This is a genomic window from Streptomyces sp. NPDC092045 (assembly GCF_044756005.1).
GTDB lineage: Bacteria > Actinomycetota > Actinomycetes > Streptomycetales > Streptomycetaceae > Streptomyces.
Window position 1 is genome coordinate 168,939 of sequence record NZ_JBIVSC010000009.1, and the last position, 57,452, is coordinate 226,390.

At 74.3% G+C, this 57,452-nt stretch carries 38 protein-coding genes, 1 tRNA gene and 1 other RNA gene (1 of these 40 only partly in view); 13 read left to right on the forward strand and 27 right to left on the reverse strand.

Going from position 1 to position 57,452, the window contains the following annotated elements; translation table 11 throughout:
- Window positions 1–1,117: the 5' portion of an MFS transporter gene (locus tag ACIQKA_RS22140; RefSeq protein ID WP_402542048.1), read on the reverse strand. Its footprint begins 407 nt before the window's first position; only the first 1,117 of its 1,524 coding nucleotides appear in the window; it begins with the start codon at window positions 1,115–1,117; its stop codon lies beyond the left edge, outside the window.
- A gap of 179 nt (window positions 1,118–1,296) precedes the next feature.
- On the opposite strand from ACIQKA_RS22140, the gene ACIQKA_RS22145 reads away from it, so the two are divergent.
- Window positions 1,297–1,368, forward strand: a tRNA-Cys gene (locus ACIQKA_RS22145).
- Between the two features lie 53 nt (window positions 1,369–1,421).
- Here ACIQKA_RS22145 and ACIQKA_RS22150 read toward each other — a convergent pair.
- On the reverse strand, window positions 1,422–2,207 hold the full coding sequence (locus tag ACIQKA_RS22150; protein ID WP_383433520.1) for a hypothetical protein: 786 nt from the start codon (window positions 2,205–2,207) through the stop codon (window positions 1,422–1,424).
- Between the two features lie 332 nt (window positions 2,208–2,539).
- On the opposite strand from ACIQKA_RS22150, the gene ACIQKA_RS22155 reads away from it, so the two are divergent.
- The 3 genes from ACIQKA_RS22155 to ACIQKA_RS22165 are packed head-to-tail and all read left to right on the forward strand — an operon-like array spanning window position 2,540 to window position 8,009.
- Window positions 2,540–3,616: a serine/threonine protein kinase gene (locus tag ACIQKA_RS22155; RefSeq protein WP_402542049.1), complete on the forward strand. Its 1,077-nt coding sequence runs from the start codon at window positions 2,540–2,542 to the stop codon at window positions 3,614–3,616.
- A gap of 55 nt (window positions 3,617–3,671) precedes the next feature.
- On the forward strand, window positions 3,672–5,861 hold the full coding sequence (locus tag ACIQKA_RS22160) for a protein kinase (protein ID WP_402542050.1): 2,190 nt from the start codon (window positions 3,672–3,674) through the stop codon (window positions 5,859–5,861).
- 51 nt (window positions 5,862–5,912) lie between these two features.
- Entirely contained in the window at window positions 5,913–8,009 is a 2,097-nt protein-coding gene (locus ACIQKA_RS22165; protein WP_402542052.1) for a PQQ-binding-like beta-propeller repeat protein, read from the forward strand.
- A 43-nt stretch (window positions 8,010–8,052) separates the two neighbouring features.
- Here ACIQKA_RS22165 and ACIQKA_RS22170 read toward each other — a convergent pair whose 3' ends face one another.
- From ACIQKA_RS22170 to ACIQKA_RS22210, 9 genes are all read right to left on the reverse strand, one after another.
- Window positions 8,053–10,377: a xanthine dehydrogenase family protein molybdopterin-binding subunit gene (locus ACIQKA_RS22170; protein ID WP_402542053.1), complete on the reverse strand. Its 2,325-nt coding sequence runs from the start codon at window positions 10,375–10,377 to the stop codon at window positions 8,053–8,055.
- Window positions 10,374–11,972, reverse strand: a complete 1,599-nt coding sequence (locus ACIQKA_RS22175; RefSeq protein WP_402542054.1) for a 2Fe-2S iron-sulfur cluster-binding protein — start codon at window positions 11,970–11,972, stop codon at window positions 10,374–10,376. Before ACIQKA_RS22175 ends, ACIQKA_RS22170 begins: the two co-directional genes overlap by 4 nt.
- Window positions 11,969–12,844 (reverse strand): FAD binding domain-containing protein, encoded by an 876-nt coding sequence (locus ACIQKA_RS22180; RefSeq protein ID WP_383152331.1) that lies wholly within the window; start codon window positions 12,842–12,844, stop codon window positions 11,969–11,971. Before ACIQKA_RS22180 ends, ACIQKA_RS22175 begins: the two co-directional genes overlap by 4 nt.
- Before the next feature lie 246 nt (window positions 12,845–13,090).
- Window positions 13,091–14,734: a beta-N-acetylhexosaminidase gene (locus ACIQKA_RS22185; RefSeq protein WP_402542055.1), complete on the reverse strand. Its 1,644-nt coding sequence runs from the start codon at window positions 14,732–14,734 to the stop codon at window positions 13,091–13,093.
- A 4-nt stretch (window positions 14,735–14,738) separates the two neighbouring features.
- Window positions 14,739–15,587, reverse strand: a complete 849-nt coding sequence (locus ACIQKA_RS22190; RefSeq protein ID WP_383152333.1) for a carbohydrate ABC transporter permease — start codon at window positions 15,585–15,587, stop codon at window positions 14,739–14,741.
- On the reverse strand, window positions 15,584–16,540 hold the full coding sequence (locus ACIQKA_RS22195) for an ABC transporter permease subunit (RefSeq protein ID WP_391092578.1): 957 nt from the start codon (window positions 16,538–16,540) through the stop codon (window positions 15,584–15,586). Before ACIQKA_RS22195 ends, ACIQKA_RS22190 begins: the two co-directional genes overlap by 4 nt.
- A 5-nt stretch (window positions 16,541–16,545) precedes the next feature.
- Window positions 16,546–17,850, reverse strand: coding sequence for an extracellular solute-binding protein (locus ACIQKA_RS22200; RefSeq protein WP_383152335.1), 1,305 nt, complete (start codon window positions 17,848–17,850; stop codon window positions 16,546–16,548).
- Between the two features lie 313 nt (window positions 17,851–18,163).
- Window positions 18,164–18,454, reverse strand: a complete 291-nt coding sequence (locus ACIQKA_RS22205) for a DUF3039 domain-containing protein (RefSeq protein ID WP_383433495.1) — start codon at window positions 18,452–18,454, stop codon at window positions 18,164–18,166.
- A 51-nt stretch (window positions 18,455–18,505) separates the two neighbouring features.
- Window positions 18,506–19,066 carry a YqgE/AlgH family protein gene (locus ACIQKA_RS22210; protein ID WP_383155965.1) on the reverse strand — a complete coding sequence of 187 codons (561 nt, stop codon included), beginning with the start codon at window positions 19,064–19,066 and terminating at the stop codon, window positions 18,506–18,508.
- A 278-nt stretch (window positions 19,067–19,344) separates the two neighbouring features.
- Between ACIQKA_RS22210 and murA the strand changes: the two genes are divergently transcribed.
- Window positions 19,345–20,691, forward strand: a complete 1,347-nt coding sequence (murA, locus tag ACIQKA_RS22215; protein WP_121830820.1) for a UDP-N-acetylglucosamine 1-carboxyvinyltransferase — start codon at window positions 19,345–19,347, stop codon at window positions 20,689–20,691.
- A 174-nt stretch (window positions 20,692–20,865) separates the two neighbouring features.
- Here murA and ACIQKA_RS22220 read toward each other — a convergent pair whose 3' ends face one another.
- The 6 genes from ACIQKA_RS22220 to ACIQKA_RS22245 form a co-directional block, all read right to left on the reverse strand.
- Window positions 20,866–21,147 (reverse strand): HU family DNA-binding protein, encoded by a 282-nt coding sequence (locus ACIQKA_RS22220; RefSeq protein ID WP_015033921.1) that lies wholly within the window; start codon window positions 21,145–21,147, stop codon window positions 20,866–20,868.
- Window positions 21,148–21,460: 313 nt separating this feature from the next.
- A complete protein-coding gene (locus ACIQKA_RS22225; protein WP_390112447.1) occupies window positions 21,461–22,891 on the reverse strand; it encodes an NAD-dependent malic enzyme in 1,431 nt (476 codons plus the stop codon).
- Window positions 22,892–23,323: 432 nt separating this feature from the next.
- Window positions 23,324–25,663: a HelD family protein gene (locus ACIQKA_RS22230; RefSeq protein ID WP_383155960.1), complete on the reverse strand. Its 2,340-nt coding sequence runs from the start codon at window positions 25,661–25,663 to the stop codon at window positions 23,324–23,326.
- 203 nt (window positions 25,664–25,866) lie between these two features.
- The gene (locus ACIQKA_RS22235) at window positions 25,867–27,003 is read right to left on the reverse strand and encodes a uroporphyrinogen-III synthase (RefSeq protein ID WP_383440277.1); all 1,137 of its coding nucleotides are present in this window, start codon (window positions 27,001–27,003) and stop codon (window positions 25,867–25,869) included.
- An 84-nt stretch (window positions 27,004–27,087) separates the two neighbouring features.
- A complete protein-coding gene (locus tag ACIQKA_RS22240) occupies window positions 27,088–28,443 on the reverse strand; it encodes an MFS transporter (RefSeq protein WP_402542056.1) in 1,356 nt (451 codons plus the stop codon).
- Window positions 28,444–28,562: 119 nt separating this feature from the next.
- Window positions 28,563–29,615 carry a LysR family transcriptional regulator gene (locus tag ACIQKA_RS22245; protein WP_383155951.1) on the reverse strand — a complete coding sequence of 351 codons (1,053 nt, stop codon included), beginning with the start codon at window positions 29,613–29,615 and terminating at the stop codon, window positions 28,563–28,565.
- Window positions 29,616–29,662: 47 nt separating this feature from the next.
- On the opposite strand from ACIQKA_RS22245, the gene ACIQKA_RS22250 reads away from it, so the two are divergent.
- Window positions 29,663–30,964, forward strand: a complete 1,302-nt coding sequence (locus ACIQKA_RS22250) for an MFS transporter (protein WP_390112438.1) — start codon at window positions 29,663–29,665, stop codon at window positions 30,962–30,964.
- A gap of 26 nt (window positions 30,965–30,990) precedes the next feature.
- Here the strand turns inward: ACIQKA_RS22250 and ssrA are convergent.
- From ssrA to ftsE, 5 genes are all read right to left on the reverse strand, one after another.
- Window positions 30,991–31,384, reverse strand: a transfer-messenger RNA (tmRNA) gene (ssrA, locus tag ACIQKA_RS22255).
- 104 nt (window positions 31,385–31,488) lie between these two features.
- On the reverse strand, window positions 31,489–32,028 hold the full coding sequence (smpB, locus tag ACIQKA_RS22260; RefSeq protein ID WP_351969821.1) for an SsrA-binding protein SmpB: 540 nt from the start codon (window positions 32,026–32,028) through the stop codon (window positions 31,489–31,491).
- A gap of 18 nt (window positions 32,029–32,046) precedes the next feature.
- On the reverse strand, window positions 32,047–33,234 hold the full coding sequence (locus ACIQKA_RS22265; RefSeq protein ID WP_383155946.1) for a S41 family peptidase: 1,188 nt from the start codon (window positions 33,232–33,234) through the stop codon (window positions 32,047–32,049).
- 78 nt (window positions 33,235–33,312) lie between these two features.
- On the reverse strand, window positions 33,313–34,230 hold the full coding sequence (ftsX, locus tag ACIQKA_RS22270) for a permease-like cell division protein FtsX (protein ID WP_383155943.1): 918 nt from the start codon (window positions 34,228–34,230) through the stop codon (window positions 33,313–33,315).
- Between the two features lie 29 nt (window positions 34,231–34,259).
- On the reverse strand, window positions 34,260–34,949 hold the full coding sequence (gene ftsE / locus ACIQKA_RS22275; protein ID WP_053648390.1) for a cell division ATP-binding protein FtsE: 690 nt from the start codon (window positions 34,947–34,949) through the stop codon (window positions 34,260–34,262).
- 233 nt (window positions 34,950–35,182) lie between these two features.
- On the opposite strand from ftsE, the gene ACIQKA_RS22280 reads away from it, so the two are divergent.
- Window positions 35,183–35,365, forward strand: a complete 183-nt coding sequence (locus ACIQKA_RS22280) for a hypothetical protein (RefSeq protein ID WP_053648388.1) — start codon at window positions 35,183–35,185, stop codon at window positions 35,363–35,365.
- A gap of 97 nt (window positions 35,366–35,462) precedes the next feature.
- Here the strand turns inward: ACIQKA_RS22280 and ACIQKA_RS22285 are convergent, their stop codons facing one another.
- From ACIQKA_RS22285 to ACIQKA_RS22300, 4 genes are all read right to left on the reverse strand, one after another.
- Window positions 35,463–36,455, reverse strand: a complete 993-nt coding sequence (locus ACIQKA_RS22285) for a hypothetical protein (protein WP_402542058.1) — start codon at window positions 36,453–36,455, stop codon at window positions 35,463–35,465.
- Window positions 36,456–36,851: 396 nt separating this feature from the next.
- A complete protein-coding gene (prfB, locus tag ACIQKA_RS22290; RefSeq protein ID WP_383155937.1) occupies window positions 36,852–37,955 on the reverse strand; it encodes a peptide chain release factor 2 in 1,104 nt (367 codons plus the stop codon).
- A 95-nt stretch (window positions 37,956–38,050) separates the two neighbouring features.
- Window positions 38,051–39,289 (reverse strand): serine/threonine-protein kinase, encoded by a 1,239-nt coding sequence (locus ACIQKA_RS22295; protein ID WP_383155935.1) that lies wholly within the window; start codon window positions 39,287–39,289, stop codon window positions 38,051–38,053.
- A gap of 107 nt (window positions 39,290–39,396) precedes the next feature.
- A complete protein-coding gene (locus ACIQKA_RS22300; protein WP_402542059.1) occupies window positions 39,397–41,202 on the reverse strand; it encodes a serine/threonine-protein kinase in 1,806 nt (601 codons plus the stop codon).
- Window positions 41,203–41,702: 500 nt separating this feature from the next.
- On the opposite strand from ACIQKA_RS22300, the gene ACIQKA_RS22305 reads away from it, so the two are divergent.
- The 5 genes from ACIQKA_RS22305 to ACIQKA_RS22325 all read left to right on the forward strand — a co-directional run bounded on the left by ACIQKA_RS22305 (window position 41,703) and on the right by ACIQKA_RS22325 (window position 51,254).
- Window positions 41,703–45,881 (forward strand): FtsK/SpoIIIE domain-containing protein, encoded by a 4,179-nt coding sequence (locus ACIQKA_RS22305; protein ID WP_402542061.1) that lies wholly within the window; start codon window positions 41,703–41,705, stop codon window positions 45,879–45,881.
- Window positions 45,882–46,028: 147 nt separating this feature from the next.
- The gene (locus ACIQKA_RS22310) at window positions 46,029–47,387 is read left to right on the forward strand and encodes an ABC transporter substrate-binding protein (protein ID WP_390112421.1); all 1,359 of its coding nucleotides are present in this window, start codon (window positions 46,029–46,031) and stop codon (window positions 47,385–47,387) included.
- Window positions 47,388–47,395: 8 nt separating this feature from the next.
- The gene (locus ACIQKA_RS22315) at window positions 47,396–48,757 is read left to right on the forward strand and encodes a carbohydrate ABC transporter permease (RefSeq protein ID WP_383155927.1); all 1,362 of its coding nucleotides are present in this window, start codon (window positions 47,396–47,398) and stop codon (window positions 48,755–48,757) included.
- Entirely contained in the window at window positions 48,754–49,665 is a 912-nt protein-coding gene (locus ACIQKA_RS22320; protein ID WP_383155925.1) for a carbohydrate ABC transporter permease, read from the forward strand. Before ACIQKA_RS22315 ends, ACIQKA_RS22320 begins: the two co-directional genes overlap by 4 nt.
- A gap of 224 nt (window positions 49,666–49,889) precedes the next feature.
- Complete coding sequence (locus tag ACIQKA_RS22325) at window positions 49,890–51,254, forward strand: glycosyltransferase 87 family protein (RefSeq protein WP_402542063.1); 1,365 nt, start codon at window positions 49,890–49,892, stop codon at window positions 51,252–51,254.
- A 61-nt stretch (window positions 51,255–51,315) separates the two neighbouring features.
- On the opposite strand, the gene ACIQKA_RS22330 is transcribed toward ACIQKA_RS22325, so the two are convergent.
- On the reverse strand, window positions 51,316–56,280 hold the full coding sequence (locus tag ACIQKA_RS22330; RefSeq protein ID WP_383440256.1) for an NAD-glutamate dehydrogenase: 4,965 nt from the start codon (window positions 56,278–56,280) through the stop codon (window positions 51,316–51,318).
- A gap of 381 nt (window positions 56,281–56,661) precedes the next feature.
- Here ACIQKA_RS22330 and ACIQKA_RS22335 point away from each other — a divergent pair, with 381 nt between their 5' ends.
- Window positions 56,662–57,216, forward strand: a complete 555-nt coding sequence (locus ACIQKA_RS22335; RefSeq protein WP_383155920.1) for a DJ-1/PfpI family protein — start codon at window positions 56,662–56,664, stop codon at window positions 57,214–57,216.
- Window positions 57,217–57,452 lie beyond the last annotated feature (236 nt).

Sequence of the window (57,452 nt, forward strand, 5' to 3'; positions counted from 1 at the left end):
CGAGCGCGACCAGGACCATCCCGAGGACGACGAGCCGCTCGCGGTACGGCTCCGTCCACGGCCGGGACTGGATCCAGGAGCCGAGCGCCCAGGTGAGGCCGCCGACGGCCAGGGAGAGCCCGGCGAGGGTGGGGCTCAGGCCCCGCTGGGTGACCAGCATCAGGGGCACGAAGGACTCGGCGGCGATGAAGGACCCGGCGGCGATCCCGCGCAGCAGGACCACGGAGGGCAGGCCGCGGGCGGCCCGGTAGGTGCCGCGCGGCAGCAGCCCCCGCACGGCGGGCACGAGCAGCGCGGCGCCCGCGGCGGCGGGCAGCAGGGAGAGCCAGCGCAGTTCCTGCCCGGCGTACTGGAGGAGCCCGGCGCCCGCGGAGATGCCGAGCGCCAGCCGGATCCGGCGCCGGTCCCAGGGGGCGACGGGCGCCTCCGGGTCGGCGGGGCCCGAGGCGGTGCGGCGGATCGCGGGGAGGGCGAGGGCGAGCGGCAGGACGACGAGGGCCGGGATGCCGACGAAGACCCAGCGCCAGCCCAGGTGCTCGGTGATCGTGCCGGAGGCGAGCGGCCCGACGACGGAGGGGACGACCCAGCTCGCGGCGAAGGCGGCCATGATCGCGGGCCTGAGGTGCTCGTCGTAGGCGCGGCTGACGACCACGTACAGGGCGACGATGACGAGGCCGCCGCCGAGGCCCTGCACGGCCCGGCCGAGGACGAACATCCACATGGCGCCGGCGGTTCCGGAGAGGAGCAGTCCGGCGGCGAAGGCCGACATGCCGGCGGTGAGGGGCGCGAGCGGGCCGCCCCGGTCGGACCACTGGCCGGCCAGGACCATGCCGAAGAGGCTGGTGGTGAAGTACGCGGAGAAGGCGAAGGCGTAGACGGACACGCCGTTCAGCTCGCGGGCGGCGACGGGCATGGCCGTGCCGACGGCGGTCGCCTCGAAGGCGATGAGCAGGACGACGGAGACGATGCCGATGCTGAGCGCCCGGTGCGCCGGGTCGAGGACGGAGCCCGGGGCGGTGGGCCTCCGGTCTCCGGTGCGGTCGGCGCGGGGGCCGGTTCCGGTGGTGGGGGCGACGGCGGCGTCGGTGCCGGCGTCTCGGGGTTCGAGGGCGCTCATCCCCCCAGAGTAAGAGGTGTAGACCCGAATGACCCCTGTCGGAAGTCCGGCGGCCCCTCGGTCCTCGGTCCTACGACCGCGAACGGAGTGTTGCGGGCGTGTGGCAGTCGCGTGGCACGGCCCCGCGAACCCTTGAGCCCCCTCAGACCGCCCCCTACGGTCGTACCAGTGCACAACACGACCGTGTGCCCGAGTGGTTCAGGGACTCGCCTGCAAAGCGAGTTACGCGGGTTCGATTCCCGCCACGGTCTCCGAGGGCCCGCCCGTGGCGGCGGGCCGGAGCGGCGGCGGCGGCGGGAGCCCGTCACCAGAAGTTGGGGGCGTTCACCTGCCCGGCGGTGCGGACCAGGCCCGTCGAGGGGTCGAGCGTCAGGACGTACATCGTCCGGTGGGTGAGCTCGGTGCTGTTGGCGGTCGTGAAGCCGTTCACCCGGCCCGCGCCGTCCGCCCTCAGGGGGCGGGAGGACTTCCCGTACGAGCCGTCGGACGGGTAGAAGCCCCAGACCTCCATGCCCCGGTCCGGGGTGAATCCCGAACCCCAGACGCGCAGTTGGTTCTCCCAGCGGGCGCCCGTGCCGTTCGCGGGCAGGCCCGTCGGGTCCTGGTAGCCGTAGACCGCGTTCCGGTTCTCGTTCGTGGTGTAGCCGCGCGTGGGGGGCGGGACGCAGACGTGGTCCGAGGGGCGCGCCTCGCGCCACACGAACCCCGGCTTGCAGGTGTCCGGCCCGTAGGCGCCCCCGCCCGGCTGGACGCGCGACGCGGCGGCGGCGTTGTCCTGCTGCGTCCGCGTCCGCGTGGCCGGCGGCACGCACACCAGGTCGCCCGGCACGGCCTCCCGCCACACCAGACTCGCCTTGCACGTGTAGGGGCCGTACGGGAGGGCCCGGCCCGCCTGCGCCTCGCCGGCCCGCGCGGGAGACTTCGCCTGCGCGGGGGAATCGGCCCGTACGGGGGGATCGGCCTGCGCGGGAGGGGACGCCGCGAACAGCGCCCCCGTCGCGAGGACCAGGGAGGCGAGTACGCCGTTGACGCGCCGGCCGAGCGGACCGTGCGGCGGGGTCCTCCGGGGGTGGTTCTCTCCGGGCCTCATGCGCTGCTCCCGTTCCGACGCGCTCACCCCGTGAGGACCGTTCGGGCGGCCCGGGCAGGGGGAGTCATCAGGTGCGGTGGGGAGGGGACCGGTGCGTCCGCGGATTCCGCGGCCGACGCGCGCGGCGGTCGGCCCGGTCGCGGAGTTCGTCCGACGGTTCGGAGTCGCGTCCCGTCTCCCAGGACAGCACAGTCCCGAGGCCCCCGCAACCGCGGCCTCCGGGGCGGCGGGCGCCGTCCCTCCGCCCCTCCCGTGGCCGGAGTCGGCCGTCTCGATAGGCTCGTTCCCGCTCCGGTGGCCCCGGGGCGTCGGGACGACGGGGGGACGATCCGGTGGAACAGGCGCGCACACGGCGGGAGTCCACGCGGCGGATCGGGCCGTACCGGCTGATCACCCGTCTCGATCCGCCCGGCTCCCCCGCTCCCTGCCGGCGGTTCGTGGCCCGGGGCGAGGACGGGCGCACGGTCCTGCTGAGCACCCCGCTGCCGGGCGCCGACCCGGCCCGCTTCGCGGTGGAGGCGGAGGCGGGACGCCACGTGGTGGGGCCGTGGCTCGCACCGGTGACGCGGGTGTCGGGTCCCTTCGGCGGGGCCGGAGCCATCGGCGGGGCCGGGGCCGTATCCGGGGCCGTGCACGGAGCCGTATCCGGAGCCGGGGCCGTATCCGGAGCCGGGGCCGAAGCCGCTCCCCTCCCCGGAGCCGTATCCGGAGCCGGCGCCGGGGCCGGAGTCGGAGCCGGCGCCGCGCCCGTGTCCTCCCCCGCTCCCACCGCCCCCGCCTGGTACGCCACCCCCTACCTCCCCGTCCTCCCCCTCCCCGTCGCCCTCGCCGTGCACGGCGGGCCGCTGCCCGAGGCGGTCGTGCGGGGGATCGGGGTCGCGCTCGCCGAGACGCTCGCCGCCGTGCACGCCGGGGGCCTCGCGCACGCCGGGGTCTCCCCCGCCGCCGTGCTGATCGCCGCCGGCGGGCCGCTGCTGAGCTGTTTCGGGACGGTGCGGGCCGCGGGGCCCGACGGCGAGCCGCGCGCCGGACTGCCCGGGATCGATCCCGGGGCCCTCGCCCCCGAGCAGGCGGCCGGGGGACGGCCGCGTCCGCCGGGCGACGTGTTCGCGCTCGGCGCCGTCCTCGCGCACGCCGCCACCGGGCACACCGTGCCCGAGCGGGACGAGCTCCCGGACGGGCTGCGGCCGGTGGTCGCCGCCTGCCTGGCCCGCGACCCCGCCGACCGGCCCACCGCCGCCGCCCTGGCCGCCTCGCTCGCCCCGCCCGCGCCCGCGCCCTCCCTCCTGGCCCCCGGCTGGCTGCCCGGCCGGGTGGTCGCCGCGCTCGCCCGCCAGTCCGCCGAACTCCTCGCCGCCGAGCTGCCGCCGCTCCCCGAGCGGGCCGCCCCCGGCCCCGTACCCGTCTGAACGCGCCCCGCGCCCGTACCCGCCCCCCGCCCCCGGACCGCACGGACCTGACCTCATGCTGTCGCCCCTGACCCACGACGACCCGGCCTCCGTCGCCGCGTACCGGCTCCTCGCCCGCCTCGGCTCCGGCGGCATGGGCACGGTCTACCTGGCCCGCACCCCGGGCGGCCGGACGGTCGCCCTGAAGACCGTGCACGCCCGGCTCGCGGCCGATCCCGCCTTCCGCAGCCGGTTCCGGCTGGAGACCGACGCGGCGCGGATCATCGGCGCCCGCCACGGCGCGGCCGTCGTGGACGCCGACCCGCTGGCCGAGACCCCGTGGCTGGCCACCGAGTACGTCCTCGGACCGCCCCTCGACGACGCCGTCGCGCTCGGCGGCGCGTTCCCCGAGCCGACCGTCCGCGCGCTCGGCGCCGCGCTCGCCGGGGCCCTCGCCCAGCTCCACTCCTCGGACGTGGTCCACCGCGACCTCAAGCCCTCGAACGTCCTGGTCACCGCCTACGGCCCGAAGGTCATCGACTTCGGCATCGCCCGCGCGGCCGGCGACGACCACCTCACCCGCACGGGGGCGGCGGCCGGCACCCCGGCCTTCATGTCGCCGGAGCAGGCGAGCGGGCACGAACACGCCCCGGCGGGCGACGTGTTCGCGCTCGCCGGGGTCCTCGTCTTCGCGGCCACCGGCCACGGCCCCTTCGGCACGGGCTCCCCCGCCGACCTGCTGTACCGCGTGCGGTACGCCGAACCCGACCTCACCGGCGTGCCGGAGGCGCTGCTGCCGCTCCTGACGGCGTGCCTCGCCAAGGACCCGGCGGACCGGCCCACCACCGCCGTCCTCGTGGAGCACCTGCACGACGGGCACGGGGAGTTCGCGGACCACCTGCCCCCGCTGGTGCTCGCCGACATCGGGCGGCGGGCGACCGACGTGTGGCTGCACGCCCCGCACCGGCTCCCGGCCCCGGAGGGTCCCGTCGCGGCGGAGACCGCGCCCGCCACCCCGCTCTCCCGCCGCCGGCTGTTCTCCGCGGGCGGCGCCGCCCTGCTCGGGGCGGCGGGCGCGGGCGGCGGCCTGTGGGCGTGGCGGAGCGGACGGCGGGACGGCCGCCCGAACGGCGGATCCTCGGCCGGGCCCACCGCCGTCCCCGCCCCGACGGCCGCGGACGGGGCGCCGGCGCCGCTGTGGCAGGAGAAGGCGTTCGACCGCGAGCAGCGGACCACCCCGCTGGTCGCGGACGGTGTCGTCGGCTTCGCCGAGACCACGGAGTTCCGGGCGCTCGACATGCGCGACGGCTCCGAACTCTGGGCCGAGAGCGCGGTGATGGAGCCCCGGCAGATCACCACCGACGGCACGGTCTTCTACCTGTCGAGCGGCGAGTTCGAGGGCCCCGGCATCCTCCACCTCCGCACGCGCGGGGCCCTCGGCGGCGGGGGGACGTCCCGGACGATCGACCTGAAGGGCTTCGAGGGCTCGTACAAGGGCACGGAACTCCTCACTGCCTCCGACGGCGTGCTCTTCGCCTCCTCCCGGCGGGGCGACTGGGACGTCTCCGGGGACCGGGACGACACCGGCTGGCACCTGATCGCCGTCGACGTGCGCGCGGGCCGGGAGCTGTGGCGGCAGCCGTACGCGTGGGACGGCGTCCGGCCCTGGCTGTCCAAGGTCGTCGGCGACCGGCTGGTCCTCGGCAAGAACAGCGGCGACCTGGACTCCTTCCTGGTCCAGGCGCGCGACCTGCGCACCGGCCGGCAGCTGTGGCGGCGGCGGCTGCCCCTGAAGGACTCCGCCTCGTACATCCCCGGCCAGCTGGTGACCGACGAGCGGCACGTCTACCTGGGCGGGGACCGGCTGCGGGCCCTGCGCCTCACGGACGGCGCGGTCGCCTGGGAGTACGGCTCCGGTTCCGCCTCCACCTCCTACGGCGTGCCGGCCGTCGCGAACGGCCTGGTCCACGCGCAGGAGCGGAGGGAGGCCCCCGGCCTGGTGTCCGTCGGGGCCGGCAACGGCCGCAGGCACCGGACGGAGGGGCCGTCCGGGCGCTCCCTGTCCCCGTACCTCTTCGCCACCCCCGTGGTCGGCGAGAAGTACGTGTACACGCCCGTGCGGGGCGGTCTCAACGCGGTCGCCCTGGACGGCTACCGCTCGGACTGGGTGTTCCGGACGGAGGCGAGCCGCTTCGTGACCGACAAGGAGAGGACCCGGCTCTTCGGGGCGGGCCAGACGTCCGTGGTGTCCCTCCCGCTCGCCTGACGAAGCCGTCAGCCCCCCAAAAAAAGAATCCGCCTGATCGGAAGCGTTCCCATGACCCCTCAGCCCCTCGCCGTCGGCGACCCGCTCCGGCTCGGCCCGTACCGGCTCCTCGGCGTCCTCGGCGAGGGCGGCATGGGCAAGGTGTACGTCGGCCGGGACGGCGCCGGGACGCCCGCCGCCGTCAAGGTCCTCCGCCCCGAGCTCGCCCACGACCCGCACCTCGCCCAGCGGTTCGTCCGCGAGGCCGACATGGCGCGGGCGGTCACGAGCGGGGGCGTGGCGCGGATCCTCGGGGCCCGGACGGAGGGCGGACGGCCGTGGATCGCGGCCGAGTTCCTCGCCGGGCCGACCCTCGACGATGCCGTCCGCGCGTACGGGCCGCTGGACGTGCCGTCGGTCCGCGTTCTCGCCGCCCGGCTCGCCCGGGCGCTGGCCGACATCCACGCGGCCGGGCTCGTCCACCGGGACCTGAAGCCCGCGAACATCGTGCTGACCTCGGCCGGGCCCCGGATCATCGACTTCGGCATCGCGCGGCCCGAGCACGGCCTCACCCTCACCACCACCGGCCAGATACCGGTCACCCCGGGGTACGGGGCCCCCGAGCAGGTCCTCGGGCGGCGGGTCGGCCCGGCGGCGGACGTCTTCTCGCTCGGTGCGGTCCTGGTCCACGCGGCGAGCGGGCGGCGCGCCTTCGACGGCGCGCACGTGGCGGCGCTCCAGTACGAGGTGGTGCACGGCGCCCCGGACCTCGGCGGGGTGCCGCCGGAACTGCGGGAGCTGATCGGCCCGTGCCTGGCGAAGGACCCGGCGCTCCGTCCGGACCCCGCGCGGATCGCCGCGGCCTTCGCGCCGCCGAAGGGCGCCGAGCGGGTGTGGCGCAGGGGGCCGCTCGCGGAGGACGTCAAGCGGCGCGAGGCCGCGGTGAGGCGTCTGACGGCGCCCGCCGACACCACCGTGCCCGGGTCCGGCCGGCCGTCCCGGCGCCGCTTCCTGACCGGCGCGGCCGTGGGCGTGGCCGTACTCGGCGCGGGCGGCGGGGCGGGCGCCTGGTGGCTGAACCGGAGCGGCGGGTCGCCGGCCGCCGACGTGCCGCCGGCCGTGGCGACCCCCGAGGCGGCCTTCGTCTGGGCCGTCGACACCGAGCCGGGCGAGGCCCCGGAGCCGCTGTGGGGCCCGGTCGACGGGACGGCGCCGGGGGACGAACCCCCGCTGCCGGTGCGGGACGTGGTGGTCGTGCGGGCGGCGAAGGGCGGCCTGCTCGCCCTGTCCGTGACGGACGGGAAGGAGCGGTGGCGGGCGAAGGAGGTCGACGCGGACGCGGGTTTCGTCTCCGTCGCGGACCGGATGGTGGTCGGCGTCGACGGGGACGGCGCCCTGCGCGCGTTCGTCGCCTCCACCGGCCGGCCCGTGTGGCGGAGCGGGACCGGGGTGAGGAACGTCCTCGCGGCCGACGAGACCCGGGTCTATCTGGTGACGGAGGACGACGAGCTGCACGCCGTCGACGCCTGGACCCTCGCCACCGTCTGGGCGCGCCCGATGACCTCGCCGCGCTCCCCGAACGGCGCCGCACGGGCCCTCGTGGGCGACCGGCGGCTCGTGATCCACGGCAGGGACGGCCGGGTCGCCGCCCTCCACGCCGAAACCGGGCGCACGCAGTGGGAGTCGACGGGCCGGGGCACCGCCGGACAGGCCCCGGCGTCCAGCAGCAACATCGTCTGCTTCGGCGGCCCGAAGCTGACCGCCCGGCGCCTCGACACGGGCGATCCGCTGTGGGAGGAGGAGGCCGGCAGCGGGAGGCCCGACTGGGGCACCCCGGCCGTGAGCGGCATCGCCGTCTTCGCGGTCAGCTCCCACAACGCCCACCGCTACGGCACCACGGTGGGTTCCTCCTCCCCGAGGCAGGAGTGGCACGAGATCCTGGACGGCACGGGCCCCGGCACGCTCGCTCCCCCGGTCGTGGAGGGCACGACGGTCTGGCTCCACGCCCCCGACGGCAGCTCCCTCAAGGCGGTCGACAAGGAGACCGGCGACCACCTCTTCACGGTCGGCATGAGGGGCGAGGGCACCTACCGGACGGCGAGCGGCGGCAACCGCGTCTTCCTCGTCCGGGGCGGCCGGATCGCGGCGATGCCGGTGTACGGGGAGTGAGGGGCCCTCCGACCGGCGAACGGTGCGGAGGGCCCCGGCAGTCCTACTGGGGCGCCGCCACCGCCGCCTGCGGGCGGATCGGGAGGCGGTTGACCGGGCGGCCGGTGGCCGCGCGGACCGCCGCGGCCACGGCGGCGGGCGAGGTGACGACGGGGACGGCGCTCGCGGGCTTGGCGCCGAAGGGGGCCACCACGTCGCGCTCCTCGACCAGCCTCACGATCCGGATGTCCGGGGCGTCCAGGGAGGTCGGGAGGGCGTAGCCGGTGAAGTCGGGGTGGCGGACCAGGCCGCGGGCGGTGCGGAGGTTCTCCGTGAGGGCCGCGCCGACGCCCTGGGTGACGCCCGCCTCGATGCGGGTGGCGAGCTGGGCCGGGTTGAGGATCCGGCCGACGTCCTGGGCGACGGCCATCTCCACGACGCGCACGGCGCCGAGTTCGACGTCCACGTCCACGACCGCGCGGATCGCGCAGAAGGCGAGGCCCACGAAGGCGTCGCCCTGGCCCGCGTCGTCCAGGGGCTCGGTGGGGTGGGGGCGGCACTGGGCGGTGGCCCAGAGCTCCTTGCCGTCCATCGCCTCGGTGACCGTCGTCGACAGGACGCCGTCGTACGAGGTGATCTTGCCGTCGGTGATCTGGAGCAGCTCGGTCGACATGCCGAACTTGTGGGCGAGCGGCTGGAGGAGCTGGGTGCGGACCATCTTCGCGGCCCGCTCCACGGCCCCGCCCGACACCCAGGTGTGCCGGCCGTGGGCGGCCGGCCCGGCGGGCGGCTGGTCGGTGTCGACGGGCGCGACGTGCACCTCGTCGATGCCCAGGGTCTCCTGCACGATCTGGCGGGCGAGCGTCGAGAAGCCCGAACCGGTGTCCACGGCCGAGCAGATGATCGTGGCCGTCCCGTCCGCGACCCGCACGGTCGCCGTCGAGACCTCGTCGGCGCCCTCCGCGCCGAGCATGTGGACCATGCCGAGCGCGTAGCCCACGCCCCGCCGCACCGCGCCGGGTTCGCCCGCGCCCTCGGGGCCGCCGGGCAGCAGCCACTCGCCCTCGGGGGTGTCCTTGGGCAGCGGCGGCAGCGGGAAGTCCCGTACGGCGGAGAGGAGTTCCGCGACGGGGGCCGGGCAGGTGACCGTCTGTCCGGTGGGCAGGATGTCGCCGGTCGCCATGACGTTCCGCATGCGCAGCTCGGCCGGGTCCACGCCCAGCTTGGCCGCGAGCCTGTCCATCTGCGCCTCGTACGCCGCGCACACCTGCATCGCGCCCTCGCCCCGCACGTGGCCGGACGGCGGGTTGTTCGTGCGGACGGCCCAGCCCTCGACGAAGGCGTGCGGGACGACGTACGGGCCGCAGGCGAAGGCCACGGCCGCCGCCAGGGACTCGGACGAGGAGTCGGCGTACGCGCCGCCGTCGAGCAGGATCTGCGCCTCCACCTTCACCAGCCGCCCCTCCGCGTCCGCGTGGTGGCGGTAGCGCAGCAGGGTGGGGTGGCGGTGGGCGTGGCCGAGGAAGGACTCCTCGCGCGTGGCGGTGAGTTTGACCGGGCAGCCGGTGCGCAGCGCGAGCAGGCCCAGCGGGATCTGGAAGCCCGGGTCCTCGCGGTCGCCGGTGGCGCCCGGGACGCCGGTGACGACCAGCTTGACCTGCTCGGGCAGGAGGCCGAAGCAGGCGGCGGCCAGGTCGCGGTCGGTGTGCGGGTCGGTGGAGGCGGTGTAGAGCTCCACCCCTCCGTCGGGGCGCGGGACGGCGAGGCCCGCCTCGGCGCCGATCGGTGCCGGGTCCTGCCGCCCGATCCGGTACAGGCCCTCGACGACGACCTCGCCGGCCGCCTCCGGGTCGCCGAAGCGGAGCGGGATGTGCCGGATCAGGTTCCCGTCGGGGTGCAGCGGCTCGGCCGCGAACGCCTTCTCCGGGTCGGTGACCGGTTCGAGGACCTCGTACTCGACGGCGATGGCGGCGGCGGCGAGCCGGGCCGTGTCGGGGTGGTCGGCGGCGACGGCCGCGAGGGCCTCGCCGTGGTGCCGGACCAGGTCGGAGGCGAAGACGGGCCGGTCGGCGACCCGGCGCCCGTAGGTGGCCGCGCCCGGCACGTCGGCGGCCGTCACCACGGCCCGCACGCCCGGCATGGCGACGGCGGCGGAGGTGTCGACGGAGACGATCCGGGCGTGGGGGTGCGGGGAGCGCAGGATCGCGGCCCAGAGCAGGCCCTCGGCCCACAGGTCGGAGGCGTACGGGAAGGTGCCCTCGGTCTTCGCGCGGGACTCGGCCTGCGGGAGCGAGGTGCCGAGGCCGTGGGCGGCCGGCTCCTGTCCGAGGGGTCCGGGGACGTCCGTGACCGTGGCCGTGGGAACGGCGGTGGTCGCGTCGCTGCTCACGCCTTGCCTCCGTCGTGCGGGTGCGGGATCTGGTGCGGGATGCGGGCCTCGTCGGCGCTCTCGGGCGCGTGGGCGGCGGCGCCGGCCTCGCGCTCGGCGACGACATCCCGTACGGCTTCGAGGACGCCCCGGTAGCCGGAGCAGCGGCACAGGTTGCCGGCGAGCGCCTGGCGGGTCTCCAGTTCGGTGGGGGCGTGGTTGCCCTCCAGGAGGTCGTGCACGGTCATGCACATGCCGGGGATGCAGAAGCCGCACTGGACGGTGCCGCACCTGGCCATGGCCCGCTGCACGTCGGAGGGCTCCCCGTCGGCCGCGAGGCCCTCGACCGTCCGCACCTCGCTCCCGGCGGCGGTCGCCGCGGGGACCAGGCAGGAGGCGACGAGCCGCCCGTCGACCTGCACGTTGCACGCGCCGCACTCGCCCTGCGAGCAGCCGTCCTTGGCCCCGGCGAGCCCGAGGCGCTCGCGCAGGACGTAGAGCAGCGACTCCCCGATCCAGGAACCGGTGACGGGCCGGTCCACGCCGTTGACCCGGAGGGTGTACGAGGTGTGGGGGTGCTCGTCGCTGTCGGTGGAGGCGTGGACCTCCGCCGCGACGGCGGGCACCGGGTCGGGAACGTCCGTGTCGAGGACGGTCTCCGCGCGGAGACCGGCGTCCGTCCCGGGGGCGGGATCCGCTTCGGGGGCGTCCGGCCCGGGAGCCTCCCGGACGGCCTCGGGAACCTCCCCGACGGCCTCGGGGGCTTCCCGGACGGCCTCGGGGGCGTCCTGCACGGCTTCGGGGGCCGTTTCGGGCTCCGGGTCCGTCCCGGGGGCGCCGGAGGCGTCGGGGGTGTCCCGTACGGCCTCCGGGGCCGCGTCCTCGGCGGTCTCCGGCTCGGGCCCGGCCCCGGCCCCGGGCTCCGGCTCCTCCCGGAGCGCCCAGGGCGCGGGCGCGCCGCCCGGGAGGGTCGCCGGGGCCTCGGCGGGGATCTGCCACTGGCCCGTGTCGCCGGGGCCGGGAGCGGGGAGGGCGGCGGGGTCGGGCTCGCCGGCGGGGGCGGGCTCGGTGGCGTGCTCCGCCGGCTCCGCGAAGCCCCACCCGGCCGTCGCGTGCGGGTCCGGCCGGCCGTACCCGGACCGGTCGAAGGGCTCGCCCTGCTGCTCGAAGTACTCGAAACCGCCCCGGTCGCCCTCGAAGCCCCGCGGCTGCTCGTAGCCCCGGGCCCCCTCGGACCCGTAGCCCGGGCCGGGCTCGTAGCCCGCGCCCCGGTCCGGCTCGTGGCCCTGCCCCCGGCCCTGGTCCGGCTCGTAGCCCCGGTCCGGCTCGTAGCCGTGGGCGTGGTCGAAGTACGGCCGCACCGGCTCCGCCTCGACCGGCAGGTGGACCGACCAGCTTCCGGTGGCCGCCGGGTCGGTCGCCGGGGACGGGGTGAGCGGCTGGAGCGGGGTGATCATCGGCGGGACGTAGTCGTGGCCGGGCGCCTCCAGGGGCACGCCGTCCAGCATGAAGTCCGGCGGGAGCTGCACGAAGGCGGTCGCGTCGCCGTCGTACCCCTCGCTCTGCGGGATCGGCTCCCAGCCGCCCTGGTTGCCCTGCTGTTCGTCGCTGCTCACGCGAGTGCCCTCCCCAGTGCCCGTCGGGCGAGTGCGGCGACGGTGCGCCGCAGGTGCAGTACGGCCGGGGGCAGCTGTTCGCCCCCTTGCGGGTCCGGGATGCAGGCGGCGGCGACGTACTCGCCGAACGCCGTCAGCGCCTCCGGCGCGAGCCCCCGGTCGTTGTCCCAGTCCACCAGCGAGGCGATCCAGCGCTCGGCCTCCAGGGGCCGCAGCGGCATCGGCGCGACGGCGCCGACGGCGCAGCGCACCCCGCGCCGGGCCGGGTCGAGGACGACGGCGACGGAGGCGGTGGCGCGGGCCGGGCCGGTGCGGCCGGTGGCCTTGAGGAAGACCTGCGGGGCGTGGAGCAGCGGCACCCGGACGAAGCCCACGAGTTCGCCGGGGGCGAGCAGGTCGCGGCCGGCGAGCAGGTGGGAGACGGGGATCTCGCGGCTGCCGAGCGGCCCGAGGACGACGAGGTCGGCCTCCAGGGCGGCGAGGACGGGCAGCGAGTCGCCGGTGGGCGCGGCGGTGACGACGTTGCCGCCGAGGGTGCCGGCGTTGCGGATCTGCGGCGGCCCGGCCGCGCGGGCGGCGGCGGCGAGGGCCGGGATGAGGGCGGCGAAGTCGGGGCGGCCCATCCGGGCGTGGGTGAGGCCCGCGCCGAGGAGGGCGTGGCCGTCCTGGTACTGCCAGCCGCGGATCTCGTTGATGCGGCCGAGGCCGACGAGTCCGGCGGGCCTGAGCTGGCCCCTGTTGACGGCGGCCATGAGGTCGGTGCCGCCGGCGACGGGGACGGCCGCCGGCATGGCCGTGAGCGCCGCGACGGCCTCGTCGAGCGAGGCGGGCAGCGTCACGGCCTGCGCCGTCTGTGGTGCGTGCGTGGTCAACCCGCTGCCCCTTCCCGGTGTCCCGGCGGTCCCCGACTGTGCCCGGCCGTCGCGCCTGCGTGTGGGCGTACCGTACGTGCTCACAGGCCGGACGTGGCAACTCTGGCACATCTTCCGGGCGGTCCGGCGCGAGGGTCCGCGAAGGACTGTTCCGTCCGGGACGTCCCGGGAGCGGCGGCGAGTTCCGTTTCGCCGGTCTTGGGCGGCGGGGTTCGCCGCTCCCGGGTGACGGGGGCGCGGAGGGCCTCACACGTTCGGGGGCGTTCCCTCCAGGGGCCTGCCCAGGACTCCGGGGCGCCGCTGCCGGGGCAGGGGTCCGGAGGGGGGCCGGTAGTCGACGCCGAGGGCGTCGAGGCGCCGGTAGTGGGTGTCCATGCGGCGCTCGAAACCGGTGTAGTCGCGGGCCTCCGGGGCGGGGAGCGCGGACCAGGCGACCTCGGCGAGGGCGGCGAGGCGGGGGAAGACCTGGTAGTCGACGCGGGAGCGGTTCTCCATCACCTCGGTCCAGACGTTGGCCTGGGTTCCCAGGATGTGGGCGGCGGCCTCCGGGGAGAGGCCGGGCGGGACGGGCTCGAAGCGGTAGACGTCCTCCAGGGTGCGGACGTAGCCGATGGGCATCGGCTCGTCCTCGCCGGGCGCCTGACGGTGGTCCAGGTAGACGTGCTGCTCGGGGCACATGACGACGTCGTGACCGGCCTCGGCGGCGGCGATCCCGCCCCCGTAGCCGCGCCAGGAGGAGACGGCCGCGCCCTCGGCGAGTCCGCCCTCCAGGATCTCGTCCCAGCCGATCAGGCGGCGTCCGCGGGCGGCGAGCCAGCGGTCGAAGTGGCGGATGAACCAGGACTGGAGCTCGTCCTCGCCGGCGAGGCCCAGCTCCCGGATGCGGGCCTGGGCGGCCGGGGAGGCCTTCCACTGGTCCTTGGGGCACTCGTCGCCGCCGACGTGCACGAAGGTGGACGGGAAGAGCTCCAGGACCTCCTCGAACACGCCCTCGTAGAAGCGGAGGACCTCCTCGGTGGGGGCGAGGACGTTCGGGTTGACGCCCCAGGTGTCCCAGACGGTGAGGGCGGCGGTGTCGACGACGTCCGTGTTGCCGAGTTCGGGGTACGCGGCGATGGCGGCCTGCGAGTGGCCGGGGAGGTCGATCTCGGGGACGACGGTGATGTGCCGCTCGGCGGCGTACGCGACGATCTCGCGGATGTCGTCGCGGGTGTAGAAGCCGCCGTGCGGGGTGTCGGTCCAGAGCGGCGAGGCCCGGTGGCCCCACTTGCTGCGGGCGCGCCAGGAGCCGGCCCCGGTGAGCCCCGGATGGCGCTCGATCTCGATGCGCCAGCCCTGGTCGTCGGTGAGGTGGAAGTGGAAGACGTTCAGCTTGTGGGCGGCGAGGAGGTCGAGCAGGCGCAGGACGTCCTCCTTGGCCGTGAAGTGCCGGGAGACGTCGAGCATGAGGCCGCGCCAGCCGAAGCGGGGCCGGTCCTCGACCGTGGTGTGCGGGAGGTCCCGGGGCCCGCCGTCCACGGGCGCCCGGCGGTACGCGTCGGGGCCGAGGAGCTGGCGGAGGGTCTGGGCGCCCCAGAACACCCCGGCGGGGCCGCCGCCCTCGACGAGGACGGCCGCGCCGGGGTCCTCGGTGGTCAGCCGGTAGCCCTCGGGGCCGTGCTCCCGCGCCACCTCCTCGCTGATCCGGAGGCGCACGGCGCGCTCCCCCGTCCCGTCGGGGAGCGGCAGCCCGGTGGCGGCGCCCAGGACGGCCCGGAGCCAGCGGGCGGTGCCCTCGGTGCCGGGTCCGGCGTCGAGCACGGTCCGCCCGTCGAGCGTGACGCGCCCGGGGGCGCTTCCCCGCCTCCCGATCGACAGGGGCGCGGGGATCAGGTCCGTGGGATCGGTCATGGCGTCAGTCCTTCACCGCCCCGCCGAGTCCCGAGACCAGGCGGCGCTGTACGAGTACGAAGAAGACGAGCACCGGGACGGTCATCACGGTCGAGCCGGCCATGATGCCTCCCCAGTCGTTCTCGTCGGGCTTGAAGAAGACCAGCAGGGCCATGGGCAGGGTCGACTGCGAGGTGTCGCTGATGATGAACGACTTCGCGAAGAGGAAGTCGTTCCAGGTGGAGATGAACGAGAAGACGCTGGTGGCGACCAGGCCGGGGAAGACCAGCGGGAAGAGGATCTGCCACAGGAACCGGGTGCGGCTGGCGCCGTCGATCTGGGCCTGCTCCTCCAGGGCCTCGGGGACCGCCCGGACGAAGCCGCGCAGCATCCAGATCGCGAACGGCAGGGAGAACGCGATGTGCGGCAGGATCAGCGAGCCGAGGGTGTTGAGCTGCCCGAAGTCCCGCATGAGGAAGAACATCGGGATGGTCAGCGCCTCGACGGGCACCATCTGGGCGACCAGGAACATGATCAGGAGCGTCGTCCGGAACTTGAAGCGGAACCGGGTGACGGCGGTCGCGGCGAGGAAGGCGATGACCGCGGAGGCGAGGACGACCGTGACGGCGACGACCAGCGAGTTGAGGAAGTAGCGGCCGAAGTCCTGCTGCTCGAAGACGCGCCGGAAGGAGTCGAGGGACGGCGAGAGCGTCCACGGGCGCGGGTCGGTGGACTGGATCTCGCCGGCCGGTTTGAAGGCCGAGAGGACCATCCAGTACAGCGGGAAGGCGACGGCGGCGGCGACGAGGAGGGTGACGGCCTCGGCGGCGAGGCGTCCGGGGCGCCGGACGCCCGGGATCCGGAGGGCGCTCACAGTTCTTCTCCCTGGCGTCGCAGCAGGCGGAGGTACACGAGCGTCACGGCGAGCAGGATCAGCAGCATGACGACGCCGATCGCCGAGCCCAGGCTGTACTGGGACGAGGCGAAGGCCTTCTGGTAGGCGTACACGTTGAGGACGAGGTTCTGGCCGGCGATGCCGCCGCCGTTCGTCATGACGTAGATCTGGGTGAAGAGCTTGAAGTCCCAGATGATCGACTGGATCGTGACGACGACCAGGATGGGCCGGAGCAGCGGCGCCGTGACCGAGCGCCAGATCCGCCACTGCGAGGCGCCGTCGAGGGCGGCGGCCTCCAGGACCTCGGTCGGGACGGCCCGGATGCCGGCGTAGACGGTGACCATCACGAACGGGAAGGAGCACCAGACGACTTCGAGGAGGACGAGGGCGAAGGCGCTGTACCGCCCGTACGTCCAGGAGAAGTCGCCGAGTCCGAGGAGCCGGTTGACGGGGCCGAAGTCGGGGTCGAAGAGGAAGACCCAGACGGTGGAGCCGGTGACGGCGGGGGTGGCCCAGGCGCCGAGCGCGGTCGTCATCAGGACGAGCCGGGGCAGGGCGCGCACGCGCGTGAGGAGGACGGCGAGGGCGCAGCCGACGGCGAGCGTGGTGACGACGCAGGCGGCGGCGAAGAGGACGGTGGCGAGGAGGACCTGCCAGAACTGGGGGTCGGAGAAGAGCGCCGTGTAGTTCCCGAACCCCTGGAACGAGGTGGGTTCGCCGCCGCTGACCTGGGCCTGGGTGTACTCCAGGAAGGAGATCAGGCCCAGTTGGTAGACGGGGTAGACGAGGAGCGCGCCGAGGACGACGAGGGCCGGGAGCAGGTAGAGCCAGGGGGTCCAGGCGCCGGGGCGCCGGGGGCCGCGGGCCGCGGGGGCGGGGCCCGCGGCCGTGGCGGGCCGCTTCTCGACGGGCGGGGTGAGCTGGGTCGTCATGCGGGTCAGCCCGCCGGCGCGAAGGCCGCGTCCATCTTCTTCGCGGCGTCGTCGGCCGCCGTCTTGGCGTCCTTACGGCCGCTGACGATCTCCTGGAACATCGTGGGCAGCACGAGGGAGGCGTCGATCCGGCCCCAGCCGGGGGACGCCGGGACGAACTTCGCACCGGCGGCGAGGGTGTCGGTGAAGGGCTTCACGAAGGGCTGCCGTCCGGCGGCGGCGGCGCGGGTGTCGGTGTACGTGGGCAGGAAGCCCATCGCGTCGAAGAGGCGGCCCTGGGTCTCCTTGCCGGTGAGGGACTTGAGGAGGTCGACGGCGAGGGTGCGGCGGGGGCTGCTCCTGAGGACGCCGATGTTGTTGCCGCCGGCGAAGGCGGGGGCGATCGAGCCGGGGGTGGTGCCGGGCAGCGGGACGACGGCGTACTTGCCCTTCACCGTGCCGGCCTCGACGGCCGCGTGGCTGAAGTCGCCGCCGATGGCCATGCCGGCCTTGCCGGAGGCGAAGGCGGTGACGGTGGCGTTGCCGCCCATCTGGGCGCACTTGGCGGCGGGGCAGTTGTCGTCGCCGAAGAGCGAGGTGTACGTGGCGATGCCCTTGAGGGCGTCCGGGCTGTTGATGGCGGCCCGGTAGGAGTCGCCCCGCGCGGTGGCGAGTTCGCCGCCGGCGGCCCAGACGAAGGGCATGGCGCCGTAGGTGTAGGCGCCGCCGACGGCGATGCCGTACAGCTCGGGCCTGGCCTTGCGGATCTTCTTGGCGGTCTCGACGAGTTCGGCCTGGGTCTTGGGGGGCGTCAGGCCCAGTTCCCGGAAGACGTCGGTGCGGTAGTAGAGGGCGCGGATGCCGACGAAGAAGGGGGCGCCGTAGACCTTGCCGCCGACGGTGACGGACTGGCGGGCGGTGGGGTCGGTGTCCTTGGCCTCGTCCCAGGCGGCGAACTCGGCGCTGATGTCGGCGAGTCCGCCGTCCTTGACGTATCCGGCGGTGTCGGTGTTGCCGTACTCGATGAGGTCGGGGGCCGACTTCGGGTCGTTGAAGGCGGCCTTGACGCGCTGGGCGCGGGTCTCGACGGGGATGTACTCGACCTCGACCTTCGCGCCCGCGTTGCGCTGCTCGAAGGCGGCGACGGCCTGCTCGACGGCCTGCTCCTTGGGCTTGTTGCTCACCTCCTGGAAGAGCCAGACGCGCAGGGTGCCGCTCTTCTCGTCCGTCGTGGCCTTCCCGTCCGTGGTCTGGGGCGCGCAGGCGGTGGCGGTGAGGCCGGCCAGCAGGAGCGCGGCGGCCGTGGCGGTGATGGGGGCAGGAAGCTTCATGGCGGATCCCCTCCAGGTGCGTGCGTTGCAGCGTGTGCAACGAGCGTTTCGCGCTGCACAACACGCGTGAGGCTAGGCGGACTCCGGGCGGGCCGACAAGAGGTCTCGACCACCTCAACCACTCCGTGACCGGCGAAAGCACCCTGCGCAACGGGGGCGCTCCCGGAGGAGCCGGAGCGAGGGAACGCCTCCGTCACGCCCGGCCCGGGGCCGGAAGGACCCGGGGGCCGGAAAACGGAACGGCCCCCGTCGCGCGCGCCGAAGCGCGCACGACGGGGGCCGTCACCGGCTCGCCCCGACGGCGGGACCTGACTTACTCGCCCTTGCCGCCCTTGCCCTTGTCCTTGTCGCCGCCGGCGCCCATGGAGTCGTAGATCTCCTTGCACATCGGACAGACCGGGTACTTCTTGGGGTCGCGCCCCGGCACCCAGACCTTTCCGCACAGCGCCACGACGGGCGTGCCGTCCAGGGCGCTCGCCATGATCTTGTCCTTCTGGACGTAATGGGCGTAGCGCTCGTGGTCGCCGTCACCGTGGGACACCTGCGGCGTCGGCTCGACGAGGGTCCCCGTACCTGCCCCGCGCTCGGGCTCGAGAGTGCTCATAACCGCCAAGGGTACTGAAAGCCGGGCCTCCGGTCGGTGGACGGGTCGTCCTCAGTTGAGGGACGGGTCGTCCGGGTACGTCGCGACCATCGCGAGTTCGCCGCGCTGCCGTCGCAGCACCTGCCGCCAGAGCGCCTCGGGCCGCGGCGAGGAGACGTCGCCGGGCTCCGACTCGACCACGTACCAGGCCCCGTCGCCGAGTTCCGCCTCCAGCTGGCCGGGGCCCCAGCCCGCGTACCCGGCGAAGATCCGCAGCGAGCCGAGCGCCGGTCCGAGCAGTTCGGGCGGGGTCTCCAGGTCGACCACGCCGATCGCCCCGTGCACCCGCCGCCAGCCGAGCGGGCCCTCGTCGCCGGGGATCACGGCGACGCCGAGGGCCGCGTCGAGGGAGACGGGGCCGCCCTGGAAGACCACGCCGGGCTCGCCGGCGTGGTCGGCCCAGGAGGCGAGGACGTCACCGACGGTGACCGGCGTCGGCCGGTTGAGGACCACGCCGAGGGAGCCCTCCTCGTCGTGGTCGAGCAGCAGCACCACCGCGCGGTCGAAATTCGGGTCCGCGAGGGCGGGGGTGGCCACGAGCAGCCGTCCTGTGAGCGAGGACACCTCGGTCATGCGAGACATGATCCCGCATCTTCGGCGTTCTCGTGGCCCGTCGGGCGCGGACGCGGGAAGTCCGGGGAGCGCCGCAGTTCAGAGGGGACGGGGCCGAGGGGCGCGGAGGGCCCGCCGAAACAACCGGACGGTGACACTCCGCAAGATCACGCCAACAGAGGGTGTTGTGCCGGATTCATTACGTCTGCCGGGTCGCCCCGGGCTTCCGAAGGAGGTTCCATGGGCCCTTACCCTTTTCACTGGCCACCCGTCGGACCCACTTTCGGAACGCGAGATTCATGACCGGCACAGACAGCCACGATGTACTGCTCGTCCACGGCGGCACCCCGCTGGAGGGCGAGATCCGCGTCCGCGGCGCGAAGAACCTCGTGCCCAAGGCGATGGTCGCCGCCCTCCTCGGCAGCGGCCCCAGCCGCCTGCGCAACGTGCCGGACATCCGCGACGTCCGCGTGGTCCGCGGACTGCTCCAGTTGCACGGAGTGACGGTCCGCCCGGGTGACGAGCCCGGCGAGCTCGTCCTCGACCCGACGCACGTCGAGTCCGCGAACGTCGCCGACATCGACGCCCACGCCGGTTCGTCCCGCATCCCGATCCTCTTCTGCGGCCCGCTGCTGCACCGCCTCGGCCACGCCTTCATCCCGGGCCTGGGCGGCTGCGACATCGGCGGCCGGCCCATCGACTTCCACTTCGACGTGCTGCGCCAGTTCGGCGCGACCATCGAGAAGCGGGCGGACGGGCAGTACCTGGAGGCCCCGCAGCGCCTTCGCGGCTGCAAGATCCGGCTGCCCTACCCCTCGGTCGGCTCGACCGAGCAGGTGCTGCTCACGGCGGTGCTCGCGGAGGGCGTCACCGAGCTGTCGAACGCGGCCGTGGAGCCCGAGATCGAGGACCTGATCTGCGTCCTGCAGAAGATGGGCGCGATCATCTCCATGGACACCGACCGGACCATCCGGATCACCGGTGTCGACAAGCTCGACGGCTACACCCACCGGGCGCTGCCGGACCGCCTGGAGGCGGCCTCCTGGGCGTCGGCGGCGCTGGCCACCGGCGGCAACATCTACGTGCGCGGCGCCCAGCAGCGCTCGATGATGACCTTCCTCAACACGTACCGGAAGGTAGGCGGCGCCTTCGAGATCGACGACGACGGCATCCGCTTCTGGCACCCGGGCGGCTCGCTCAACGCGATCGCCCTGGAGACGGACGTGCACCCCGGCTTCCAGACCGACTGGCAGCAGCCGCTGGTCGTGGCCCTGACGCAGGCCTCCGGCCTCTCGATCGTCCACGAGACGGTGTACGAGTCGCGGCTCGGCTTCACCTCCGCGCTGAACCAGATGGGCGCGCACATCCAGCTCTACCGCGAGTGCCTGGGCGGCTCGGACTGCCGCTTCGGCCAGCGGAACTTCCTGCACTCGGCGGTCGTGTCGGGCCCGACCCGGCTCCAGGGCGCCGACCTGGTCATCCCCGACCTGCGCGGCGGCTTCTCGTACCTGATCGCGGCGCTGGCGGCCCAGGGCACCTCGCGGGTCCACGGCATCGAGCTGATCAACCGCGGCTACGAGAACTTCATGGAGAAGCTGATCGAGCTCGGCGCCAAGGTCGAGCTGCCGGGCAGCGCGCTGGTCTAGGCGGCACCCGCTCCGGAAACGGCCCCACGCGCGCGCGTGGGGCCGTTTCGGCGCATCTGGGCCCGTACCCGCCCGTGCGGGCGGGTACGGGCCGTACGGGGCGTTCTGACGGGCGAACGAAAGGGCGGCCACCCCTGGACCGGGGTGGCCGCCCTTTCTGCGCCTACAGGCCGCTTACTTGCCCTTGGCGGCTTCCTTGAGCTTCGAGCCCGCGGAGACCTTCACGCTGTAGCCGGCCGGGATGTCGATCGGGTCGCCGGTCTGCGGGTTACGAGCGGTGCGAGCGGCACGGTGGGTGCGCTCGAAGGTCAGGAAGCCGGGGATGGTGACCTTCTCGTCGCCCTTGGCGACGACCTCGCCGACGGTCTCGGCGAGAGCGGCCAGCACGGCGTCGGCGTCCTTGCGGGTCACCTCGGCGCGGTCGGCCAGGGCGGCCACCAGCTCACTGCGGTTCATGTTGTTACTCCCGTGTTCTTCTTGCCTGTGAGGCGTGCCACGCGGCGGAAGCCGCGCGATTGGGTACAGCGAAGCCGATGCTGCCAGGGCCCTCGGACAGTCCCCGGACCCGGGTCACATGGACAGACCCTCGCGCCCAAACACGCATCCTGCCCCCACCAGCGGCGGGAACGCCAATCCGGCACCCCCGCGGGTCACACGAAAAGCGCCGCGACCCCGCGGTGGTGACGTTCTGTCGACTCCCCGCGAACCGCACGGAGTCGAAAAGCCACCCTAAAGGCGGGTTTACGCCACCGCGAATCGCGACGCGCCGTCAGAGCCCGGCCGGGGCCGCGCCGCCGCCCGCCGCCTTCGCCGCGGTGCGGACGGCTCCGGCGACCGCGCCCGCCACCTTGTCGTTGAAGACCGACGGGATGATGTAGTTGGGGTTCAGCTCGTCCTCGGTGACCACGTCGGCGAGGGCCGCGGCGGCCGCCAGCATCATGTCCGTGTTGACCGTGCGGGACTGGGCGTCCAGCAGGCCGCGGAAGACGCCGGGGAAGACCAGGACGTTGTTGATCTGGTTGGGGAAGTCGGAGCGGCCCGTGGCGACGACGGCGGCCGTCTGGCGGGCGGCGGCCGGGTCGACCTCGGGGTCGGGGTTCGCGAGCGCGAACACGATGGCGCCGTCCGCCATGGCGGCGACGTCCTCGCCGTCGAGCAGGTTCGGGGCCGAGACGCCGATGAAGACGTCCGCGCCGGAGACGGCCTCCTTGAGGGTGCCGGTGACGCCCTCCGGGTTGGTGTTGTCCGCGATCCAGCGCAGCGGCGAGTCGGCCGGGGCCTCGACCAGGTCCTCGCGGTCCGCGTGGACGACGCCCTTGATGTCGGCGACGACGGCGTGCTTGACGCCCGCCGCGATCAGCAGCTTCAGGATGGCCGTGCCGGCCGCGCCGGCGCCGGACATGACGACCCGCACGTCGCCGATGCCCTTGCCGACCACGCGCAGGGCGTTGGTGAGGGCGGCGAGGACGACGATGGCGGTGCCGTGCTGGTCGTCGTGGAAGACCGGGATGTCGAGGGCCTCGCGCAGCCGGGCCTCGATCTCGAAGCAGCGCGGCGCGGAGATGTCCTCCAGGTTGATGCCCGCGAAGCCGGGGGCGATGGCCTTGACGATCGCGACGATCTCGTCGGTGTCCTGGGTGTCCAGGCAGAGCGGCCAGGCGTCGATGCCGGCGAAGCGCTTGAAGAGGGCGGCCTTGCCCTCCATGACGGGCAGGGCGGCCTTGGGGCCGATGTTGCCGAGGCCGAGGACGGCGGAGCCGTCGGTCACGACCGCGACGGAGTTGCGCTTGATGGTGAGGCGGCGGGCGTCCTCGGGGTTCTCGGCGATCGCCATGCAGACCCGGGCGACGCCGGGGGTGTAGATCATGGAGAGGTCGTCGCGGTTGCGGATGGGGTGCTTGGACGCCATCTCGATCTTGCCGCCGAGGTGCATCAGGAAGGTGCGGTCGGAAACCTTGCCGAGGACGACGCCCTCGATGCCGCGCAGCTGCTCCACGATCAGGTCGGCGTGGGCCGTGGAGGTCGCGGCGATGGTGACGTCGATGCGGAGCTTCTCGTGGCCGGAGGCGGTCACGTCGAGGCCGGTGACGGAACCGCCGGACGACTCCACCGCCGTGGTGAGCTGGGAGACCGCGGTCCCGCTCGCGGGAACCTCCAGCCGGACCGTCATCGAGTACGAGACGCTGGGCGCCGTTGCCATGGACGAGTTCCTCTGCTTTCCCTGAGCTTCGTTGCTACGCCGCCCCGGCTGGTTGCCCGGCGGCGCCCTCCGATGGTCGCACCTACCAGCGAGTAGCAGGTAATGCGGTCATTTTGTTTTCGGAAAGTAGTTTCCACCATACGAGAGGAGTGCGGGAAACAGAAGAGGTCCCCGCCACCAGGGGTGACGAGGACCTCGACTTCGTAGCTACGTACTAGGTGGCACCGACCCGCCATGCTCGCCTCGCGGCAAGTGGTCCCTCTGAGGGACGAAGGTTGGGCCCGGGGGCTTGGATCGAGCCGGTGCCACCCCCAGGCTAACAAACCACTCCCGATAGTGATTCCAGCGCCACAGGTTGACCTGAAACCGGCCGTGGTTCCGGACCCGCGACGGCCCCCGCGGGCGCCGGGCGGGCCCGCCGCGGGCCGGGGCTCAGTCCCTCAGCAGGTCCGGCACCCCCGCCGCGTCCGGCAGGTCGCCGGTCCCCGCGACCACCGTGAGCTGCTGCGTCGCCCGGGTCAGGGCCACGTAGAGCACCCGCAGGCCGGCCGGGGACTCGTCCGCGATCTCGGCGGGCGAGACGACCACCGTGGCGTCGTACTCCAGGCCCTTCGCCTCCAGGGAACCGAGCGCCACCACCCGGTCGCCGAGCTCCGCGAGCCAGCGGGCGGCCTCCGCGCGCCGCCGCATGGCGACGACGACGCCGACCGTCCCCTCGACCCGTTCGAGGAGCCGGCGCGCTTCGAAACGTACGGTTTCGGCCAGATCCGCTTCCCCGGACCCCTCCGGGACCGCGACGAACCGGGGCTGGACGCCGGTCGAGCGGACCGCGCGGGGCGACTCCTTGCCCGGCATGGCGAGGGCGAGGACCTTGGCGGCCAGCTCGGCGATCTCGGCCGGGTTGCGGTAGTTCACGGTCAGCTCGAAGCGGCGTCGCGGCCGGGAGCCGAGCGCCTCGTCCCGGGCCTCGGCCGCCTCGTCCGGGTCGGACCAGGAGGACTGCGCCGGATCGCCGACCACCGTCCAGGTGGCGTGCCGGCCGCGCCGCCCGACCATCCGCCACTGCATGGGCGTGAGGTCCTGGGCCTCGTCGACGATCACGTGCGCGTACTCGGTGCGCTCCGCCGCGAGCCGCTCGGCCCGCTCGCGCTGGGTCTCCTCCCGCACCGGCATCAGCTCCTCCAGGCCCGTGAGCTGGTCCAGCGGGTCGTACTCCCGCTTCTTCCGGGGCCGGGCCGGGGCGCCGAGCAGGGTGTTCAGCTCGTCGAGGAGGGCCACGTCGTGGACGGAGAGCTCCGGGCGGCGCAGCGAGCGGGCGAGCCTGCGCACCTCGCCCGGGTTGAGGATCCGGCGGGCCCAGCGGCCGAGGCGCCGCTCGTCGGCCATCGCGCCGAGGACCCGCCGGGGGGTCAGCTCGGGCCACCAGGCGTCCAGGAAGCCGAGGAAGGAGTCCTCGGTGGAGACGTCCTCGTCGAAGGAGGAGCGCAGCTCGGCGGCGAGCTCGGGGTCGCTGTGCCGGCCGGACGCGCCGGACTTGGCGTACAGCGCGTCGAGCAGCAGCCGGCGGGCGCGCGGGCGCAGCAGGTTGACGGGGGCGGTGCCGCCGAGGACGTTGTGGCGGATGCGCCGCAGCTCGTCGGCCTCCAGCTCCAGGCGGCGCCCGAAGGCGACGACCCGCAGGCGGGTCGGGGTGCCGGCGGGAGCCCGGTCGGCGTCCTCCCCCGGCTCGGGCTGCGCCCGGGGCGCGGGGGTCTCCAGGGCGCCCCGGGCCGCCTTGCGCAGCACCGCGAGCATCCGGGAGGAGCCCTTGATCCGGGCGACGGCCGGGTCGTCGTACGCGGTGGCCTCGGCGCCGTCGACGAGCGAGCCGACCGCGCGGATGGCGACCTGGCCCTCCTCGCCGAGGGAGGGCAGGACTCCCTCGGTGTACGAGACGAGGAGCGGGGTCGGGGAGACGATCAGGATGCCGCCCGCGTACCGCCGCCGGTCCTGGTAGAGCAGGTACGCGGCCCGGTGCAGGGCCACGGCGGTCTTGCCGGTGCCGGGGCCGCCCTCCACGTACGTCACGGAGGCGGCGGGCGCCCGGATGACGAGGTCCTGCTCGGCCTGGATGGAGGAGACGATGTCCCGCATGGTGTGGCTGCGGGCCTGGCCGAGGGCGGCCATCAGCGCGCCGTCGCCGATGACGGGCAGCTCGCGCCCGTCGAGGGCGGCCCGCAGCTCGGGGCGCATCAGGTCGTCCTCGACGCCGAGGACCTGCCGGCCCTTGGAGCGGATGACCCGGCGGCGCACGACCCGGCCGGGGTCGACGGGGGTGGAGCGGTAGAAGGGCGCGGCGGCGGGCGCGCGCCAGTCGATGACGAGCGGCGCGTAGTCGGAGTCGAGGACGCCGATGCGGCCGATGTGGAGGGTCTCCCCGATGTCGGCGGTGTTGTCCGGGCGTACGGCGTCCTCGGCGGGCTCGACGGAGGTGTAGGCGCCGTCGGGGCCCTTCTTCCCGTCCTTGCCGTACAGCAGGTCGATCCTGCCGAAGAGGAAGTCCTCGAACTCGTTGTTGAGCCGGTTGAGGTGGATGCCGGCCCGGAAGACCTGGGCGTCGCGCTCGGCGAGGGCGCCGGGCGTGCCGACCTGCCCGCGCTGGGCGGCGTCGTTCATCAGGAACTCCGCCTCGTGGATCTTCTCCTCCAGCCGGCGGTAGACCTGGTCAAGATGTTCCTGCTCGACACCGATCTCACGGTCCCTGACCGTGTCCACGGCTTCCTGCGCGGCCACCTAAGGCCCCCTTCTCACGTGCACTGGGCAGCCGTCGAGCGTACGCCACCGGGAGCCGCCGTGTCAGGCGGGCGGGGGGTCGCCGTGCGGGAGCCGCCGGAAGAGGGGGTGGCCGCGCCGGTCCCGTCGGGGCGGCGGGGCGCGGCGGGCGTACGGGGCGGGGCCCCTCCCGCGGAACGGCCCGCCCGGCGCCGCACCCGTTCCTACCGGTCGTACTTGTCGTCCGCCGACGGGTCCAGGGCCAGCCGGTAGCCCCGCTTCACCACCGTCTGGATGAGCTTCGGGGTGCCGAGGGCCGTGCGGAGGCGGGCCATCGCCGTCTCCACCGCGTGCTCGTCGCGGCCCGCGCCCGGCAGGGCGCGCAGGAGGTCGGCGCGGGAGACGACCCAGCCGGGGCGGCGGGCGAGGAGGCCGAGGAGGGCCATGCCGGCGGGCGGGACGGGGCGCAGGGCGCCGTCGACGAGGACGGCGTGGCCGCGCACCTCCACCCGGTGCCCGGCCACCGGCAGGACCCGGGCGCGGGCGGGCAGTTCGGTGCAGAGGACCTGGACGAGCGGCCCGAGCCGGAAGCGCTCGGGCTGGTACGTGTCGATGTCCTCGGCCTGGAGCCGCAGCGCGGTCACGGGACCGACGCACACCGCGAGCACGTCGTGCCGCAGCGCCGCGACGAGGTCCGCCCGCACCCCCCTCTCCGCCGCCCGGGAGAACAGCGAGGCGGCGGCCGGGGCGCTGGTGAAGGTCACCGCGTCCACGCCCCGGGCGAGGACCGCGTCGAGGAGCCGGTCGAGCGGGCCGGTGTCCTCCGGCTGGAGCCAGCGGTAGACGGGGACGCCGACGACCTCGGCCCCGCCCTCCCGCAGCGCCTCCACGAAGCCGGGCAGCGGCTCGCCGTGGAGCTGGAGCGCGATCCGCCGGCCGGCCACCCCCTCGTCGAGGAGCCGGTCGAGGACCTCGGCCATGGACTCCGAGGACGGCGACCAGGACTCGGTGAGCCCGGCGGCCCGTACGGCCCCCTTGACCTTCGGCCCCCGGGCGAGGAGTTCGACGTCCCGCAGGACGGCGAGGAGCTCCTCGCCGCACCCCCAGCCGTCGGCGGCCTCGACCCAGCCCCGGAAGCCGATCGCCGTGGTGGCGACGACGACGTCCGGGGCGTGGCCGATGAGGTCCTTGGTGGCGGCGAGGAGTTCGGTGTCGTCGGCGAGCGGCACGATCCGCAGGGCGGGTCCGTGGACGACGGCGGCGCCGCGCCGGCGCAGCAGGGCGATGAGTTCGTCCGCGCGCCGCGCCGCGGTGACGCCGACGGTGAAGCCGGCGAGGGGGCCGTGTTCTTGCTCGTCCATGGACGCAGAGCCTGACGGGGGCGCGTGACGGACGCGGTTCGTCCGTATTTCCTGGTCGTTACGGTCCGTGCCGTGCACCCGGGATCACACCTTCGCGTAACCGGGCCGGGCCTCCGGCTCCGTGACGGCCTCGGCGGTCTCGGGCACGGTCCCCGGCCGTCGAAGGTATACCGCCCGGGTGACGCCCATGCAGGCCGCGTAGAAGGCGAGGAAGGCGACGAAGGCGGCGGTGCCGGTGCCGGAGGTCTGGAAGGACTGGCGGAAGGCCAGGTTGATGCCGAGTCCGCCGAGCCCGCCGACCGCCCCGATGATGCCCATGGACGCGCCGGAGAGGCGTCGGCCGTACGCCTCGGCGGCCTCGCCCGCGAGCCCCTTCCGGTGCCCCTGGGCGAGGAAGATCGCCGGGATCATCTTGAACGTGGAGCCGTTGCCGAGGCCGCTGAGGACGAAGAGGCAGACGAAGCCGGCGAGGAAGACGGCGAGCGACTCGATCACGGAGGCGTAGACCACCACGGAGGTCGCGGCGGCCATCGCGGCGAAGGTCCACAGGGTGATGCGGGCGCCGCCGTGGCGGTCGGCGAGGGAGCCGCCGACGGGCCGGACGAGCGAGCCGAGCAGGGGGCCGACGAAGGTGAGCGAGGCCGCCTGGAGCGGGGTGCGGCCGAACTGCGTCTGGAGCACCAGGCCGAAGGCGAAGCTGTAGCCGATGAAGGAGCCGAAGGTGCCGACGTAGAGGAAGGCCATGATCCAGGTGTGCCGGGCCCGCACGGCCTCCTTCGCGGCCCCGGTGTCGTTCCTGACGGGGGCGAGGTTGTCCATGAAGAGCGCGGAGCAGGTGGCGGCGACCACGATCAGGGGCAGGTAGACGCCGAGCACGATCCGGGGGTGCACCGCGCCCGCGGTCCCGATGACGAGGAGGCCGACGAGCTGCACGACGGGGACGCCGATGTTGCCGCCGCCCGCGTTGAGGCCGAGCGCCCAGCCCTTCTTCCGCAGCGGGAAGAAGGCGTTGATGTTGGTCATGGAGGAGGCGAAGTTGCCGCCGCCGACGCCGGTGAGGGCCGCCACCAGGACGAAGGTGGTGTACGACGTCCCGGGCTCCATGACCGCGAAGGCGAGGCCGGTCGGCAGCAGGAGCAGCAGGGCGCTGAAGACCGTCCAGTTCCGGCCGCCGAAGCGGGCGACGACGAAGGTGTACGGGATCCGGATCAGCGCGCCGACGAAGGTGGCGGTGCCGATCAGGAAGAACTTGCCGGCGGGGTCGACGCCGTACTCCGGTCCCATGAAGAGGACCATGACCGACCACAGGCTCCAGATCGAGAAGCCGATGTGCTCGGAGAGGACGGAGAAGATCAGGTTCCGCCGTGCGACCCGCTCCCCCTCCTCGCGCCAGAAGACCTCGTCCTCCGGTTCCCACCGTTCGATCCACCGGCCGCCCATGTCGCACCTCCGCGGGGTCGGGTCCTGGGGCGTCCACAGCCCCGGTCCTCCTGCGGACGACGCTAGGGAGGCCGCGTTTCGGTCCGGTGCCGCGAGGTGACGGCGGCGGAACCTTGCTCTCACCCGGTGGGCGGGACCGCTGTGAGCGGGACACGCGCGCGCGGCGCGGCCGGGGCCTCCGGCAGGCCCGGCTCGTCCTCCGGCAGCCAGGAGTCCGGCGGGCGGACGAGCCAGCCCTCGCGGGCGCCGATCTCGGCGGCGGCGGTCCGCAGGGCGTCGAGGCCGGGGTGGCGGAGTCCCTTGCGCCACACCAGGCTCACGGGCGACAGGGGGACGGGGGCGACGAGCGGTCGCAGGACGCAGCCGGGCATGGGCGGGAACTCGACGACGGCGAGGACCGGGTGCCGGTGCTTGGCCATGATCCGGCGGAACTCCTCCTTGCCGACGGCGAGCGGGGCGGGCGGGGAGAGCTCGATGCCGCGCCCGGCGAAGAGCCGCACGGCGAGGTCGGTCCACTCGGGGGTGCGCTCGTTCCCGGCCCCGGCGTAGATCCGCTCCCCGGCGAGCGCGGCGAGCGGGACCTCGGGGAGGCCGGCGAGCGGGTGGTCGTCGGGCAGGATCACGGCCATCGGCTCGTACCGCACGAACTGCGCGTCGAGCCCGGCCCGCAGATCGGCCGCGAGGCCGCCGTACCGGCCGAAGGAGGTGTCGAGCCGGCCGGCGAGGACGGCCCGCGCGGCGCCGGTGAGGCCGCTCTCGTAGCGGGCCATCAGTTCGAGGTCGGGGGCGAGTTCGCGGGCCCGGCGCAGGACGCGCTCGTGGGCGAGGTCGGGGCTGTTGAGGTCGACGAGGAGGGGCCGGGGCGCGGCCCGGAAGGCCTCGCTCAGCTCGTCGTGGGCGGCGAGCACCCGGCGCGCGTACGGCAGGAGCCGCTCGCCGTCGGGGGTGAGGGAGACCTGCCGGGTGGTCCGCACGAACAGCTCGGCGCCCAGCTCGCGCTCCAGGCGCCGGACGTCCCGGCTGAGGGCCTGCTGGGCGACGTAGAGGCGGGCGGCGGCGCGGGTGAAGTGCAGCTCCTCGGCGACGGCGGTGAAGGCGCGCAGGAGACGGGGGTCGGTGTCGTACGGGGAGGCCACCGCCGCATTCAACAACACGGGTGCGTGAATGGCCATCGATCAGGTGTTGGACCGGGCGGGGACGCGCGCCCGAACCTTGGTCCATGCCGCAACCGGACCTCACCCTCACCCCGGCGGGCCCGGCCCTCGCGCCGCGCTACGACGACCCCGCCGCCCGGCCGCACGGCCCCGGCCGGGGCCCCCGCGACCGCGCCCCCGTCCCCCCGCGCCCCTCCTCCCGCAACCCCTACCGCCGCCTCTTCGCCCGCCCCGGCACCCTCGCCTTCACCGTCGGCGGGCTGATCGGCCGGCTGCCCGCGGGGATGTTCGGCGTCAGCGCCGTGATCATGATCGCGTCGGCGTACGGCTCCTACGCCCTGGCCGGCGCGGTCACCGCCACCGGGCTCGCCGTCGGCTCCGTCGTCGCCCCGCTGACCGCCCGGCTCGTCGACCGGTACGGGCAGGCGAGGGTCGCGGTCCCGGCCGCCGCGTACGCCTTCCTGGGGCAGCTGGTCCTGGCGCTGTGCGTCCACGAACGGGCTCCGGCCTGGGCGCTCTTCGCGACGGTCGCCCTCACCGCTACGTTCCCGAACACCGGCGGCATGTCCCGGGCCCGCTGGGCGCACCTGCTGCGCGACGACCCGGGCGCGCTGCACACCGCGAACTCCTTCGAGCAGGCCGTCGACGAGCTCTGCTTCATGCTGGGCCCGGTGCTCGCCGCCCTCCTCTGCTCGGCGCTCTTCCCGGAGGCGGGCACGCTCGGGGCCTGCGTCCTCTTCCTCGGCGGGACCCTCCTCTTCGCCGCCCAGCGCTCCACCGAGCCGCCGGTCGCCCCGCGCGTCCCGGCGGGCTCCCCGCTGCGCGCGCCCGGCACGGTCCCGCTGCTCGCGGTCTTCCTCGCCACCGGGGCGGTCTTCGGCTCCATGGAGGTGGTGACCCTGGCGTACGTGGACGGGCCCGTCGCCGGACCGGTCCTCGCCCTCCAGGCCGCGGGCTCCTGCGCCGCCGGCCTGCTCTACGGCCGGGCCCGCCGCACGGCGCGGCTGCGCACCTGCCTGGCCGCGATGACGGTCCTGATGGCGCTGCCGCTGCTCGCCGCCTCGACCGGCTCCCTGCTCGCCCTGGCCGCCGGCCTGCTCGTGGCGGGCATGGCGACGGCCCCGACGATGGTGACGGGCATGGGCCTGGTCCAGCGCCGCACGCCCCCGGGCCGGCTCAACGAGGGCATGACCCTGGCCGTGACCGCGCTCCTCGCGGGCATCGCGACCGGCTCGGCGTCCGGCGGCTGGGCCGCCGACCACGCCCCGTTCCCCGCGTTCGGCTTCCTGGTCCCGGTCGCGGCGGCGGCCGTCGCGCTCGCCCTGTGCACGGCCGCGGACATGACGAAGGCCCGGCGGTCGTGGTGACCACCGGGCCTGCGCCCACATGGGATGAGTGGAGATGGCGGGAATCGAACCCGCGTCCAACGGTACGGAAACAGAGCTTCTCCGTGTGCAGTCCGCTACGAGTTTCTCAGCCCCGGAGATCACGCGGACAAGTCTCCGACGGGCTCAGTCACTGTTTGATTTCCCTCCAACCCCCGTGACCGGGGCTAGAGGTTTAGATCCCTAGATGACGCCAGGATCCGGGTCGGGACCGTCCCCGGGCTGACGCTCCTCACAGAGGCTTCTGTTCGTTACCTAGAAATTAGGCAGCGAGGGCGAAGCGGGAGTTATCGCTCTTGGAGTTGGCGATTATTGGTTGCGACATATGGTTTACGAGATCATTGCCGCTTCCTCGACACGCTTCCTCTGCATCGGTATCCGCTGTCGAAACCGATCATCCCCATGTTGATTTTTCAAACGTCGCACCCGCGCCGTGGGGTGCGTGACCCATCGTACGTGACCAACGGCAGGCGTCGCCAGCGTATTCCCGGCGGCCGGCCCCCCGGCTAGAGGGACTGGCCCGCGCGCTGGCGCCGCTTGGCCGCCGCGACGGCGCGGTTCGTCTCGCGCGTGTCCTGCTTCTCGCGCAGGGTCTGGCGCTTGTCGTACTCCTTCTTGCCCTTCGCGAGGGCGATCTCGACCTTGACCCGGCCGTTCAGGAAGTACAGGGCGAGGGGCACGATCGTGTGACCCGTCTCCTGCGACTTCGCCTCCAGCTTGTCGATCTCCTCCCGGTGCAGGAGCAGCTTGCGCTTCCGCTTGGCCGAGTGGTTGGTCCAGCTGCCCTGCATGTACTCCGGTACGTGGATGTTGTGCAGCCACGCCTCGCCCCCGTCGATCTGGACGAAGCCGTCGACCAGCGAGGCCCGCCCCATCCGCAGCGACTTCACCTCGGTGCCCATGAGCACCACACCGCACTCGTAGGTGTCGATGATGAGGTAGTCGTGGCGCGCCTTCTTGTTCTGCGCGATCAGCTTGCGCTCCGGCGCCTTGTCCTGGTTCTTCTTGGCAGGCTTGCCCTGCACGTTCACGAGTCCCTTTGCCATAGTGCGGTCATTTTCGCACTACGAGCCCCCTCCGAGGCCACTCAATACCGTTCTCGCCCGCTCCTCGGCCCGCTCCCCCGCCGTCAGGTCCGGGGTGATGCCGCGCCCGTCGACGGCGTGCCCGGCGGGCGTGCGGTAGTGGCCGACGGTCAGCTCGGCGACCGAGCCGTCGGGCAGGGCGCTCGGCATCTGGACCGAGCCCTTGCCGAAGGTCCGGGAGCCGACCGTGACGGCCCGGCCCCGGTCCTGGAGGGCGCCGGTGAGCAGCTCGGCCGCGCTCATCGTGCCCCCGTCGACCAGGGCCACCAGGGGCCGCTCGGTGTCGCCGCCGCCCTCCGCGTACACGGCCCGCTCCTCGCCCTCCACGTCGTACGTGGCGACGAGCCCGCCGTCCAGGAAGGCGGAGGCGGCGGTGGCGGCCTCGGCGACCAGGCCGCCCGCGTTGCCGCGCAGGTCCAGGAGGACCCCGGCGCCGGCCGGGGCCTCCCGCACCGCGTCGCGCACGCGCGTGCCGGCGCCCTTGGTGAAGGCCTCGACCCGGATCAGCACGGCCCCGTCGTCGAGGCGGCGGACGGACACCGGGTCCGTCGCGAGCCGGGCCCGGCGCAGGCTCTGCGTCCAGGCGGCGCGCCCGCGCTCGACCCGCAGGGCGACGGACGAGCCCGGCACCCCGTCGCCGCGCAGCAGGGCGACGACCTCGGAGACGGAGAGGCCGTCGACCGGGCGCCCGTCGACGGAGACGAGCCGGTCGCCGGTGCGGAGCCCGGCCCGCGCGGCGGGGCCGCCGGTCTGGACCCGGGTGATCCGTACGCGGTCGCCGCCGGTCCGGCCCGCGGAGAGCCCGACGCCCGTGTAGGCCCCGTCGAGGGCCTGCTCGAACTCCTCGTACTCCCGCTTGTCGTACACCGCGCCCCAGCGGTCGCCGCTGCGGCTGACGAACTCCTCGGCGGCCTTCTTGCCCGACTTCCCGTCGGCCATGGCCGCGGCGGCGGCGCGGCGCAGGGCGGCGCTGTCGACGGGGGCTCGGTCCTCGGGCCGCTGTCCCGCGTCCGGGGACGCCCCGGCCCGCTTGGCGGCCGGCTCCTGCCGGGGCAGCGAGCCCGTGGCGGCGGCGGTGGCGAGGACGCCGGTGAAGACCAACGTCAGAACGGCCCCACGGAGCACTCCGCGGGGCCGGATACAGAGAAGGTCGGTGCCGTCCGGCATGTCGCCCACTCTAGGACAAGGCGATGGCGCCGCACGGGCTTTGGCCGTACGACGCCATCCGCGAAGAGGGGTGTCTTCTCACACCTTCAGGTACTTGCGCAGCGCGATGAGAGCCGCCACGGCGGGCATCAGGAGGCCGATGGCGATCACCAGCGGCAGCTTGGCGAAGACGGCGTCCCAGCCGATGAACTGGATGAGCTGCACCTTGTCGGCGAGCGCGATGCCGTGGTCGATCAGGAAGTACCGGCCGACGAGCAGCAGCAGGCACGCGACGCCGCCGCCGAGGAGTCCGGCGAAGGCCGCCTCCATGATGAACGGCATCTGGATGTAGAAGCTGGACGCGCCGACGAGCCGCATGATCCCCGTCTCGCGGCGGCGGCTGAAGGCCGAGACGCGCACGGTGTTGACGATCAGCATCAGCGCGATGACCAGCATCAGGCCCATGACGCAGAGCGCGGCGATGTTCATGCCGTTCATCAGGTCGAAGAGGTTCTGCAGGATGTTCCGCTGGTCCTGGACCGACTCGACGCCGTCCCGGCCCGCGAAGGCCGTGGCGACCACCTTGTACTTCTCCGGGTCCTTGAGCTTGACCCGGAACGACGAGGGCATCTGGTCCGGCGTCACCACGGAGGCCAGGGCGGTGTCGCCGTACTGCTCCTTGTAGTGCTTGTAGGCCTCGTCGGACGTCTCGTAGTGGACGGTCTCGACGATGTCCATCTTCTTCAGGTCGGCCTCGATCCGGTCCTTCTGCTGGCCGGTGACCGCGCCCTTGGGGCACTTTCCGGCCGTGGCCGCGTCGGCCTTGTTGCAGAGGTAGATGGAGACGTTGACCTTGTCGTACCAGTAGTCCTTCATCGTGCTGACCTGCTCGCGCATGAGCAGCGCGCCGCCGAACAGGGCGAGCGAGAGGGCCACGGAGACGATGACGGCGAAGGTCATCGTGAGATTGCGCCGGAGGCCGACGCCGATCTCGGAGAGCACGAACTGAGCGCGCATGGGTCTGCTTTCTCCTACTCGCTACAGGCTCAGTGCTGGTATCCGTAGACGCCGCGCGCCTGGTCGCGGACGAGGCGACCCTTTTCCAGCTCGATGACGCGCTTGCGCATCTGGTCGACGATGTTCTGGTCGTGGGTCGCCATGACGACGGTGGTTCCCGTCCTGTTGATGCGGTCGAGCAGCTTCATGATGCCGACGGAGGTCTGCGGGTCGAGGTTGCCGGTGGGCTCGTCGGCGATCAGCAGCATGGGCCGGTTGACGAAGGCGCGGGCGATGGCGACGCGCTGCTGCTCACCGCCGGACAGCTCGCCCGGCATCCGGTCCTCCTTGCCGCCGAGGCCGACCAGGTCGAGCACCTGGGGGACGGCCTTGCGGATCTCGCCGCGCGGCTTGCCGATGACCTCCTGGGCGAAGGCCACGTTCTGGGCCACGGTCTTGTTGGGCAGCAGGCGGAAGTCCTGGAAGACGGTCCCGAGCTGGCGCCGCATGTGCGGCACCTTCCAGTTGGACAGCCGGGCCAGGTCCTTGCCGAGGACGTGCACCTGGCCTTGACTGGCGCGCTCCTCACGCAGGAGCAGCCGCAGGAAAGTCGACTTTCCGGAGCCGGAGGAACCGACGAGGAAGACGAACTCCCCCTTCTCGATCTCCAGGGACACGTCCCGGAGCGCGGGGCGGTTCTGCTTCGGATAGGACTTGGAGACGTTGTCGAATCGGATCACGGATGCACCACGGTCGGCCGGGAGTAGGTGTGCGTGACCTTACGCGACCGGGGACGGCCCTCGCAGTCGCGGTCCTGGCTTGCGCGGTATATCCTTTTCGCCCTTCCGGGCGGACCACGACGGACCGGCGGGGCGCGCCGAAACGGCGCGGAGCTGGCACAGTGGTAGGGGAACGTCCGGATACCTCCGGTCGTTGCCCTGGTGGGTACCCCAGTGCGGGAGGAGGAGAGCGCATGACCTACGACCGACTGGTGTGCGCCAACTGCGCGGCCCCGGTCGCCGAGGGCCGCTGCCCCGTCTGCCGCGCGAACCGGGAGCGACTGACCCCCCAGGGTCTTTCCCCCGCCATGCTGCTGACGGTGGCGATCGCCCTGCTGGCGGCGATCGCGCTGCTCGCGGCGGTCCGTACGGCCTAGGGCCGCCCGGACGGCCCGCACGAGCCGGAGAACGGCCGAAGGGCCGGGGAGGAAGCCTCCCCGGCCCTTCGTCATGCCCTGCTCACGCGCGGAGGCGTCAGGCGGCGGTACGGCCGCCGGCGACGAGACGCGGCAGCATGCGGAAGCCGATGCCGCCGGCGATCATGGTCGCGGCGCCGATGATCAGGAACGAGGTCTCGGCCGCGCCGGTCTCGGCGAGCTCCTCCTTGGCCTGACCCTGCTGCACGGGCTGCGAGCCGGCGTTGTTGGTGTCGGGCCTGTTGGTGTCGACGCACTCGGCGCCGTCGAGGTCGACGGTGCAGGTGCCGGCGCCGCCGTCGGCGGAGGAACCGCCACCGGTGGTGGAACCGCCGCCGGAGGTCGTGGAACCGCCGCCGGAGGTCGTGGAACCGCCGCCGTTGGTGGTGGCCCCGCCGTTGGTGGTGGTGGCACCGCCGTTGTTGGACGCACCGCCGTTGTTGGACGCGCCACCGTTGTTGGACGCGCCACCGTTGTTGGACGCACCACCGTTGTTGGACGCGCCACCGTCGGCAGCCGCGCCACCGTCGGCGGCAGCACCGCCGTTGTTGGACGCGCCACCATCGGCAGCCGCGCCACCGTCGGCGGCAGCACCGCCGTTGTTGGACGCGCCACCATCGGCAGCCGCGCCACCGTCGGCGGCAGCACCACCGTCAGCCGCAGCGCCACCGTCAGCCGCAGCGCCACCATCGGCAGCCGCGCCACCGTCAGCCGCAGCGCCACCGTCAGCCGCAGCGCCACCGTCAGCGGCGGCGGCGCCGCCGTCAGCAGCCGCGCCACCGTCAGCAGCCGCGCCACCATCGGCGGCCGCGCCACCGTCGGCAGCCGCACCGCCGTCAGCGGCGGCGCCGCCCACGGTCTGGCCGAGGATCGTGGTGCCGTCGGTGTCGCCCTCGTTGCCGTCCTGGATGCTGATCTCCCCGGACCGGTCCGCGTCCGAACCGAAACCGTCGACGGCCTGCGCGGCACCGGCCGCCGTCAGGGACGCACCGGCGATGATCACGGCACTGGCCGCGATCCGCACCAGGCGGACTCGCGTCTTGTTGGTCATCTGGCTGCTACCCCCAGTAGCTCATCTCGTCATGGGGCAGCGCTCGGGGCCTGCGCGGCAGGGGCGGCGTCACGACCGGACCGGCCCCCGTTCACACGCGCCCCGGAAATGCGCATGCCAGTGCGTCACCCTTCCGAGTTTCCGAAGAGGCGTCAAGGTCGTTGCGCGTGCGATGCCCGAAAGATCACCGGCTGACCGACATGCGACGATGCAACTGTGACGTAAACCCCGAACCACGGGCCCCGCCGCGCCAGTTCCCTTGTCGACAAAGCGTCCTGACGGCCCGTCTTCCGCTTGCGGCAGCGAATACGGAACGTCGCGCGCGGGAGGCGCGGGCGGAACGGACCGGGCCCCGCACCGTGTCGGTGCGGGGCCCGGCCGAAGAGGAGCCGCGGACTACCTGTCCTGCTGCTTGCGCCAGCGGATGCCCGCCTCCAGGAAGCCGTCGATCTCGCCGTCCAGGACGGACTGCGGGTTGCCGACCTCGAACTCCGTGCGCAGGTCCTTGACCATCTGGTACGGGTGGAGGACGTACGAGCGCATCTGGTTGCCCCAGGAGCTGCCGCTGTCCTTGAGCGCGTCCATCTTGGCGCGCTCCTCCTGGCGCTGGCGCTCCAGGAGCTTGGCCTGGAGGACGTTCATGGCGCTCGCCTTGTTCTGGATCTGGGAGCGCTCGTTCTGGCAGGAGACCACGATGCCGGTCGGGAGGTGCGTGATGCGCACGGCCGAGTCGGTCGTGTTGACGCCCTGGCCGCCGGGGCCCGACGCGCGGTAGACGTCGACGCGCAGGTCGGACTCGTCGATCTCGACGTGGTCGGAGGACTCGACGACCGGCAGGACCTCGACGCCCGCGAAGGAGGTCTGGCGGCGCCCCTGGTTGTCGAAGGGCGAGATGCGGACGAGGCGGTGGGTGCCCTGCTCGACGGAGAGGGTGCCGTAGGCGTACGGGGCCTTCACCACGAAGGTGGTCGACTTGATGCCGGCCTCCTCCGCGTACGAGGTCTCGTAGATCTCGGTCGGGTAGCCGTGGCGCTCCGCCCAGCGCAGGTACATGCGCTGGAGCCGCTCGGCGAAGTCGGAGGCGTCGACGCCGCCGGCCTCGGCCCGGATGTTGACCAGGGCCTCGCGCTCGTCGTACTCGCCGGAGAGGAGGGTGCGGACCTCCATCTCGTCGAGGGCCTTGCGGACGGAGGTGAGCTCCGCCTCGGCCTCGGCGAGGGTGTCCGGGTCGTCCATCTCCTCGGCGAGCTCGAAGAGCACCCCGAGGTCGTCGATCCGCCCGCGCAGGGTCTCGGCCTTGCGGACCTCGGCCTGGAGGTGCGAAAGCTTGCTCGTGATCTTCTGCGCCGCCTCCGGGTCGTCCCACAGGGACGGGGCCGCGGCCTGCTCTTCGAGCACGGCGATGTCGGCCCTCAGCTTCTCGAGGTCCAGGACGGCCTCGATCGACCCCATGGTCGAGGAGAGGGACTTCAGCTCTTCGGATACGTCGACGACTGCCACGCGTCCAGCGTAACGGCTCCCGGCGGGGAGCCGAACCCGCGACCGCCGGGGGGTGTCCGGCCGGTCTCCCGGGGCCCCGACCGGGCGAACGCCCCCTACGGGAGGGGCGAGGACTGCTTGGAGTCCTGCGGCGGGGCCTCGCCGTCGCCGGAGGCCGCGAGGTAGCCGCCGACGCCCAGCGCCCCGGCGAGCACGACCGCCGCGACGGCGAGGGTGATCCGGCGCTTGCGGACCGCGCCCGCCTTGTGGCGGGCCGAGCCGGGGCGGCGGGCGCCCGCCGGGCGGGGGGCGCGGGCGGTGCCGAGGGGGCCGCCGGAGAGCTCGTCGGGGGCCGGGACCCGCATGGAGGTGTGGGTGTCGCGGTGGGAGTCGGGGGAGGCGCCGGGGACGAGCGGGACGGCGGCCCGGCGGGGGCCGGGCTCGGCGGCGCCCGGGGCGGCGTACCCGTCCTCCTCGTGCGCCTCCGGGGCCGGCTCCGCGTCGGGCTCGTCCACGTCCAGCGGCGGGATGCCCTTGAGCAGCGGCAGGACGTCCTTGAGGCGGGCGGCGAGCTCGGAGGCGCGCAGCCGGGAGGCCGGGGCCTTGGCGAGGCACTGCACGAGGAGCTGCCACAGCTCCTCGGGGATGCCGGGGAGCGGGACGACGGTCTCGGTGACGTGGCGGCGCAGGACCGCGCCGGGGTGGCCGCCGCCGAACGGGGTGAAGCCGGCGAGCAGCTCGTACAGGACGGTCGCGAGGGCGTAGATGTCGACGGCGGCGCGCGGCGGGAGGCCCTCGACGATCTCGGGGGCGAGGTAGTCGGGGGTGCCGATGATCCGGGTGGCCTTGGTGCGGCCGGGGGTGTCGATGAGCTTGGCGACGCCGAAGTCGGTGAGGAGGGCGGGATGGGCGCCGCCGGGGCCGAGCGGGCCCTCCATGTCGAGCAGGATGTTCTCGGGCTTGACGTCCCGGTGGACGACCCCGGCTGCGTGCGCGGCGGCCAGGGCGTCGGCGACGTCGGCGACGATCGCGACGGCGGCCTCGGGGGCGAGCCGGCGCTCGCGGTCGAGGCGGGTGCGCAGGTCGGTGCCGCGCACCAGGTCCATGACGAGGGCGAGGTCGTTGCCGTCGACGACGAGGTCGCGGACCTTGACCACGCGCGGGTGGTCGAGGCCGAGCAGGGCGGTCCGCTCCTGCACGAAGCGGCCGACGAGCTCCTGGTCGGAGGCCAGGTCCTCGCGCAGCAGTTTGACGGCGACGGGCCCCTCGGGGCCCTCGCCGAGCCACACCGTTCCGGCGCTGCCCCGCCCGAGGATCTGGTGGGCGGTGTAGCGGCTGCCGATGTTCCGTGCCAAGACTGCTCCCTCAGCGGCTGCGGTTCACGCCAAACGTACGCGTCCGCGGGCGCCGGTCGTCACTTCCGGGGGGAAAACACCCCTCGGAAGTCGACAAATCAACAGTATTACTGTCCCGTACCGCCGGTAGCACCCGTGTTTCCGGTGCCGGTCCCGGTGCTCGCGCTGTCGAACAGGTCGGAGACCCAGGTGGTGAACGACGAGACGCCGTCGCCGATCGCCTCCCAGTAGCCCTTGCCCTCGGCGACCCAGCTCTGGAGCGGGGTCAGCTCCCAGACGAGCCAGCCGGCGACCACGAAGAGGACGATCATGACCAGGCAGCCCTTGAGGCAGCCGAGGCCCGGGATCCGGACCGGGTTGGCGCTGCGCCGGCGCGGTTCGCGCGGCGGACGCGGCTCGCGGGGCGCGGGGGCCTGGGGCGGCGGCTGCGGGGGCGTGTACTGCTGCCGGGGCGGGGCGTACTGCTGCTGCGGGGCGGGCGGCGGCGCGTACTGCTGGGGCTGGTGCTGCGGCTGGTACGGCTGGGGCGCGGGCCGCTGCGGGGCGGGCCGCTGCTGCTGGTACGACGGCTGCTGCTGCTGGTACGGCGGGGGCTGCTGCTGCCGCTGCTGGTTGCCCGGCGGGTGCGGGGGCTGCTGCGGCCGGCGCTGCGGGCGCCGGCGCAGGGGGTCCTCGCTCGGGTCCAGGTACTGCACCTGCGTCTGCTCGTTGCGGTCGCGGGCGGCGCGGAGCTGGTTCTGCCAGGGGTGCGGCTCCTCGCCCTGGCCGCCCCGTCCGGCCTGCGGCGGACCCGGCGGGACGGGGGGCATGACGGCCGTCGGGTCGGCGCCGCCGCCCGGGCCGCCCGTCGGCAGGACGCCGGTCGCCCCGGCGGGGTCGTGGCGCGGGGGCGCGCCGGCCCCGGCGGGCAGCACCTGGGTGGGGTCGGCGGAGCCGGGTGCGCCGTGGGACATCACCTGCGTCGGGTCGGCGGCCCCGGGGGTCTCCGGGACCGGCGCGGGCGCCGGGTCGGGGGCGAGGAGCGCCCCGACGCCGTCCGCCGCCTCGATCTGGGCGGGCGTGGCGTGCACGCCGATGCCGGCGGCGACCGCGCGCAGGCCGCGGGCGAGGTTCACGGCGCTCGGGCGCCGGTCCGGGTCCTTGCTGAGGCAGCGCTCTATCACCGTCCACAGCGGGCCGGGCACGGTCGAGGGGCGGCGCGGCTCCTCGCTGAGGTGGCGGTGGAGGACCTCCAGGGCGGTGCCGCCCGCGAACGGCGGCCGGCCGGTGACCAGCTCGTAGAGGAGGATGCCCGCGCCGTAGATGTCGACGGCGGAGGTCTGCGGGCGGCCCTCGGCGGACTCGGGCGCCACGTACGCGGGCGTGCCGACGAACTCGTGGGTGCGGGTCAGGCCCGGGGAGTCGGCGAGGCGGGCGATGCCGAAGTCGGTGAGCATCGGGTGCATCTCGCCGTTCTGCTCGGCGAGCAGGACGTTGGCCGGCTTCAGGTCGCGGTGGACGACGCCGTCGGCGTGGCTGGCGGCGAGCGCGTCGGCGATCTGGGCGGTGAGGAGCGCGGCGGCGACCGGGGTGAGCGGGCCGCTCTCCCGGATGTACCGGTGCAGGTCGGGGCCCTCGACGAGGTCCATGACGAGGGCGAGGACGTCGCCCTCGACGACCAGGTCGCGGGTGCGCACGATGTTCGGGTGGGTGAGCCGGAGCAGCACGGACCGCTCGCGCAGGAAGCGCATCACGATGTCCGCGTCGTTGGCCAGCTCCTCCTTGAGGACCTTGATCGCGACGGTCTCGCCGGGCTGGCCGGCCACGGCCGCCTCGGCGCCCGCCGTCTCCCTCTGGCGGGCTCGCCAGACGGTGCCCGTGGCGCCGCGGCCGAGCGGCTCCTCGAGCAGGTACTTGCTGCCGATAGGCCGCACGTCACGCGCTCCCTGCTGATCGTGGTCCCGGTGTGGTTCCCGTGATGTTCCCGCGGTCCCCGTGCTCCGTGGCGACCCGTCCGGGTGTCCGACCCACTTTAGGGCCTGCCCGGCGGATCACGGCCGGTCCGGACGGGTCGCGGGCCGGTCGTCCGCGGGGCGTCCCCGGGGGCGGGTCCTGACCGAAGATGTCCGGAACGTACCCCCGTCCTGTCCGGAAGAAGACGCTTCTTCACCCGGAACGGTTGCCGCGCATGTTCCGAAGGCATGCTCAACCAGGCACTTTTGCGCCCACAGCCGACCATTCAAGATCACTTACGGCCGACCGGCGGGCGCGGTGTCGGTGGCAGGTGCGAGGATGCCCCCAGCACGACGCACCGATGGGGTCGGGAGCCCCGCGCCGTGCCGACCTGTACCGGACGACGCGTCCGTGCCGGGTGGGGGGAGACACGGGGCGGCCCCCTGCCGGACACGTCGCGCAGAAGGGACCGCTGACGGCGATGCAGATCCGGCTGACCGTCCTCGCGCCGCACGCCGGCCACGGCGCCGCGCGCGCCTGCGACGTGCTCGTCACCGCCCCCGCCGGGACGGCGCTCTCCGCCGTGGCCTCGCAGCTGGCCGCCGCCGTCACGGGCCCCGAGGCCTCCGCCTCGGGCACGATCGTGCTCCACGCGGGCGCGGAGCGGCTGGACGGCCGGCGCTGCGTGCTCGGGGAGCCCCCGCTGGTCGACGGCGCCGTCCTCTCGCTCCAGATCCCGGGACCGGACGACCGGGTCGGGGAGGCCGCGGCCGCCCGGCTGCACGTGGTGGCGGGACCGGACGCGGGCGGGGTGCACCTGCTGCACGGCGGAGCGATCAGAATCGGCCGTTCCGTCGACGCCGACGTCCCGCTCGACGACCCGGACGTCTCCCGCGCGCACTGCACGGTGACGGTCGGCGCGGACGGCCGGGTCACGGTCTCCGACCGCGGCTCGACGAACGGCACGACCCTCGACGGCGCCCCCGTCGGCGAGCGCCCGGTCCTGCTCCGCCCCGGCGCCCTGCTGCGCCTCGGCGAGTCCGCCCTGCGCCTGACGGACCCCGGCGACGACCTCCCGGGCGGTACGGACGCGGTGGCGACGGCCCCGGACGGCGAGGGCCACCTGCGGCTCGCGCGCGGAGCCGCCGGAGCGGACCGCCGGACGGCCCCGGCGGGCGGTGCCGGGACGGCCCCGGGCGGCCCGGCGGACGCCGACACCACCCACGGCGGCGGGCACGCGCTCGCGTGGGGCGACGACGCCCCCCACGACGGGTACGACGGCCACGGCTCCCGCGCCCCCCACGACCACGGCCGGGGGCCCGACGGCGGCCCCCACGACCCGTACGGCTCCGCCGGAAGCGGCGGGGCCCCGGCGGCTCCGGCCGCGACCGCGCCGCGGGCGGGCGGCAGACGCGGGCTCGGCGCGTGGGCCCGGCGCCTCGCCGGAGGCCGCGAGGAGCTCCCGGCGCCCGCCGCCGGGACGCGGCCGGTCCCCGACACGCGCGCGGGCGCCCGCCCGGGCGCGGACACCGGCACCCGTGGCCCCGGGCCGGGCGCCGACACCTGGCCCGACCCGGCCACCGTCCTGCTCACCGCCCTCGGCCCCGGCGCCCGCCTCTGGGAGCGGGACCCGGACCACCCCGAGTTCCTCGCGGTCCGGCTCGGCACCACGGACCGCGCCGAGCTCTCCGGGGTGCCGGTCACCGTCGGCCTGCGCGAGGCCGGATCTCTCGGCCTGGCCGGCCCCGGCGACCGGCTCGCCGGGTTCGCCCGCTCGGTGGTGGCCCAGCTCGCCGCCCTGCACTCCCCCTCCGACCTGGAGATCGTCCTCGTCAGCGCCGACCGGAGCCGCCCCCTGGAGGAGCGGCGGCGCGCCTGGGGCTGGCTCGGCTGGCTGCCGCACGTCCGGCCGGCCCACGGCCAGGACTGCCGGCTGCTCCTCGCGTACGACCGCGACCAGGCGCACGCGCGCGCGTCCGAACTGACCCGGCGGCTCGACGACGGCCCGCTCGGGCCCGGCTGGGCCAGCGCCGACCGCGCGTCCGTCGCGGAGGCCGCCGCCCGCCACGAGGGGCCCCGGACCATCGTCGTCGTGGACGGCGACCCGGGCACGGCGGCGCTGCGCGAGACCGTGGCGCGGCTCGCGGGGGCCGGGGCGGCGGCCGGCATCCACCTGCTCTGCCTCGCCGAGGCGCCCTCCGCCTCCCCGGTCTCGCCGGTGGCCGCGACCTACGAGGCCGCGTGCGCCGCGTCCCTCGCGTTCCGCGAGTGCGGGGCCGCCGCGCTGCTGAGCGGGGACGTGGCGACGGCGCTGCGGCTGCTGCGCACGGCGGGCGGGCGCGTCGCGGGCCACGGCACCGTCGGCGTGGTCGACGCGGTCTCCGTCGCCTGGGCCGAGCGGTTCGGCCGGGCCCTCGCGCCGCTGCGGCCCGAGACCCCGGCGGCGCCGCACGGGCGGGCCGCCGCGCTGCCCCCGGCCTCCCGGCTGCTCGACGAGCTGGGCCTCGCGCGGGCCACCCCCGCCTCCCTGATGGCCCGCTGGGCCTCCGCCGGGGACGGGACGGCCGTCCTGGGCGCGGGCCCGCACGGCCCGCTGGCCGTGGACCTCACCCAGGAGGGGCCGCACCTGCTGATCGAGGGCCCGGCGGGCAGCGGGCGCACGGAGCTGCTCCGCTCGATCGCCGCCTCGCTCGCGGCGGGCGGCCGCCCCGACCGGCTCGGCCTGCTCCTGGTGGACGGGGCGGGCGGCGAGCGCGGCGAGGGCCTCGCGGCCTGTACGGAGCTGCCGCACGTCACCGAGCACCTGGTCGCCTCAGACCCGGTCCGGATGCGGGAGTTCGCGCAGGCGCTCGGCGCCGAGCTGAAGCGGCGGGCCGAGCTCCTGGGCGACACCCCCTTCGCCGACCGCCGGGGCGCCCGCGCCCCGCAGGTGGCCGAGCGGCTGATCGGGCAGCGCGCCCCGAGCGCGGCGGAGTCCGTGCCCCGGGGCGCCCGCGCGACCGTCCGCCTCCCGGACGAGGACCATCCGAGCGGTCGCACCCTCCGCACGGGCGACGGCACGATCGGCGCCCTCCCGAGCAGCCGGAGCACCCGGACCCCGGGCCGACCGGACGACCGGCCGGGCCGGAGCGCGTACCCCGGCGGCGCCGACCTCGACGGACGCGGGAGCGGACGCGTGTCCCGCACCGGGGCCGACGACCTCGGCGGCTGGGCGAGCGGCCGGAGCCCGTACCCGGGCGCGGACGACGTGACCGGACGCCCGAGCGGCCGGAGTCCGTACCCCGGCACGGGCGACCTCGACGGACGCGGAAGCGGACGCGTGCCCCACGCGGGAGCCGACGACCTCGGCGGACGCCCGAGCGGCCGGAGCCCGTACCCCGGCGGCTCGGCCCGGGGCGGTGCGGACGCGTTCCTGGCCGACACGCCCAGCGGTCGGCTGCCGCGCCGGGACGGCGGGGGCGGCCCGGAGGACCGCTCCAGCAGCCGTACGCTCCGGACCGACGAGGGCGACCTCGACGGGCGCGTGCCCCGCACCGGGGCCGACGACCTCGGCGGACGCCCGAGCGGCCGGAGCCCGTACCCCGGCACGGGCGACCTCGACGGGCGCGGCAGCGGACGCGTGTCCCACACCGGAGCCGACGACCTCGGCGGCCGGGCGAGCGGGCGGAGCCCGTACCCGGGCGCGGACGACGTGACCGGACGCCCGAGCGGGCGGAGCCCGTACCCCGGCACGGATGACCTCGACGGGCGCGGCAGCGGGCGCGTGCCCCGCACCGGAGCCGATGACCTCGGCGGCCGGGCGAGCGGGCGGAGCCCGTACCCCGGCACGGGCGACCTCGACGGACGCGGCAGCGGGCGCGCGCCCCGCGCCGGAGCCGACGGCCCGAGCGGGCGGAGCCCTCAGCCCGGTGGCGACCCGGACGGGCGCCCCGGCAGCCGCGCCCTCCGCGACGGCGATCTCGCCGACCGTTCCGGCGGGCGCGCGTCCCGCGCCGGGGCCGACGACCTCGGCGGGCGTCCGGGCGGGCGCGCGTCCCGTACCGAGGACACCGGCGTGCGGATTCCGCGGCCCTCCTCGGGGCAGGGCCCGGGCGAGGCGGCGGGCGGGCGGTCCGCGGGGGCCGGGGCGCTGCCCCGGCTGGTCGTCCTGGTCGACGACTTCGACGCCCTGGTCGCGCCCGCGCTCGGCGCCCCCGGCCGGCCGGCCGCCGGGTCCGTCGTGCGGGCCCTGGAGGCCGTCGCCCGGCACGGCGAGCGGCTCGGCGTGCACCTCGTCGTGGCCTCGGCCCGCCCGGACCGCACCGCCGACACCGAGCCGGCCCACAGCGCCCGGCTGCGGATCGTGCTCGACGCGCCCCCCGTGACGGCGGGCCCGGACGTCCCGGCGGCGGGACGGGGCCGCCTCGGGCACCCGGACGGCCGGGTGACCCCCTTCCAGGCGGGCCGCGTCACCGGCCGGATCCCCCGGACGGCGACGCTGCGGCCGACGGTCGTCCCGCTGGAGTGGGAGCGGATGGGCGACCCGCCCGCCCGCCGCCCGGTCCGCGAGCTGGGCAACGGACCGACGGACCTGGCGCTCCTGGCGAGCGCGCTCGACCGGGCGGCCCGCTCGGTGGAGGCGACTCCCGTGCCGCCCCTCTCCCCCGTCGCCCACACCTGAAACGTTCCGGAAAGGTCTCCTGACGTCACGTCACGAGCCAATCACGATCGTCCACTTGACACGGAAGGCGGTATTGCGGCCCCCGCATCACCGGGCGTAGACCTGTCGGCACGGGACAGCTCGGCGCACGAAGGAGACGGGGCAGCAATGCGTACAACTCTTCGTCCACGCAAGGCCACGGTGACCCTCACCGCACTCACGGCGCTCACCGCGCTCGCCCTCGCGGGCTGCGGCGGCGGGGGCACGGAGGAGCCCGGGGCGAAACCCACCGGCGACCTCCCCCTGAAGGGGGAGAGGATCGAGGTCGCCGCCGTCTGGACGGGCCCGGAGCAGGAGAACTTCACCAAGGTCCTGAAGGAGTTCGAGAAGCGGACCGGCGCGACCGTCACGTTCGTGCCCGCCCAGGACCCGATCGTGAACTTCCTCGGCACGAAGATCGCGGGCGGCTCCCCGCCCGACGTCGCGATGCTCCCGCAGGTGGGCGCGATCCGGCAGGCCGCCGCCCAGAAGTGGCTCAAGCCGGCCGGACCGGAGGCGAAGGCCCAGCTGGCCGCGCACTACTCGCGCGGCTGGCAGGAGCTCGGCGCGGTCGACGGCACCCAGTACGGCGTGTACTTCAAGGCCGCCAACAAGTCCCTGGTCTGGTACAACACCGCCGTCTTCGAGAACGCGGGCGCCACCGAGCCGAAGACCTGGAAGGAGTTCCTGGCCACCGCGGAGACCGTCTCGGCGTCCGGCGTCACCCCGGTCTCGGTCGGCGGCGCGGACGGCTGGACCCTCACCGACTGGTTCGAGAACGTCTACCTCTCCCAGGCGGGCCCGGAGAAGTACGACCGGTTGGCGAAGCACGAGATCAAGTGGACGGACCCGTCCGTCGCCGCCGCCCTGACCACGCTCGCCGAGCTGTTCGGCAAGCCGTCGCTGCTCGCGGGCGGGACGAGCGGCGCGTTGCAGACGGAGTACCCGGCCTCGGTGACGCAGACCTTCACGGGCGGCGCCGAGCCGAAGGGCGCGATGGTCTTCGAGGGCGACTTCGCCGCCGTCAACATCGGGCAGACCGAGGCGAAGATCGGCACGGACGCGAAGGTCTTCCCGTTCCCGAAGGTCGGGGACGCCGGGACCGTGCCCGTGGTGACGGGCGGCGACGCGGCGGTGGCCCTCAAGGACACCAAGGGCGCGCAGGCGCTCCTCGCCTTCCTCGCCTCCCCGGACGCGGCGAAGATCTGGGCGGGCGCGGGCGGCTTCCTCTCCCCGAACAAGAACCTGGACCCGTCGGCGTACCCGAACGACGTCCAGCGCGAGATCGCCGGGGCCCTGATCGGGGCCGGTGACGACTTCCGCTTCGACATGTCGGACCAGATGCCGCAGTCGTTCGGCGGGACGCCGGGCAAGGGCGAGTGGAAGGCGCTCCAGGACTTCCTGAAGAACCCGAAGGACGTCGCCGGGACCCAGGCGCGCCTGGAGGCGGACGCGGCGAAGGCGTACCGGGCCGCCGCGAAGGGCTGAGGCCGGTCATGTCCTCCACCACCGCCACGCGCGCGCGGAGCACGACCGGAACGGGCTCCTCCCGAGGGAAGGGCAACGGGGGCGGGGGGCGGAGCCGGGCCGTGGCCGCGGGCTTCCTCCTGCCCGCCCTCCTCCTGCTCGGCGCGCTCGTCGTCTACCCGATCGGGTACTCCGTCCAGCGTTCGTTCTTCGACCGCTCCGGCTCCTCCTTCGTCGGCCTCGACAACTACCTGGCCCTGTTCACCGACGACTCGCTCCGCACCGCCGTCAGGAACAACCTGGTCTGGCTGGTGGTGGCCCCGGCGGTCGCCACCGCCCTCGGCCTGGTCTTCGCGGTCCTCACCGAACGCGTCCGCTGGGGGACGGCGTTCAAGCTGCTCGTCTTCATGCCGATGGCGATCTCGATGCTGGCCGCCGGGATCATCTTCCGGCTGGTGTACGAGCAGGACCCGGACCGGGGCGTCGCGAACGCGGTCTGGGTCGGCGTCCACGACACCTTCGCCGAGTCCTCGGTCTTCCCGAAGGCCAGACCGCTGCCCGTGCACCCGTTGAGGGCGGCCGGGGACGGCGCGTTCGTGACGAAGGAGCCGGTGCGGGCCGGGCAGCCCGTACGGCTCCCGCTGGTCGGGGTGGCGCCGGCGCAGATGCCGGAGGGCGCGCGCCCGGCCGCGCCGCCGGCCGGCACGGACCCGGGCACGATCACCGGCACGGCCTGGCTGGACTTCACCCGGGGCGGCGGCGGGCGGCCGAACGAGGTCGACCCGGCCGAACGGGGCCTCGCGGGGCTGCGGATCGAGGCCGTGCGGGACGGGAAGGTGGTCGCCACGGCGACGGCGGCGGCCGACGGCACGTTCGCGCTGCCCGCCGACCGCGCGGACGGCGCCGTGCTGCGGCTGCCCGCGGGCAACTTCCGGGAGCAGTACAACGGCGTCGAGTGGCTGGGCCCGTCGCTCGTCACGCCCGCGATCATCGGGGCGTACGTGTGGATGTGGGCCGGGTTCGCGATGGTGCTGATCGGGGCCGGGCTCGCGGCCGTGCCGCGCGAACTGCTCGAAGCGGCGCGGGTGGACGGGGCGAACGAGTGGCAGGTGTTCCGCCGGATCACGGTGCCGCTCCTGGCCCCGGTCCTCGCGGTCGTCCTCGTCACGCTGATGATCAACGTGCTGAAGATCTTCGACCTGGTCTTCGTGATCGCGCCGGGCTCGGCGCAGGACGACGCGAACGTGCTCGCGCTCCAGCTGTACCGCTCGTCCTTCGGCACGGACGCGGACCTCGGGGTCGGCTCGGCCATCGCCGTCCTGCTGCTCCTGCTGGTGGTCCCGGTGATGGTCCTGAACATCCGCCGCATGCGCAGGGAGGCCCGCCGATGAGCGCCACCGACGTCCGGCCGACCCGTTCCGCCGCCTCCGCCCGGCCCTCCCGCCCGGTCCGCTCCCCGGCGGCGCGGCTCGCGTCCGCGGCCGCGTCCGGCGCGGTCCGCGTCTTCCTCGTCCTGGCGGGCCTGTTCTGGCTGCTGCCGACGGTCGGGCTGCTGCTCTCCTCGCTCCGCTCGCCGTCCGACATCGCGGCGAGCGGCTGGTGGGAGGTGTTCGCGGCCCCGGCCCGGCTGACCACGGAGAACTACGCCCATCTGCTCGCGAACGACACGATCACCGGTTCGCTGCTCAACACGGTCCTGATCACCGTCCCGGCCACGCTGCTCGTCCTGGTGATCGGCTCGTTCGCCGGGTACGCGTTCGCGTGGCTGGAGTTCCCGGGCCGGGACTGGTGGTTCCTGGGCGTGGTGGCCCTGCTCGTGGTGCCGGTGCAGGTCGCCCTGGTTCCGGTGTCGAAGCTGTTCGGGGTGGTCGGGCTGTTCGAGACGACCGCCGGGGTGGTCCTCTTCCACACGGCCTTCGGCCTGCCGTTCGCGATCTTCCTGCTGCGGAACTTCTTCGCGGAGATCCCGCGCGAGCTCCTGGAGGCGGCGCGGCTCGACGGGGCGGGCGAGATCCGGCTGTTCACCCGGGTGGTGCTGCCGCTGGGCGGCCCGGCGATCGCCTCGCTCGGGATCTTCCAGTTCCTCTGGGTCTGGAACGACATGCTGATCGCCCTGATCTTCGCGGACTCGCAGTCGCCGCCGATCACGGTGGCGCTCCAGCAGCAGGTCAGGCAGTTCGGCAACAACGTGGACGTGCTCGCGCCGGGCGCGTTCCTGTCGATGGTGGTGCCGCTGGTGGTGTTCTTCGCGTTCCAGCGCCAGTTCGCGTCGGGGGTGATGGCGGGCGCGGTGAAGTGAGTCCCGGCGGGGCCGGAGCTTGAGGGCCGCCACCGCCGAGCGCGCGAGGTCGTCGGCGCACCCCGGGGCGGCGGGGTGGGGAGGCTCCGGACGGACGGCCCGGCGGGGGAGGTGGTGGCCGCGCACGAGGAGTTCACCGCGTCGGGCGCGAAGTACGAGGAGTTCACCGCGTCAGGCGCGAAGACCACCGGCAAAAAAGACATTACGGGCTAAAGTGCGGTCGGGTGACGAACGATCAGCCGCAGATCCCCCACCCGGCCGGCACCGAACCCCCCGGCTCCCCCGCGCCCGGCCCCGCCGCCGACGCCTCCCGCCCCACCAGTACGAGTACCGAGCCCCCCGCCCTCACCCGCTCCCCCTTCACGTCGGACACCTTCACCTCCGCCACCTTCGTCACGGTCGGCAGCGGCCCCCGGCTCGCGCTCGCCGCCGTCTGGCTCCTCACCCGGGCCGGCATGCTCCTGCTGCTGCTCCGCGACGACCTCGGCATCGGCGGCGTGGCCCGCGAGGTGGCGCTCTACGAGCACTGGTACGGGAAGTTCGCCGCGGGCACCTTCCCGCCCGGCGACGCCACCTGGCAGTACCCGCCGGGGGCCGGGCTCGTGATCATGTCCCCGGGCGTCCTCCCCTGGCTCACCTACTTCCAGGCCTTCGTCACCCTCACCCTCCTCGCCGACGCGGTCGTCACCCTCGCGCTCGCCCGCGCCGACGGCGCCCGCCTCACCCACGGCGCCTGGATCTGGGTCTGCGGCCTGCCGCTCCTCCTCCACCTGCCCCTCGCCCGGTACGACGTCCAGACCACCGCCCTGGCCGTCCTCGCCCTGCTCGCCCTCACCGCCCGCAGGACCGCCGCCCACCAGCTCGGCGGGGCGCTCGCCGGGATCGGGGCCATGGTCAAGGTGTGGCCGGCGCTCGCCCTCCTGGGCACGCCCCGGGGCCGCACCACCCGGGAGGCGTGGACCGCCGCCGCCGTCACCGCCGCCGTGCTCCTCGCCACCCTCGCGCTGTTCTTCTCCGAGTCGTTCGGCTTCCTGCGCCAGCAGGGCGACCGGGGCGTCCAGATCGAGTCCCTCGGCGGCACGGCCCTCGCGCTCGCCCGGTCCGCCGGCGTCTGGCCGGGGAGCGTCGAGTTCCGCTACGGCGCCCTGGAGTACGTCGGCCCGTACGTCTCCACCCTCGGCCACCTCGCCCTGCTGCTCGCCGCCGCCGCCCTGTGCTGGCTGGTCCTCTGGCGGATCCGGGCGCACCGCTGGACCCCCGCCACCCCGTACGACACGGCCCTCGCCGCCGTCCTGCTGTTCACCGTCACCAGCCGGGTGATCAGTCCCCAGTACATGATCTGGCTGCTCGGGCTCGCCGCCGTCTGTCTGACCTCGCGGGACACCGTGATGCGCCCGGTGGCGCTGCTGCTGCTCCCGGCGGCGGCGCTGAGCGCGCTCGCGTACCCCGTGCTCTACTTCGACGTCATCGACGGCACTCCCACGGGCCTCGCCGTCATGGTGCTCCGCAACGGCCTGCTGCTCGCCGCGGCCCTGCTCGCCGCCCGCCGCCTGTGGACCTCGACGGTCGCCGCCGCGCCGGAGGAGTGAGGCCGGCGGGAAAAGTGCGAGGGGCCCCGCCGGAGAACCGGCGGGGCCCCTCGCACGCGCCCTAGCCGTGCGAGCGCAGCAGCGTGCGCATCGTCCGCATCGCCACCGACAGGTTCGCCAGGTCGAAGGTGTCCGAGCCCTGGATCTCCTCCAGGGTCGTCCGCGCACGGCCCAGGATCGCCGCGTTCTTCTCCTCCCAGGCCTTGAACCGCTCCTCCGGGCTGGCGTTGTCGCCGCCGGCCGTCAGGACGTCCTGCGTGAGCGCCGCGTGCGCCGCGAACAGGTCCTCGCGGATCGAGGCGCGGGCCATCGACTGCCAGCGGTCGTCGCGCGGCAGCTCGATGATCCGGTCCATCAGGTCGGTGATCCGCAGCCGGTCGGCCAGGTCGTAGTAGACCTCGGCCACCGCGAGCGGGTCCGTGTCGGTCCGGTCCGCGATCGCGACGATGTCGAGCGCCGGGAAGGCGGAGGAGAAGCCGGCGACCCGCCGCGCGAGCTCCTCCGGCACGCCGAACCCGGTCAGCTCGTCCAGGATCGACCGGTACCAGTCCAGGTCCGCGCCGCGCAGCAGCTCCGGCAGCCGCGACCAGACCTCCTCGACGCGCTCGGCGAAGAACTCGATGGTCTCGGTGAGCTGGAGCGGCTGCGGCCGGTTGTTGAGCAGCCAGCGCGTGCCGCGCTCGACGAGCCGGCGCGAGTGCAGCCGCATCCGGGTCTGGATCTCGGCCGGGACCTCGTTGTCGAGGGCCTCGACGGCGTCCCAGACCCGGCCGAGGCGGAAGACGACGCGGGCGGCGGTCTGCGCCCGGACGATCTCCTCGACCGACGCGCCGGTCTCCTCGCGGAGGCGGTGCAGGAAGGTCGAACCGCCCGCGTTCACGGTGTCGTTGACCAGGACGGTGGTGACGATCTCGCGGCGCAGCGGGTGGTGGTCGACGGCGTCGGTGAAATCCCGGCGCAGCAGCGTCGGGAAGTACGCGTGGAGCAGCCCGGACAGGTACGGGTCGTCCGGCAGCGCCGTGCCGATCAGCTCGTCGGCCAGCGTGATCTTGGTGTACGCGAGGAGGACGGCGAGCTCGGGCTGGCTCAGGCCCTTGTCGTTGTTGAGGAGTTCGCGGATCTGCCGGTCGTTGGGCAGGAACTCCAGGGAGCGGTCGAGGGCCCCGTCGCGGCCCAGGCGGCGCATGAACCGCTGGTGGGCGTGGAGCAGGGACGGCGACTGGGCGACGGCGTTGGCCAGGGCCGTGTTCTGCGCGTAGTTGTTGCGCAGGACGAGCGTGCCGACCTCGTCGGTCATCTCCGCGAGGATCTTGTTGCGCTGCTTGACGGTCATGTCGCCCTCGGTGACGAGCCCGTTGAGCAGGATCTTGATGTTGACCTCGTGGTCGGAGGTGTCGACGCCGGCGCTGTTGTCGATGGCGTCGGTGTTGACCTTGCCGCCCCGGCCCTCGGGGCCGCCGGAGCGGGCGAACTCGATGCGGCCGAGCTGGGTCGCGCCGAGGTTGCCGCCCTCGCCGACCACCTTCGCGCGCACGTCCTGGCCGTCGACGCGGATGGCGTCGTTGGCCTTGTCGCCGACGTCGGCGTTCGACTCGGCCGAGGACTTGACGTACGTGCCGATGCCGCCGTTCCACAGCAGGTCGACGGGCGACCGGAGGATCGCCTTCATCAGCTCGGCCGGGGTCATCTTGGTGATGCCGTCCTCGATGCCGAGGGCGGCCCTGACCTGCGCGTTGATCGGGATGGACTTGGCGCTGCGGGGGTGGACGCCGCCGCCCGGGGAGAGCAGCGAGGTGTCGTAGTCGGCCCAGGACGAGCGGGGCAGCTCGAAGAGGCGGCGGCGCTCGGCGTACGAGACGGCCGCGTCGGGGTTCGGGTCGAGGAAGATGTGCCGGTGGTCGAAGGCGGCGACCAGGCGGATGTGCTCGGAGAGCAGCATGCCGTTGCCGAAGACGTCGCCGGACATGTCGCCGACGCCGACGACCGTGAAGTCCTCGGTCTGGGTGTCGTGGCCCAGCTCGCGGAAGTGGCGCTTGACGGACTCCCAGGCGCCGCGGGCGGTGATGCCCATGCCCTTGTGGTCGTAGCCGGCCGAGCCGCCGGAGGCGAACGCGTCGCCGAGCCAGAAGCCGTACGCCTCCGCGACCCCGTTGGCGATGTCGGAGAAGGTCGCGGTGCCCTTGTCGGCGGCGACGACCAGGTAGGTGTCGTCCTCGTCGTGGCGGACCACGTCGACCGGCGGCACGACCTCGCCCGCGACCAGGTTGTCGGTGATGTCGAGCAGCGCCGAGATGAACGTCTTGTACGAGGCGATGCCCTCGGCCATCCAGGCGTCCCGGTCCGCGGACGGGTCCGGGAGCTGCTTGGCGACGAAGCCGCCCTTGGCGCCGACCGGCACGATGACGGTGTTCTTCACCATCTGCGCCTTGACCAGGCCGAGGATTTCGGTGCGGAAGTCCTCGCGCCGGTCGGACCAGCGCAGACCGCCGCGGGCGACCTTGCCGAAGCGCAGGTGGACGCCCTCGACGCGCGGCGAGTACACCCAGATCTCGAAGGCGGGGCGCGGGGCCGGCAGGTCGGGGATGGCCTGCGGGTCGAACTTCATCGACACGTAGGAGTGCGGCCGCAGGTCGGAGTCCTTCTGGAAGAAGTTGGTCCGCAGGGTGGCCTTGATGACGGTGAGGAAGGAGCGCAGGATGCGGTCCTCGTCCAGGCTCGCGACCTGGTCGAGGGCGGCGTCCAGCTCTTCGAGGAGCGCGTCGATCAGCTCGGTGCCGGCGCGCTGGCGCTCCGGCGCCATCCGGGCCTCGAAGAGGTTGACGAGCAGCCGGGTGGTGTGGACGTTGTTGCGGAGGGTGTCCTCCATGTAGTCCTGGCTGAAGGTCGCGCCGGCCTGCCGCAGGTACTTGGCGTAGGCGCGCAGCACCATCGCCTCGCGCCAGTTCAGGCCGGCGGAGAGGACGAGGGAGTTGAAGCCGTCGTTCTCGGCCTCGCCGGTCCAGGTGGCGGCGAAGGCCTCCTGGAAGCGCTCGCGGGCGTCGTCGCCCAGGGTGACGCCGCTGCCGTTGGTGGCCGGGAGGCGCAGGCCGAAGTCGTAGATCCAGGCGTGGGTGCGGTCGGCGCAGCGCAGCTCGTAGGGGCGCTCGTCGGTGACCTCGACGCCGAGCCGGTTGAGGACCGGCAGGACGGCGGAGAGGGAGATCTGGTCGCCGGTCTTGTAGATCTTGAAGCGGCGCTCGCCGGGGCCCGCGAGGACCGGCTCGTAGAGGGAGAGCGAGAAGTCCTCGTCGCTGCCGGCGAGGGCCTCCAGGTGGACCAGGTCGGAGACGGCGGCGCGCGGCGAGTGGTCGGCCTTGTAGCCCTCGGGGAAGGCGTTGGCGTAGCGGCGCAGCAGTTCGGCGGCGCGCTCCTCGCCCAGCTCGGCGTTGAGCGCCTCGCCGAAGCCGTCGGACCAGGAGCGGGCGGCCTCGACGAGCCGGCCCTCGATGCGCTCGACGTCGGCGTCGGTGAGCTTGGCCAGCTCGGTGCCGGGCTCGACACGGACGACGAAGTGCAGCCGGGAGAGGATCGACTCGGTGTTCCAGGCGGTGAAGTCGACGCTGGTGCCGCCGAGCTCCTCCTTCAGGATGTCGATGATCCGCAGCCGGACGCGGGTGGTGTAGCGGTCGCGCGGCAGGTAGACGAGGGCCGAGTAGTAGCGGCCGTACTCGTCCTGGCGCAGGTAGAGCCGCAGCCGGCGCCGCTCCTGGAGGTAGAGGACGCTGGTGACGACGGACTGGAGCTGGTCGACCGGGGTCTGGAACAGCTCGTCGCGCGGGTAGGTCTCCAGGATCTGGAGCAGGTCGCGGCCGTCGTGGCTGTTCGGGGAGAAGCCGGCGCCCGCCAGGACCTCCTGGACCTTGCGCTTGACGACCGGGACGCGGCGGACGGACTCGGTGTAGGCGGCCGAGGAGAACAGGCCGAGGAAGCGGCGCTCGCCGACGACGTTGCCGTCGGCGTCGAACTTCTTCACGCCGACGTAGTCGAGGTACGAGGGGCGGTGGACGGTCGCCCGGCTGTTGGCCTTCGTCAGGATCAGCAGCTTGTGCTCGCGGGCCTTGGCCCGGGCGTCGGCGGGCAGCCGGCTGAAGGAGGGCGACACGGGGTGGGCGTGGTGGCCCTCGTCCTCGCCGCCGTGGCGCGGGTCGGAGCGCAGGATGCCGAGGCCGGTGCCGGGCACGGCGGACAGGGCGTCGCCGTCGACGAGCTCGTACTCGCGGTAGCCGAGGAAGGTGAAGTGGTCGTCGGCGAGCCAGCGCAGCAGCTCGCGGGCCTCCTCCACCTCGGTCGGGCGCAGGTCGGAGGCGGTGGGCTCGTCGGCGAGGCCGTCCGCGATGCGCAGCGCGGCGTCGCGCATCTTCTCCCAGTCCTCGACCGTCTCGCGGACGTCGGACAGGACGCGCAGCAGGTCGGCGGTGATCTGCTTGAGGTCGGCGCGGTCGGTCTCGCGGTCGATCTCGACGTGGATCCAGGACTCGGTGAGCGCGTCGTGCGGCAGCTCGCCGTGGATCTGCGCCGACAGGACCTCGATGAGGCGGCCGGTGACGTCGCGGCGGACGAGGACCTGCGGGTGGATCACGACGTGGATGCCGCGGCCCTGGCGGGACAGCTCGTTGGTGACCGAGTCGACGAGGAAGGGCATGTCGTCGGTGACGACCTCGACGACGGAGTGGCTGCTGGTCCAGCCGTTCTCCTCGACCGTCGGGGTGTGGACGCGCACGTTCGCCGTGCCCTGCGGCCGGTTCTCCGCCAGGCGGTAGTGGGAGAGGGCGGCGCCGAAGACGTCGACCGGGTCGCGGTCGGACAGGTCCTCGGGCGCGGTGTGCAGGTAGTAGCGCTGGAGGTACTCGAGCACGGTGTCGCCGTCCGGGCGTTCGCCCGAACCCTCCGGCCCCGTCGGGAGTCGCCCCCCGACCGGGCTGTGCTCAGCTACCCGGGCGGCCCTTTCGAGCAGCTCGGCCTTGGCTTCGTCCAGCTTGGTCTGCATGTCCTCTGACTCCTGGCCGCGCGCCGTTGCGCGACATCGGTGGAAGGAAGGGCACAACGCCTCCACGTCGTGTTTCCGCGGAAGACGACGTCATGCCCGAATGAGAGAAACCCGGGTCGTTGTCCGCCACTGACCGTGGCGCGCCCGGGCGGGGATCGGCGCACGCACGGTCGGCCCGGCCGCCGGAGCGGGTCGGGCGGCAGCCGGGGGCTTCACTGCCCCCTCGGCGTATCGCGCTGATCACGACGAAAGCCTATCGCTCCCGACCCCCGCCCCGTCATGAGCCGTATGTGTACAAAAGAGGGGGCGGAAGTTTGACGTTATGGACAGCGACACATGTCCTCAGGGCACGCATTCGACCTTCTGCGAGCGGGGAGAGCCATGGCGAGGATCCTGATCGTGACCGGGGACGCGGCGGAGTCGCTGGAGGTGCTGTACCCCTACCAGCGCCTCCTGGAGGAGGGATACGAGGTCGACATCGCGGCTCCGGCCCGCAAGACGCTGCGGTTCGTGGTCCACGACTTCGAACCCGGCTTCGACACCTACACCGAGAAGCCCGGCTACACCTGGCCCGCCGACCTGGCCTTCTCGGAGGTCGACCCGGGGGCGTACCTGGCGGTGGTGATCCCGGGCGGGCGGGCGCCGGAGTACCTGCGCAACGACCCGGAGCTCCGCAAGATCCTCAAGGCCTTCTTCGACGCGGACAAGCCGGTCGCGCAGATCTGCCACGGCCCGCTCCTGACGGCGGCGACCGGCAGTCTGGAGGGCCGCCGGGTCACGGCCTACCCGGCCCTGGAGCCGGACATGCAGGCGGCGGGGGCGTCCTTCCGGGACACGGCGGCCGTGGTCGACGGCCTGCTCGTCTCGTCCCGCGCGTGGCCGGACCACCCGGTCTGGATGCGGGAGTTCCTGAAGGTCCTCAGGTCGAGGGGCTGAGGACCGACGGCTCCGGCCGTACGGGGCGGAGGGGCCGGGGCCCGTCCGGCCGTGGTCCGCCGGACGGGCCCCGGGGGCGTCCCGCCGATCGTGCCGGGCCCGCGGTGTCCGGCGCCCGGTCCGGCCCGATCGGCGAGGCGCCCCCTAGGGCGTGTGTCGAAAGTAGCGCCGTCTGCCCGGAGGGCAGGCCCGGCGGTGTCCGGTGCGTGCGATCGCAAGGCGGAGGGTCGCCCCGA

Excerpts from the sequence above, each read along its gene's own strand:
- ACIQKA_RS22150 (WP_383433520.1), bottom strand. The coding sequence starts at position 2,207 with ATGAGGCCCGGAGAGAACCACCCCCGGAGGACCCCGCCGCACGGTCCG.
- ACIQKA_RS22160 (WP_402542050.1), top strand. The coding sequence starts at position 3,672 with ATGCTGTCGCCCCTGACCCACGACGACCCGGCCTCCGTCGCCGCGTAC.
- ACIQKA_RS22165 (WP_402542052.1), top strand. The coding sequence starts at position 5,913 with ATGACCCCTCAGCCCCTCGCCGTCGGCGACCCGCTCCGGCTCGGCCCG.
- ACIQKA_RS22185 (WP_402542055.1), bottom strand. The coding sequence starts at position 14,734 with ATGACCGATCCCACGGACCTGATCCCCGCGCCCCTGTCGATCGGGAGG.
- ACIQKA_RS22195 (WP_391092578.1), bottom strand. The coding sequence starts at position 16,540 with ATGACGACCCAGCTCACCCCGCCCGTCGAGAAGCGGCCCGCCACGGCC.
- ACIQKA_RS22200 (WP_383152335.1), bottom strand. The coding sequence starts at position 17,850 with ATGAAGCTTCCTGCCCCCATCACCGCCACGGCCGCCGCGCTCCTGCTG.
- ACIQKA_RS22205 (WP_383433495.1), bottom strand. The coding sequence starts at position 18,454 with ATGAGCACTCTCGAGCCCGAGCGCGGGGCAGGTACGGGGACCCTCGTC.
- ACIQKA_RS22210 (WP_383155965.1), bottom strand. The coding sequence starts at position 19,066 with ATGACCGAGGTGTCCTCGCTCACAGGACGGCTGCTCGTGGCCACCCCC.
- murA (WP_121830820.1), top strand. The coding sequence starts at position 19,345 with ATGACCGGCACAGACAGCCACGATGTACTGCTCGTCCACGGCGGCACC.
- ACIQKA_RS22220 (WP_015033921.1), bottom strand. The coding sequence starts at position 21,147 with ATGAACCGCAGTGAGCTGGTGGCCGCCCTGGCCGACCGCGCCGAGGTG.
- ACIQKA_RS22225 (WP_390112447.1), bottom strand. The coding sequence starts at position 22,891 with ATGGCAACGGCGCCCAGCGTCTCGTACTCGATGACGGTCCGGCTGGAG.
- ACIQKA_RS22235 (WP_383440277.1), bottom strand. The coding sequence starts at position 27,003 with ATGGACGAGCAAGAACACGGCCCCCTCGCCGGCTTCACCGTCGGCGTC.
- ACIQKA_RS22240 (WP_402542056.1), bottom strand. The coding sequence starts at position 28,443 with ATGGGCGGCCGGTGGATCGAACGGTGGGAACCGGAGGACGAGGTCTTC.
- ACIQKA_RS22245 (WP_383155951.1), bottom strand. The coding sequence starts at position 29,615 with ATGGCCATTCACGCACCCGTGTTGTTGAATGCGGCGGTGGCCTCCCCG.
- ACIQKA_RS22250 (WP_390112438.1), top strand. The coding sequence starts at position 29,663 with ATGCCGCAACCGGACCTCACCCTCACCCCGGCGGGCCCGGCCCTCGCG.
- smpB (WP_351969821.1), bottom strand. The coding sequence starts at position 32,028 with ATGGCAAAGGGACTCGTGAACGTGCAGGGCAAGCCTGCCAAGAAGAAC.
- ACIQKA_RS22265 (WP_383155946.1), bottom strand. The coding sequence starts at position 33,234 with ATGCCGGACGGCACCGACCTTCTCTGTATCCGGCCCCGCGGAGTGCTC.
- ftsX (WP_383155943.1), bottom strand. The coding sequence starts at position 34,230 with ATGCGCGCTCAGTTCGTGCTCTCCGAGATCGGCGTCGGCCTCCGGCGC.
- ACIQKA_RS22280 (WP_053648388.1), top strand. The coding sequence starts at position 35,183 with ATGACCTACGACCGACTGGTGTGCGCCAACTGCGCGGCCCCGGTCGCC.
- ACIQKA_RS22285 (WP_402542058.1), bottom strand. The coding sequence starts at position 36,455 with ATGACCAACAAGACGCGAGTCCGCCTGGTGCGGATCGCGGCCAGTGCC.
- ACIQKA_RS22305 (WP_402542061.1), top strand. The coding sequence starts at position 41,703 with ATGCAGATCCGGCTGACCGTCCTCGCGCCGCACGCCGGCCACGGCGCC.
- ACIQKA_RS22310 (WP_390112421.1), top strand. The coding sequence starts at position 46,029 with ATGCGTACAACTCTTCGTCCACGCAAGGCCACGGTGACCCTCACCGCA.
- ACIQKA_RS22315 (WP_383155927.1), top strand. The coding sequence starts at position 47,396 with ATGTCCTCCACCACCGCCACGCGCGCGCGGAGCACGACCGGAACGGGC.
- ACIQKA_RS22320 (WP_383155925.1), top strand. The coding sequence starts at position 48,754 with ATGAGCGCCACCGACGTCCGGCCGACCCGTTCCGCCGCCTCCGCCCGG.
- ACIQKA_RS22330 (WP_383440256.1), bottom strand. The coding sequence starts at position 56,280 with ATGCAGACCAAGCTGGACGAAGCCAAGGCCGAGCTGCTCGAAAGGGCC.
- ACIQKA_RS22335 (WP_383155920.1), top strand. The coding sequence starts at position 56,662 with ATGGCGAGGATCCTGATCGTGACCGGGGACGCGGCGGAGTCGCTGGAG.